The following is a 57,671-nucleotide window of genomic DNA, read 5'->3' on the forward strand; positions in this document are numbered from 1 at the left end:
TATGACAGTAACGACAAACCACATCCACTTTAGCCATCTCTCACTCCATAATAAAAAGCAGGGAGTTTATCACAATATCTAATCATTGAGAGCGTGACCCAGCGCCTATGCCTTAATTGGTGCAGCTAAAGTTGAAGGTAAAGCTCGTTTGACTGCACAACCAAGTGTAAGTAAAAAGAAAACAGCTGTTGCCTACGGTACAGGATTACAATTTAACCCGATACCAAGTGTAGCTGTTGATGTTTCCTACGAATATTCTGATTTAAGCCAGGCTAAAACAGGAACGTGGACAGTTGGCGTTGGCTATCGTTTCTAATTTGCTCCAATAGCTACCCCAAAACTTCACCCTGAATGTCAAACTGATGTATGAGTATTTAGGGTGTTGTTCTGTCCAATATTCTCAATTTTTAGGGAATATCAACTCCATTCAACTAAATGCCTTCTTCAGAAAAATTTCTGCACAACACCAAAGCCTGCGCACAAGCCCACGCCGAACTCCATGCCCATTGGAAATTATATCCACCAAGCCAACCGGTTACATCGACCACTTCACCAATAAAGTACAATCCCTTCACCTTATGGGTTTCCATCGTTTTTGATGACAACTCGTGAGTATCCACGCCGCCAAGAGTCACTTCCGCTGTGCGATAGCCTTCCGTACCATTGGGTTGTACCTGCCAGCATTGCAGGGTTGTGATCAGCGCTTTTTTCTGTGCGGGATTGAGTTGTTTCAGGGACAGTTCCGGCAATTGCCCAAGGGACTGCAAACATTCCACCAGACGTTTGGGCAGTAATTTAGCCAGTGTGTTTTTCAAACTCTGGTTGGGATGAGATTCCTGTTCCTTATCCAGAAAATTCTCGAAATCTGTGTCAGGAAGTAAGTTAATACTCACATATTCACTAGGTTGCCAATAACTGGAAATCTGCAAAATAGCTGGGCCAGAAAGGCCGCGATGGGTGAACAGAATGTTTTCCCTGAATACGGTACCATCTTTTGCGGTCACGACAGAAGGAACTGAAACGCCGGAAAGCGTTTGAAGTTGTTCCAGTAGTGGTTTATGCAGGGTAAAGGGAACTAATGCTGCACGTGTAGGCAGGATGTTGAGTCCAAATTGCTCTGCAATGCGGTAGCCCAAAGGAGAAGCTCCCAGGCCAGGCATGGACAAACCACCGGAGGCTACAACAAGTGAGTGTGCACTTACTTGTCTTCCTGTTACTGTAATGACAAAACCCTGCTCTTTCTTTTCGACATGGGTAACTTCACTGCGCAATCGAATCGTTACTTGCCCTATTTCGCACTCTTTCAAAAGCAGGTCTATGATTTGTTGCGCGGAGTTGTCGCAGAAAAGCTGTCCCAATGTTTTTTCGTGGTAAGGGATATTATAGCGTTGTACAAGATCAATAAAATCCCACTGGGTATAGCGAGCAAGTGCTGACTTACAAAAATGGGGATTGGCGGAAAGGTATGCCGTTGGTTCGGTATACATGTTGGTGAAATTGCAGCGCCCTCCACCGGACATCAAAATCTTGCGACCAGCTTTTTTGCCATTATCCAGTACCAGAACGTTTAATCCAGCTTGCCCTGCTTGTGCAGCACAGAATAAGCCGGCAGCGCCAGCACCAATAATAACTACATCAAATTTTTCCATTCATTTGTCTCTTTTAGCCGAGTTAATTGTGGGAATTCACTGCATTGTGAGGGCTCTGTTCACGAACTACGGAGAAAAATAGGCATTTGGTTTAACTTTCTACGATAAAAAGTTATTTTTCATCAAAAAAATATCAAAATATTAAAATTAAATAACTCTTTGATATAGTTAATAAATGCAAGGATTTTTATGCCATTTGACCATCATTAAATCAAAAAAAGGTCATATTTCTCTTTTCCCGCTAACGTTTGTCACTGATAATGCGCGCGTTCATGTCCTACTAACTGGCTTAACGTTTATGCTACATCTGTTTACTGGCCTGGAATTTTATACCGGCCTTATGTTAGTGCTTGCTCTGTTGTTTGTGCTTTTCTATGAAGCCATCAATGGGTTTCATGATACCGCAAACGCAGTAGCAACTGTTATTTATACCCGGGCAATGCGTTCACAGCTCGCTGTTGTGATGGCAGGGGTTTTTAACTTTTTGGGTGTTCTCCTTGGTGGGTTAAGTGTCGCTTATGCGATTGTGCATCTACTACCTACGGATCTTCTGCTAAATGTCAGTTCAGCTCACGGTTTGGCTATGGTTTTTTCCATGCTGCTGGCGGCGATCATCTGGAATTTAGGTACGTGGTATTTCGGCATTCCTGCATCCAGTTCCCATACGTTGATTGGTTCTATTATCGGCATCGGCCTGACTAATGCGATAGTGACCAGTTCTTCAGTGGTTGATGCGTTGAATATTCCGAAGATGATACAGATTTTCATGTCCTTGATTCTGTCTCCTCTTGTTGGCCTGATCATTGCCGGAGCGATGGTGTTTTTACTGCGTCGCTACTGGAGTGGTACAAAAAAACGTCGTCGTATCCATATGACGCCTGTTGAGCGTGAAAAACAGGATGGCAAACGTAAACCCCCATTCTGGACACGTACTGCCCTGATCCTCTCTGCTGTTGGTGTGAGTTTCTCCCACGGAGCGAACGATGGTCAGAAAGGAATTGGTTTGATTATGCTGGTTCTGATTGGCGTTGCGCCTGCAGGGTTTGTCGTCAATATGAATTCAACCAGTTATGATATTGCACGTACTCGTGATGCCGTTGTCCACTTGCAGCAGTATTATGGGCAGCATACTCCAGCGCTGACTCATGCGATTGAGCTGAATCCAGCCGTTTCTTCTGTTGACGATCAGCTAGATATGACGTTCCATTGCGATAGTTCACGCGCATTAGTGGTGCTGAACAAGGCTGAAAGCATGTTGGCGAGTATTCAAAATTTCAACGAGTTAACGCCGGATCAACGTAACAGTATGCGCCGTATGTTGATGTGCGCCGCTGATACGACCAACGTTGTGGCTAAGCTGCCAGAAACCAGCCTTGAAGATGCACGTTTCCTGAATAAGCTGCGTAAAGATCTGCTAAGTACCGTGGAATATGCGCCATTATGGATCATTGTTGCCGTGGCTCTTGCCTTATCTTTGGGCACAATGGTTGGCTGGAAACGTGTTGCTGTGACTATCGGTGAGAAGATTGGCAAAAAAGGCATGACTTATGCCCAAGGTGTTTCTGCGCAGGTGACTGCTGCGGTTTCTATTGGTGTTGCCAGTTATACCGGTATGCCGGTATCCACGACACAAGTGCTCTCTTCTGCGGTAGCGGGGACGATGCTGGTTGATGGTGGTGGTGTGCAGAGCAAGACTATCAAGAATATCATGTTGGCGTGGGTTTTGACGTTGCCGATTTCCATTGCATTGTCGGGCTTACTGTATTGGATCGCCCTGAAACTGATCTAATCACATCTTAGAAAAAAGGTTGGCTGTTCGTTATTGCAAGCCAACCTTTTTTATTTTATCTCAGATCATCATCGCTACCAGACATAGCAGAACAACGCCACATAGCATTTCTGTCAATATAAATTGTTTTCTCATCCTTTCGCATAACAAGACGACATCAGGGTCGTGATGGTTGATATAACTTTGTGAATTGATATAACGCACGAGCCGAATCTGCTTATTGAATTGACCATTAGCTTTAAAAAAACCATTTCCATCAACGGTTTGATACAACATTGGATCTGACTCGCGTAAAATTGACAGAAGTACACGGAGCGAAGAAAAGTAGCGCATTATGTTAACAATGCAGATAAGACAAACTGCCCAAAATAGTGCCGTGGTATTGAACATACTTCCCCCTCCTGATCGTGGCAGCAATAGTTGCCAGCAAAAGAAGAAACCAACCGGAAACGTTTTTATTTGAATAATGACTATATTAAATATTAGTTAAAAATACAGTGCTCAGCGGGTATTATCGTAAGGCATATAATCCGCTATTGTGGCCAGACTGCGAGAAATAAAACAATAAGTTGTGATCAAAACAACACTCAAAAGACACATTGAGCGGTTATAGTATAAACATCGAATCATGGCGTTTAATGTTGCCAATCCATTTAATCGACGTTATGGAAGGAGTTCTTATGGCTTACAAACATATTCTTGTTGCGGTTGATTTATCTCCAGAAAGTCAGATTTTGGTGGAAAAAGCTGTATCATTGGCGAAACCGTACAATGCCAAAATTTCCCTGATCCATGTTGATGTTAACTACTCTGATCTTTATACCGGCCTGATTGACGTAAATCTTGGTGATATGCAGGAGCGTATCGCGGATGAAACCCGTAATTCCCTGAAAGAACTCTCTGCTAGTGCAGATTACCCCATTCAGGAAACGTTGAGTGGCAGTGGTGATTTAGGACAAGTCCTTGTGGATGCTATTAAGCAATACGATATGGATCTGGTTGTATGTGGTCACCATCAGGACTTTTGGAGTAAGTTGATGTCTTCAGCTCGCCAGCTTATTAACACCGTTCATGTTGATATGTTGATTGTACCTTTGCGTGACGAAGAATAATCTTCGGTTGATATTTTATTCCGTAAAATCGCCTGCTTATGCAGGCGATTTTTTTATCCTCAGAAAAGATAATGAAACTGGTTTAGAAATTGTCAAAGTTATTTTTGAGAAAATATATAAAAAATAGTTGTTGAAATTTAAGCATAGAACAGTGCTATATTCAGAAAGCAAACCGTAATTACCTCACATTTTCGACAAAAAAATAATATGGGAAATGGCAGGGGGTCATCACATCTGAATGACAAAAAGGAAGCCCAAATGAATGTTTCATTATCTTTAGTTTCATTTCTTGATTCGGTTCAATCCCGTAATCAGCATCAACCAGAATACCTACAGGCAGTACGAGAAGTGTTGACCTCTCTCTGGCCTTTTCTGCAACAAAACCCGCAATATTGTGAGCAAGGGTTATTGGAACGCCTAGTGGAGCCGGAAAGAGTTATCCAATTCCGCGTTTGCTGGGTGGATGATCACGGGAAAGTACAGGTTAACCGCGCATGGCGGGTTCAGTTCAGCTCTGCTATTGGGCCATTTAAAGGTGGGATGCGTTTTCACCCTTCTGTTAATCTTTCTATCCTGAAATTTTTAGGCTTCGAGCAGACATTGAAGAATGCGTTGACAACGCTGCCGATGGGAGGCGGAAAAGGGGGTTCTGATTTCGATCCCAAAGGGAAAAGCCACGGTGAAATTATGCGATTCTGTCAGGCATTGATGACAGAACTGTACCGGCATCTGGGGCCAGATACCGATGTGCCTGCCGGAGATATTGGCGTAGGCAGCCGTGAAGTAGGTTTTATGGCGGGTATGATGAAAAAACTGTCGAACAATACGGCGTGCGTTTTTACGGGTAAAGGTCTTTCTTTTGGTGGTAGCCTGATCCGCCCTGAAGCCACCGGATATGGGCTGGTTTATTTCACCCATGAAATGCTCAAACGGCATGGTATGGAACTTGAAGGTATGCGGGTATCTGTGTCTGGTGCGGGAAATGTCGCCCAGTATTCTATTGAGAAATGTATGGAACTGGGGGCAAAAGTCGTCACAGTATCGGATTCAGGCGGTACGGTATTGGATGAAGATGGTTTTACACCGGAGAAACTGGCTCATCTTCAAGAGATCAAAAACCAGCGTTACGGCCGTGTAGAAGAGTATGCCAAAGAGCGTGGACTGACTTTCCTTCAAGGCCAGGATCCGTGGTCTATTCCTGTGGATATTGCCCAGCCTTGTGCGACGCAGAATGAACTGGATTTGGAAGCAGCAAAAACATTGATTAAAAATGGTGTGAAAGCGGTTGCGGAGGGCGCCAATATGCCGGCGACAATTGCGGCTACTACGGCTTTCCTTGAAGCAGGCGTTTTGTTTGCACCGGGTAAGGCGGCTAATGCGGGTGGAGTGGCAACTTCGGGTCTGGAGATGGCACAGAACGCAGCACGTTTGAATTGGAAAGCAGAGAAAGTGGATATTCGTTTACATCACATCATGCTCGATATCCATCAGGCTTGCGTAGAATATGGTGGAGAAGAGAAACAAACTAACTACGTACAAGGTGCAAATATCGCTGGCTTTGTCAAAGTGGCGAATGCGATGTTGTCACAAGGTGTTGTGTAGTTAGGTAGTTATGCAATTAATTTATTGTCTAACTACATGATTCGTTGTAATTAATAACCCCATTCAGAACATGGGGTTTATTTTTTTAACAAGGATAAATATCGAAACGGTGGTTTTTGGTGGTAATTGCAGCGGAAGCTTTAACACCTGCCAGTGGTTCTGCATAATCTGGTCGTTTCACTACAACACGACGTTTTGCCAATGTTCGGGCAGGTTCCAGCAAACTATCAGCATCCTCATCCGCTCCGACCAGCGATTGGAAAACCCGCATTTCTTTTTTGACCAGCGCGCTTTTTTGTTTATGTGGATACATAGGATCAAGATAAACCACATCTGGCGGCGGTGTAATATCCGTCAAAGCTGTAATGCTTGAGGCATGGATCAACGTCATGCGCTCTTTCAGCCAGCCGCCAATCTCTTCATCCTGATAGCCACGTTGTAGGCCGTCATCCAGCAATGCGGCTACCACTGGGTTGCGCTCTAACATCCTGACATGACAACCGATAGAAGCCAGTACAAAAGCATCGCGTCCCAATCCAGCGGTAGCATCCACAACATTGGGTAAATAATCTTTCTTGATGCCGACTGCTTTCGCGACGGCTTCGCCACGACCACCACCAAAGCGACGACGGTGTGCCATTGTACCGCTGACAAAATCGACATAAATCCCGCCCAGCTTAGGTTCATCGCACTTGCGCAATTCCAGTCGTTCGGGAGTCAGTACTAATGCCATGACTGATTCTTCATCGTGGATCAGATTCCAACGTTCAGCCAATCGCGATAAGGCGCTGCGATCAGCGCTTTCTTCACAAATCAAACAAATCTTCACTGGTTTTATCCGCCGATGCCGTAGCTCTTCAGCATTGCATCCAGTTCTGGTTCACGACCACGGAAGCGGACAAACAGAGTCATTGGATCTTCTGAGCCGCCACGGGTCAAAATGTTGTTGAGGAATGACTGACCGGTTGTGCGATTGAAAATTCCCTCTTCTGAGAAGCGAGAATAGGCATCGGCTGCCAGCACATCCGCCCACAGATAACTGTAATAACCTGCTGCATAGCCACCATTAAAGATATGGCTAAAGGAGTGTGGGAAGCGCCCCCAATCTGGTGATGGCACAACCGCAACCTGTTTTTTCACTGATTGCAACGTTTCCAGGATTTGCGCCCCCTTAGCTGGATCATATTCCACATGCAGACGGAAATCGAACAGTCCAAACTCAAGCTGACGCAGAATTCTCATTGCGGCCTGATAGTTTTTGGCTGCCAGCATATTATCCAGCATCTCTTGTGGCAGCGGTTCCTGAGTTTGATAGTGACCGGAGATAAATGCCAATGCTTCCGGCTCCCAGCACCAGTTTTCCATAAACTGGCTTGGGCACTCTACCGCATCCCACGGTACGCCACTGATGCCAGCAACATCCAAGGCTTCAATCTCGGTCAGCATGTGGTGCAGGCCATGCCCAAATTCATGGAACAGTGTTGTGACTTCATTGTGCGTAAACAGGGCGGGTTGATCACCGACTGGCTTGTTGAAGTTACAAGTCAGATAAGCGACAGGGTTTTGCAATTCACCAGATGCATGACGCATTCTGCCAACATAACTGTTCATCCATGCGCCACCGCGTTTATGTTCACGGGCGTAAAGATCTAAATAGAAACTGCCGCGCAATACCTGCTTATCATCATACAGATCAAAGAAACGAACATCAGGATGCCATGTATCTACACCATGGCGCTCTTTGGCAGTGATGCCATAAATGCGGCGAACCACTTCAAACAGCCCTTCCAGCGCTCGTTGTTCAGGGAAGTAAGGACGTAGTTGTTCATCATCAATGGAGAAATCGTGCTGCTTTTGCTTCTCGCTGTAATATGTCAGATCCCACGCTTCCAGCTCATTAACACCGTAGTGAGATTTGGCGAAGTCAGTGAGTGCTTCCAACTCTTCTTTACCTTGTTGGTGGGCACGTTTGGCCAGGTCGTTCAGGAAATCGAGTACTTGCTGAGGTGTTTTAGCCATTTTGGTCGCCAGCGAACTTTCAGCATAGTTCTTGAATCCCAGTAATTGGGCCAGTTCATGACGTAATGCGAGTAGTTCCGCCATCACTTCACTGTTATCCCATTTTCCGGCATCTGGCCCTTGATCGGAAGCACGGGTTGTATAGGCGTAATACATTTCTTTGCGCAGTTCACGATTATCGCCATAGGTCATGACCGGCAGATAACTTGGCATATTGAGTGTCAACAACCACCCATCCAGCCCCTTGGCTTCGGCGGCGGCCTTGGCTGCGGCTTTGGCACTTTCAGGCAGACCGGCCAGATCGCACTCGTCGGTAATCAGCTTGGTCCACCCCATAGTGGCATCCAGCAAATTATTGCCGAACTTTGCCCCTAGCTCAGATAAACGGGCAGTAATTTCACCGTAACGCTTCTGTTTCTCTTCTGGCAAGCCAATGCCGGTCAATTCAAAATCACGCAAAGTATCTTCAACAACCTTGCACTGTGGCAGGGAAAGGGTCATGAAGGCTTGGCTATCTCTCAGGGATTTGTAGGCTTGATATAACCCCTTGTGTTGCCCCAACCAGGTATCGAACTCAGAGAGCAAGGGCAGGCTTTGCTCATAGGCTTCGCGAAGCTCTGGACTATTCTTGACCGCATTCAGGTGTTCGACTGGCGACCACATACGGGAAAGCCGATCTTTCTCTTCTGAAATGGGTTGGCACAGATTATCCCAAGTAAAAGCGGAGTTTTCGGATAAAATCTTCTCAATTAATTGGCGGTAATTGGCTAACGTCTCTTCCACAGCAGGCACGACATGTTTTGGTTCGATTGCAGAGAAATCAGGCAATGCAGAAGATGTCAGTAGCGGATTAGTCATAATGAGCGCCTTATATGTATATTTAGGTATAGGCTGAAACCAGCCCCGCATCCCAATGGGTTGTTGACGATAGATGGGGATAAGATACCGTGAGTTCAATGCTAATGCTGCACTTTTATGCGAATAATTAGGCTCTTTTTCTATCAGAGATCTGTGAAGTCACGGAGAAGTTTAGATATTCTTGGAGACGCGCTATAATCCCTGCTCTTCATCAGTTTCATTAATGGAAGATCATCGTCCCCGGTGGGGCCGCCAGCGGCCCTCGGCAGGTTCGACTCCTGTGATCTTCCGCCAATTACCCTCCGCTTAACTCAATTTTTCCATTCAAATAAGTAAGCATAATAAGTATGCTGATGTTGATGCAAGGTTGCGTTGGGATTGTGTTAGCCGCTTTTATTACTCAAGTACCAATGTTTGCTTCTCAATGGGGAATGTTTCCAGGTCAGGCTGCATTTCTTATCACATTATTCGGGCTGATAGGTTGGCTCTCTCGTTTAGTACTCACACAGTAGTACACATTACTGGGTTTCTGTAGGATAAAAATGTCGGAGAATAAAAGTATGGCGCAACACTTTCATTGGCAGAAAGAAAATTACCAAGTATCAACAGACAAATCGCTGTTAGATATCACCGCTATCCACCAATTTCTTACACATTCTCGTTGGGCGGAAGGTATTGATCTCGAAACAGTACGGTCTGCTATTGAAAACAGCCTGACATTTAAATAGGATTTGCCAGGCTCGTAACGGATTTTGCAACGTTTGGCTATCTATGTGATGTTTATGTATTGGAGGAGTATCAAAAACAACAACTAGGCCGCTGGTTGATAACGTGTTGCCAATCCCATCCTGTTATGCAGAAATTACGAAGAATTATGCTTGTGACGTCAACAGCACCTTGGTTATATGAAAAATTTGGCTACTCTCCCGTTAATCATGAAAACGGTGTTTGGCAGATAGTTCGTCCAGATATTTATAATAAATATTAACGATTATTATTGATTGGAAGTTGTATTACGCTCCGTTCCTTGGAACCCTAATTATTTATTATCAAATCGGTTTCTCTATCCAATTATACAGTGTATCAAGTTGATGAATGCGTTGGTGGTAACTTTGCAGCAAACAGGCTGTATCACCCTTGCACTTTTGGCGCTGTTTCAGCCATGCAGTTTGGTTATCATACATTTCACCAGATACGCCCATGGCAAATAACCCTCGCAGAAAGTGATATTTCACATTTAATTCCACATCCAAATCATTTAGCTTTAGGTCTGAACAAATTGCTTTTTCATCCGGTGCCTTGGCTTTGGCACAGTCAAAACTGGCAGCAAAACTGAGTGGGGAGAAGATAAGTAACATAAGCCAGAGATATTTCATTTAATTCTCCTTTATGGGAAAGAACTTGAATGATCGGGCTTTACCAGTTGCATCTAATTTGCAGGAAAATCGAATGTCGTGCCAGCCATCATCCGTCCTATACATACCGATACCGACCAACTCAGAAGGGTGTTTGAGTCTTATACTATCTTCTGAAACCACACCGAGGAAAACTTTATCAGCATCTTTGTGATATTTCTTAATGATGGGTAAGGCAAAAGGACGACAAATAAACTCTGCCACTTTTTTGGTATCTGACCAACTTTCTACCATTGGTAGTGCAGATTTATCTGTAACTTGCTCATTAATCTGCTGTTGCAGGTATTTTTTCTGGTCTGGAGATAATTGTTGAGATGGTACTTTTGCTTGTGCAAAGGCAGATAATAGTAGGCTGATGATCCCCAAATAAGTTAAGTATCTTGAGTAAAACATAATGGCATACTCCTTGTTTGAGATTAAAAAAGTATGGCATGGATTTTGTGGGTGCGCCATTAATATACATGCATTTCATGAGTCTTTAAAAGAAAATACCCTACCTCGTTTTATTTTTAGTGAGGTAGGGTATTTTAAGTATTTTATAAATAATTCATTATGCCAAATGACGATATATCAATAATATTATCATTTGGATATTAAGTATATTGATTCATAAGGTTTAATTTTAATCTCATGATCTACCGTTGCAGGTGATGGGTAATTGCTCATCAATACCTGCCATTCTTTGCTTAAAAGAGCAGGTTCTGGAGACCAAAGTTGAGTTTCATCGCTTAGGTTTGCAATAACCAGTAAGGTTTGATCCTGCCAACGACGCAGATAGCACCACAGTGAAGGGTGTTCTGGCAGCAGATCCAGGTAATCACCGTATGTCAGAATGGGCTGTTGCTTTCTCAATTTAATCAAATTGTGGTAGCAATAGAAGACGGAATCTTCGTCCTGTAAGACGGTTTCGGCGTTGATCTCTGAGTAATTACTGCAAGGCGCAATCCACGGTGTTCCGGTGGTAAAACCAGCGCTTGCTGAATTATCCCACTGCATGGGGGTTCGGCTGTTATCACGGGATTTCTGCGCCAAAATCGCCAGTATATCCTCTGGTTGCACACCTTTCTCAATACGCTCTTGATACATATTCAAGCTTTCGATATCCCGATAATCTTCAATGCGCGTAAAGTGAGGATTTGTCATGCCCAGCTCTTCGCCCTGATAAATATAAGGCGTGCCTTGCATACCGTGCAACACCATCGCCAGCATTTTAGCGGATGTTTTATGGTGTTGGTGTTCATCCCCGAACCGAGAAACAATGCGCGGCTGATCATGGTTACACCAAAAAAGCGCATTCCAGGCTTTTTGGTGCATACCCTGCTGCCATGTTGCGAAAATCTTTTTCAGTTCAACGTAATCTGGTTTTGCCCGAGTCCATTTTTCTCCATTTGGGTAGTCAACTTTTAGATGGTGAAAATTAAACGTCATGGACAGCGTTGTTCCGTCCAGGGCAGCATAGCGTTGGCAGTTCTCAAGGCTGGTGGATGACATTTCACCAACGGTCATTAATCCTTTAGGCTGGAAAACATCACGGCTCATTTCTTGCAGAAACTCATGTATCCGCGGGCCATCGGTGTAGAATCGGCGGCCATCGCCGTGATCATCATTAGGATAATCTTGCTGTTTTGAGACAAGGTTAATGACATCCAGACGCAAGCCATCAACGCCACGATCAGCCCAGAATTCACAGATTTTTTTCAGCTCAGCGCGAACCGGTTCATGCTCCCAATTTAAATCGGCTTGTTCAACCGCAAACAGGTGGAGGTAATATTGTTGACTCTCTGCATGCCATTGCCACGCATTACCACCGAATTTGGATTTCCAGTTATTGGGCAGGGAATCTTCAGAACCATCCCGCCAGATATAAAACTGGCGATAAGGGCTATTAATGTCCTGTGCCGCCTGGAACCACGGGTGTTGGGTTGAAGTGTGATTGAAAACCATATCCAAAATAATGCGCATGCCACGTCGATGGGCATTTTGCACCAAATTATCAAAGTCCTCCATGGAGCCATAATCAGGATTGATAGCACAGTAATCAGCGACATCATAGCCATTATCAACCTGCGGAGAGGGATAAATCGGCGTGATCCAAATGGCCTCAACGCCGAGTCGCTGTAAATAATCCAGCCGTTGGGTGATCCCGTTGATATCTCCCGTACCGCTACCGGTACTATCCTGAAAACTTTTTGGATAAATTTGGTAGATAACGCTATCCATCCACCATGGTTTTTGTTCCGTCATAAATAGATACCTACAAAATTAATTGGCCTGTTCATTGGGTAAGAGCGCCTTGCGTTCATTTTTGCGATAAGCCAGAACAGTCAGGAAGAATGGCACAACAATAGCGATGAGCATGGCAATCAGATAAATCATCCAGAACTGTGGCTTGATAGAAAGAATTCCTGGTATTCCGCCAACGCCGATACCATTAGCAATCACATGGTTGAGTCCACAAACCAGTCCAGCCAGAGCTGCGCCAATCATCGCACAGAACATGGGGTAACGGTATTTGAGGTTGATACCATACATGGCGGGTTCGGTTACGCCCAGATAGGCTGAAATTGCCGCAGGAACAGAGATTTCGCGTTCTTTTTGTTTCTTGCTTGCCCAGACAATGCCGAGAACGGCAGAACCTTGTGCGATATTAGATAGCGCAATAATAGGCCAGATCGGTGTTCCTCCGGTGCTTTGGATCATTTGCAGGTCGATGGCCAGTGTTGTTTGGTGTACACCCGTGATAACCAGTGGAGCATAGAAGAAACCAAACAAGGCGGCTCCGATAGGGGCAAAGCTACCCGTCATTAGACTTTTAACAACCCAGGCAACACCATCCCCGATAGCACGTCCGGCAGGGCCTATCAGGGCGTGGGCAAGGAGGACAGCCAGTACCAGAGAAGCCACAGGGACAATCACAAGATAGAGATAGTCTGGTACCCATTTTTTCAGCCGGGTTTCAATCCACCCCAACGTCAGGCCAGCTAATAGGGAAGGAATAACCTGTGCCTGATAACCGACTTTAGAAATGGTAAACCAGCCGAAATTCCAGACTTCGGGCGTTTGTTGCCCAAGCAGGTAGGCATTCATCAATTGTGGGGAAACCAGGGTAATACCGAGAATAATCCCCAGAATGGGTGTTCCGCCCATCTTTTTGACGGCAGACCAACAGATACCTACAGGGAGGTAGAAGAATACAGCTTCACCGATTAACCAGAGAAAATCATAAATACTCTGCCAGACAGGATAGAGTTGCGCGAGCGATTTGCCTTCACTAAACGGGATATCGCCGATCAGGTTACGAAAACCGAGGATTAAACCGCCGCTGATCAGGGCTGGCAGTAGGGGGAAGAAGATCTCAGCAAAATGTGAAATTGCATTTTCATACCATTTCATATTTTGGCGAGCAGCTTGTTTAACTTCTTCTTTATTAACGGATTGTTTCCCTGTGGTTTCAAGCAGAGCTTTATAATAGACATCCACATTTGTCCCAATCACGACCTGAAATTGTCCGGCATTAGTGAAGCATCCCTTGACCATTGGTAACTCTTCAATGGCTTTGGCGTCGGCATTTTCTGGTGTATTAAGAACGAATCTGAGGCGGGTGATACAATGACTGACGGAAGCGATATTTTCTTTACCACCAATCAAGGTAATAAGATTATCAATATCCTTTTGATTTATTTGTTTTTTCTTCATGCCTTTCTCCTTGGTGTGGCAGGAGTTATAAATAATGGAGTTTTGCGATTAACAGAATTATTTCTCTCATGATGAGATAATGAATAGACTGAAGTAATAGCAGGTTAATCCTAGACAGATTTTTATATTTTGAATATGAAAAGTTGCTTTGTTTGAGTTTTAGATCACATTTTAGGCCATTGATTTGAAATTAAAGGGTTTTTTATATTCGTAGTACTTATTATTATCGGGTTTTTAGTTTTTTCAGTAATTAATAGATGTGACTTATAGGTTCATGCCATCGATGGCTTGGTAAAATAAAGAAAGATCCGTACCCTAGCGAGTCACAACTTGGATCTGCGCCCGGTGGCGGCGCAGAATGTTATTCAATTCGATGATATCCGTGTGAATGGTGTGGTTGGAAAAACAGATCCACGGGAATTTTAACCTGTTATCTATCGGTTTTTCGTGAATGAATGAGGTATTGCTCTCCATAAGCACCAATAATTGATACTCCATATGATTGTCGGTATTAAGGCTATAATGAAAGCAAATAGTAAGCTTTGTAATCCGCTGTTGATCAGGTAAACCACAGGCGTATATAAGAGGCTTGAAAAGTATATTCCTAATGTTGTGATAATGAGCGCGAGATAAAATCGATTAAATTTAAATAGAATAATGTGTGAAATTAATAAAAATAGGCACGGGATGGTAATTAAATAAGACAGGGCGGGTATTTTTATGGAAATTATTGCACAGAGTAATCCAATAAAAATAAAGGGGATCTGTCTGTAAGATTTTTTTACATTACGATTCATCTGATGGTGAAAAAGATGTTTTCCCCAGAATAAACAAAGAATTAAAATGCTGATACCAAGGACAGCGGTGACATCGGAGGGAATTATAACTAACCCGTATATGGGCAACGGAAAGTAAACTGCATCTTTATTATGTCCCAGTAGTTCCATATCTTGCTGTACGATAAAATAATAACCCACTTTTCTCACGGTATTCTGGTATTGAAATAAGGTTTCAGGGGAAAGATTTTCTAGCGTATCGCTCATTCTGTGATAATGTTCGAAGCCTTGTACGACTGCAAAATTCAGTCCGGCTATCCCTTTTTCTTTAAATACCGTGTAATCAGTATCGTTCTGTAAAATATCATATATCAAAGGGGTAAATGAGAATGCAGTGACGTTGCTTAAATTCTTATTTAATGCCGTCATCAGAGCATAAGGTTGAGCAGAGGTTTCAAATAATACAGGAATACCATGATTTCCCCTTGCTTCAAAATTCAAAACAAGGCTAATCGATTGTAACTCTTCATCGGTCAATTGGTTGGCAAAATAATTTGCGCCTAATAAACCTAACTCTTCACCATCGGTTAGTAAGAAGATAACATTATTTTTTATCGTCGTTACTTGGGTCAGATCCCGCATTAGCTGCAACATGGAGGCAACAGCCATGCCATCATCCCCTGCTCCAGGAGAGGTGCCCACACTGTCATAATGCGCGACAATCAATATCGTGTTTTTAGCGGCAGGAGAAGTTCGTTTAGCAATGATGTTGGTGCCGTAAGCGGAGTTTCCCTGTTTTAGCCCTGAGCGGATGCGCACTTCTTCTTCAAAAGTTTTGGCACCGACTCGTGCTAGTTCTGCATCAAATGCGCGGCGTTGGTATTCATCAAGTTGTGAGTAGATTTTTTCCTGACGAGCAACAAGTTCATCGATAGTGAACAGGAACGGTTGTTCGATAACATGGTATCCCATTGCTTGAATTTCTGTGAGTAAATAGCGGCGGATCTGTTCTTGCTGTGTGGATACTGTAGGATGTGGTTTGGCTGCAATGATACTGAGCGCTTTTTGTACGTTTAAATATCCTGTTTCTTTAGTTGGTAAGGTGGTCATCGTTGTCGGTTGTACCATGCTGACACCTTGATATACAGATAAACCAAGAACAACGACTAAAATCAGGCTCAAAATGATACGAGTCATGTTGTTTCCCCAGTGTTGTCAATAGGCTGCGTGATAACAGTTTCTTGGCAAGAACAAGTACTGTCACACGCAGTGCTAATACTTAGCTCATTTTTACGTCCATTAAGGTTTCGATAGCACCACTTTGTAATAATCGCTGCATCTTAGGAACCACTTTAGTCTTTTGGTCAATTGGCAGAACATTAACGCCAGAACCCAGAAATACGGGAATGGTTGTAATGAACAATTGTTGCAATTCACCTGCATTAGCAAAATATGCAGCTGTTTTTCCTCCTCCCACGACCCAGACATTTTTGTCTTTTGCTGCCAGTCTTGCCTTGGAAGCGATGGACTTAGGGGATTCTTGGGTGACTACCGCGTTGATCCCTACAGGAATGGATAGTTTTCTTGAAGAAAGAATAAATGACGGAATATCTTTATAGGGCCAGTCATCCGCTGAGTTTTTCATGATCCATTCATAAGTTTCAGCACCCATAATGGCCGCGCCAATTCCACGGTAAAAATCATCATACGGGGTGGCATCATCGCCAAGTGTGAATTCATAGAGCCAATCCAACTCGTGGTTTTCCGTTGCGATATAACCATCCATTGTTGCAGCGACAAAATAAATGAGCTTTGACATCATTTTTCCTCATAGTTACACATTACAATTAAAACTTTGGCTAATTAACCCTGTTTGACAAGTAAAAAGTTTCATTAATTAATTTCAGCCAATTTAATAACATTATTAAATTAGTTTTATAAAGCCTATTCCCTTAGGCTCTAAATTATCAGGTCGATTAGGCCGTGTTCTTTATAATCTATAAAGTAAGATGTGTCATTGTATATTCGCATTATGGTGTTACTGGTTTATTAGTGTTACGAGTTTATTGGCGCCATGCGTCACTTGGGTGTGGCATATATAATGCCGTTGCCACTGGGTAATTGGGTGATCTCTTTAACGGTAAAATTAGCTTGTCCGAGTAATTCTCTAAATTCTTTTTCCGTGCGTTCCTTACCGCCAGAAATACCAAAAAGAGACAGCATATATAAGTCCATCATGGCAGCAGTTTTATTTGCATTTGTGTCTTCTATGTCTGAGGCTAATAAATCGATAATGATGAGTATGGCCTTTTTAGGCATATTTCGATGGCACGTTGATAATATTTTTCTGCAATTGTCATCGCTCCAATCATGGAGTACATGTGACAGCAGGTAAATACTGGCATTTTCAGGCAATGCTTTGAAAAAATCACCTGCGATGATTTGGAATAACCCCGTTTTTCCTTGTTCAGCCAATTTCTTCCGAGCTATCTCTGTAGCGACAGGTAAATCAAGGAGAATCCCCTGATTGTTCGGCCATTTTTCTAATATTCGCGTGAGTAGATAGCCTGATCCTCCCCCAATATCTAAAATGGTTTCTGATTCACCAATGACAAGATGATCTAATAATTCAGGGACTTCCAATTCTAATCCCATATCCTGTGAACGGTCGAAAATAGCTCTTTTTTCTGGATTGGCTTCAAGATATTTGAACAGGGTAGCGTGATAGAACTCTTCAAAGCTGGATTTTCCACTACGGATAGTCTCTGTTATACCACGCCAGGCCTGCCCTATTTCTCCGTTGATCAGCAATGCAGTTGGCTGTGCAGAGGCGACTGCTTGTCTTGTTAGGCTCTTACCTAATAAGGTTAAAGCAAATTCTCCATCCGTGTTGGTGACGAGACCAAATTGGGTCAGCGCCCGAAGTAGTCTCGCCAGAGCGGCCGGATTGGTTTGAGTTTGGTTTGCTAATTGTTCAATTGAGCTGTTAGACGTGTCAATTAAATCGGGCAAATTGAGGACACAGAAAGTCTGTATAGCTTGGGATATCAATTGACTGTATAAGATCTGTCTAATTTGTTGAGGTGTGTTGTTGTCACTTTGCGTGTCCATTGTTGTTTCCTTTCATTGAGCATGTTGTTAAATGGGTATCGTGTTGAATGTGTGGCAAAAAGTCATCCGGCTTTAAGAGGCTGGATGACTTAATGTGATTTATACCCTCAGTCTTTTATAGGTAATAATTATTTATGGGCAATGATGATGCCATGTGGCGTCCAGCCTGGAATGCGGATGCGTTGTGGATCTTTGAATCCGGCTTCATTCAGGCAGTGTTCATATTGTTCCCAAGAATAAATCATCCCTCCTTCAGCGGGCAGACAGGCGAAGTAAACGCTGTCTAGCGCAGCAACAACAGGGCCATCTCCTTCATCGTTTGACATTGAGTTGAAAATCACAACCCGTCCCCCTTTTGGCAGGGCATCATAGGCTTTGCGCAACATGCGTATGTTTTCTTCCAGTGTCCAAATAACCAGTTGATGGGCGAAAAGGATGCAATCGTAGCCTGTTGGGAAAGGATCATGCAGGATATCCAACGCCTTGGCTTCAACTCTGTCTCCAAGCCCTGCTGCTGCAATTTTGGATTTGGGAACTGCCAACGCTGATTCTATATCGAGCAAGGTCACATGCAGGTGAGGATTGGCCTGTGCCAGGGCAAGAGCATTGACTGCATCGCCACCACCTGCGTCCAGCAGACGATGTGTGTTGGACAGGTCAAGGTGTTTAATCAAATCTTTGTTGGCAAGTTCAGACCAAGAGCGCATATATTTATAGAAAACTTTTTCAAGTTCAGGATGTTGGTGCATACGGTGGTAAAGGTCACGACCTGTGCCTGGAAAACGCCGTAAACCGACATTGTTATTTGCCCGCAGAGATTCGGTAAAGTCGAGCTGGCTCTCATAGACAATATACTGCTCAAATGCCACAGTATCTTTAAAGCGTTGCCAATCAGCCGTGCTCATGAGTTCTTCCAGGACCTCAGCATTTCTGTAAATTCCGTTGTCTTTTGTCAACATACCCAATGAGGTGACACCTAATAGCAAGATATCTGTTGCTCGCTCTTCCAAACCCAACGCTGTTCTGATTTTTTCCTTCGTAGGTTCATGAAGGTCTGTGATCGTTTCAAACAAATTAAGCTCACAAGCTGCTCTAAGATATTGGAATGCCGCATGACTAAATAGGAGATAACTGAGTCCCGCCATATCAAGTTGAGCAGGCTTTGTATAGTCAACTGAGCGATGGGTAGATGTCATATCTTAATTCCTTAATAATAATATTGTTATAGGTTAATGGTTGGGTCGGCATATAACGTTTTTACTACTGTTTTTACTATTACTGTGTCGAGCCATAAGCCGTAGGCTCTGTCCATACGAGGTCGATGTATTTCAGACAGTCACTACGTGATCCTTCAAACCCTTCTTTAGACCATCCAGACGGGAGTTCCCGCCCACTTGGCCAGATTGAATATTGTTTGTTGGCGTTAGTAACGACAAGGCACAACACGGAGTCATTTTCACCAAGAAAAGTTGCCATATTGGTCTCCTTAATAAATGGCATGCTGGGATTATTTTTTGTGTTCATCTGGGGTCAGGGAGCTTGTATCCAGGGATCTCATCCGAGTTTTTTTAAGCCCTTCCAGAATTTGGCCGGCAGGGGTAGCCGCTTTTTTTCTGGCGAGTAGGCTACTGCTGCTTTCCCCCACAAATTTTTCGCAAACGCTACGATGAGCGGTGTAAACTTCAGTCAGCACCGAGCGCATGCGCTCAACAGTTTTGGGATGTGTTTGTTCAATAAAACTCCAGATTGGTGTCGACTGGCGCATCAGGCGAACCAATACTTCGTGATCACGCCAATTAATGCCGCTCATTTTGGGAGGTGCTATGGGCGGCATTAATGTCGGCCGGATTTCGCTTAGATATTGTTCTTGATTGAGATCGGTAGCGAACTCAAGCGTGATCCGAGAGATATCCATCAATTGAATAATTCGGTTGGCTTGTGCATGAGCAAGTTCTATATCGTTATTCTGGGCGGCCCTTGTCATCAGGTTGAGGGACAGGCTCATTCCCTGGCAGAGCACCATAAACAGCAGGTGTCCTCTTACCCAGCGTCTAAAGGGCATGTTTGGATCTTCTTGCCGAGCAGGGAGGGCCAATGAATAGTTCCTGGTTTGCGGCATACTGCGTGGCTCGATAATCGTATGCAAAATAGCATCGACGGTAGAGATGACCTGATTCCACTCGTCTTGGCTCAAGTTGGTGCCCCAACGCTCGACTAATTCACAGACCTGCACGGTGGCTTCCAGTGTAGCTTTGATTAATAGAGCGGTGCTTTCTCCCCGATGCCTCTCAATCCAGAACGCTTTATCATTATCTCTGTTTTCCTGACTTTCTCGGGGATCATCCACTACGACGCCATCGGAAACCTGAGGGAGTTGTTGGTGAATTTTGTTTAATGTGCTTATGAACGTCGTCAAGCTCCGATAAGCCTGTGCTGCTTCAATTTGTGTTATAACTTGACTTGCCAGCATTTTTGCTGACTGCAAACCTTGTTCGTCCACGGGTAAGTCTTCAGGTATGCCCAGAATGAAAGGATTGCTTGATATCGGGAAAGATGACTGACTCATGTTATTTCTGTTCCTGTGTCTGGTGTTGTAGAGTTTCTGGTGCTATCAGGAAATCGGTCTCAATCAGATAATTCAGGATCTTGTGGGCATATCCTTTCATGGTAATTGGACGGGGGATGTCTGAGGATGCCAGTAACTCAAACGTCTGCTGTCCTTCTAATTCTGGGTTCACTTCATGCCTATAAGCCGGATCAAGTGCCCGATGTGGTTTGGGATCGGCATCTTTGATCAGAGGGATCAATGGGTAAAGGTGATGACCGGGTGGAACGGCTAAAGCGCGTTTTCTACCTTCCTCAAAAGGCACTATCTTGAATTTATAGCCGAAGTCCTGGATCCAATCGCAGAATTGGCGAATGGAGACGGGGTCTGGGTTAAAGAGATGGAAGAATTTACCCCGACTTTGTGGTTGCTGTGAAATATGCACAATGGCGGCAGCAACATAATCTACCGGTACGATATCAAAAATACGTGGATAATCCGGCACGATGCCCATTGGCAAAAAGCCGCGTAGTGCAACCAATAAATAGTCGATACTCTGAGATGCACCTGTTTCTGTATGTCCCAGAATCAATCCAGGACGGAAAATACTTACGGGAATACCTCGCTGGCGAGCGAGATTGGCGACCCCTTCGGCTACCCACTTACTGCCCGTATAGCCAGCCGGAACGCCAACGGCGGACTTCAATGGGTTGTCATTTTCCAGGAATGGTCGTGGCATGTGTGTCGCCAGCAGAGTATCCACAGTAGAAACGTAGTGGACGTTTTTTAATCTGGCTGTACAGGCGAGTTCGAAGACTGTTTGAGTACCACCTACGTTGGTGGCTTTTAGTGCACTGTAGGGATAAACAAAGTTGACCAAAGCACCATTGTGGTAGATCACATCTACATGGTTGGCTAGTGATTGCCATTGATTATCGGATAGGCCGAAGTGGGGAAGCGCCAGATCACCGACCCAAAAATCGACCCGCTGCAGTTCGGTTTCAATTTCAATGCGATATTTTTTCAGGCCTTCAATAACCCGTTCTTTGGCATGTTCACTGTCTTTAGCACGACACAGGCAGATTATTTTGCTGGATGTCCGTTTCAGGAGTTGTTCGATCAGATATAACCCCAAATAACCTGTTGCTCCGGTAAGGAAGACTAATTCAGGCAGATACCAATTGGCATGTGGCAGTCCCAGAGGTTGTATGTTGTCATCCAGCCAGATATCGCCTTCCAGGGTTTGTGCATGCTGACGGGCAAGGAGGGAAGACAAACCTTCGCGCCGATAAATTTCTATGGCTTCTGCCACCGCAGCGGGCGTAGGAACCCGGAAAAATTCATGTAATGGGATCTGAACTTGGTGCAGTGTGGCCAGTTTACCCGCCAATCGGGTTAAGAGAATGGATGTACCACCTTGAACAAAGAAATCGGTATCAGGTGTGACTTCTGACAAGCCTAGTACCTGAGCAAAATCTTGCATGACGGATTCTTCCAGTTTTGACAGGGGATCACGTCCCTTGAGTGTGGTAGTCTCCGTTTTAGTTGGTGTTGCCAATTCAGCTAGTTTTAACAGATCCACTTTTCCGGTGGTGGTTTTGGGTAACTTATCCATCAGCAGGAATTGTGCTGGTACTAAATAAGTCGGTAAATGTTGGAATAATTGCGAGAGGATCTTGTTAGCATCCCATTCTGTTTTTTGGTCTGTTGCTGCAATCAGTCTTGCTTGTTCTGTTCCTGCATCAATCGCAAAAACGATCACTTCACTGATATCCAAAACCTGACGTATTACATGGGCAACTTCGTTAAGTTCAATGCGATGCCCGCGGATTTTTACTTGATGATCACGCCGTCCCAGATAACTGATCGCGCCATTAGACAAACGACGCCCTATATCTCCAGTGGCATATAGACGCCCTGTACCGAAAGGATTGGGCAGGAAACGCAGGGCGGTTTCCATCGGTTTACTCCGATAACCGCGAGCCAGACTTTTGCCGGTAATCATGATCTCGCCAGGAACACCACAGGGGACGAGATTAAGATCAGGATCAACGACAAAGGCATCAACATTGTTCAGGGGATAACCGATGGGAATAGGGTCGTAAATATCATTCGGAACAGCATAAGCCAGTGCATCAATAGTTGTTTCTGTTGGCCCATACAGGTTAATGACCTTGGCCTGCCAAACGGTGTGGAACCTCTGTACCAAATCTGAATTCAGTGCTTCACCGCCGCTGAGTACAAGCCGGATGGAATGACAACTTTCTGCCTGGGGATGATCGACCAAGGCTCCTAGCAAGCTGGGTACACCTCCCAATATACTGATTTGATGTTGTTTAATCAGGTTGATCAGGATGTTTGAATCTTCCATTGCTGCCGTATCTGCCAGCACAATGGTGGCGCTGCTGGTGAGAGGCCAGAATAGTGCCCAGATACTGGGATCAAAACTGAATGAATGATTATGTAGGACGTTATCTTGCGGATGCAGAGGCCAAGTTTGTTGACGCCATATTAAGTTATTGACCACTTGCTGATGTTCAACGAGTACCCCTTTGGGTTGTCCGGTGCTGCCAGAGGTGTAAATAATGTAAGCGGCATCTTTGTCTGACAAGTTTTCAGGGGCTTGCCAGCTAATTGAAGTATCAAGGTCTTCCATGCAAAGTATAGGCACTTTGGGCCAGTCACTGGTGATCTGCCCTTGTGAAGTGACGACCAATGAGCTACCGCTGTTTTCCAATAAAAAGCGGATTCGGTCACTGGGCAGGCGTGGATCAAGGGGCAGGAATGCGTGACCTGAACGTAATATACCTAATACTGTAGTAACGAAATCAACCGTTCTGGGCAGGCATACGGCAATAATTAGTTTTGATTGTGCAACGTGTGATTGAATATTCGCAGCCACAGATTCAGAGCGATTCCATAATTCTGCATAACTCAACTGTTGAGTATCATCCACGATAGCGATGTTGTCCGGCGCTGATTTTACCGTCTCAGCAACCAAATCAGAGAGTGTTGCATTCAAGGCTGGTGTTCTGCTGCCCTGTGAAACTGCCAAGATATTTTCCCGCGTTTTGTCTGATATCAACAATGCAGTTTCAAGACACTGATCAGGGGGAGCAAATAGCAGTGTTGTTAACGCTTCTTCCAGTGTATCGACCAATTTCTTGGTCAAAACGTTGCAGTCATAGTCCATTACCAGCGTCATCTCTTGTTCTCTCTCATAGCAGGTGATGTAGAGATCAAGGTCATTGGATGAGAACAGTGGCGAGCATTCCACCAGCTCGATCTTACGGTTTAAATCGGGATATTGCCTGGTTTCGACATATCTCAAGCCAGTTTGGAAGTAAGGTGTTCGGCTCAGATCCCTTTTGGGTGGGCAGATTTCCAACAAACTGGAAAATGACACTTTGTTTTCCGCGGCCAACTGTTCAGCGACCTGTTGGCTGATATCCCCCAGTGTACCGTTTTCGGCCAAATCAACCCGAATGGGCAGGAATGTTTGCAATGGCCCGATAACAGCAGAAAGAGAAGGATCGCGAACCTTAACGCCACAAACGGCAGCATGGGAACCTTGCCAGCGCATCAACACGGCGAGCCAGCAAGAGATAAAATGTTCTGGGCTTTTTGTCTGCCATGCTTTGCTGAGTTGTATTTTGTGGATTTTACGTTGTGTCAGTTTGATCTCTGGTCGAGGAAATTCAATCGGGATTTCGGTTGCGGCTGGAGCTTGCAGTTTTTGTCCCCATTGATAAATTGTGCTTCTGACTGCTTCATCGTCTAAGCGAACTTGTTCTGCCTGAAATGCAGCCGTCAAATCACCAGCCGATAACGAAGGCAAATCACTTGCTGGTAAAAATATCAATTCTGCAATAAGTCTTAGTGAGACTTCATCCAGAGAGATGGGGTGACCAGCCAAAACAACATCATATTTTTCTTCAGAGAATTTGTTGATGAAAATGCGCAGTAATGGGCCTTCACTGACATCAATAGGTTGCTGAAGTTGTTTGATGATAAGCTCAGATTCAAACTCAGAGGGGGTTGCATTGAAAAATTCAAATTGTACCTGTCCTGTCGGCATTAATAGCCTGACGGGTTGACCTGCCACTTCAATGAACAGGCTACGCAGGGTTTCAGCCTTGGTCACTAACTGACTGAGAGTAATTTGCACTGTTGCAATATCTACATGCCCGTTTACCTGAACGCGAGCAGTAATGGGCATCATGTTGGCATCAGATAAATGAGTCAGTAACCAGATCCTTTTTTGTTCTGTGGAAAGTGGATGTGCACTGAGTGCTCTCTGAGCCAGTGGGTGTGAGCGCAGTTCATCTTCGAAAGCGACCATGTGTTTAGTTTGCACGATTTATTTCTCCTGAACCTGAGAAGAGGATGGGTCGTGGGCATGATTGTTGAAGGTATCGTTGGGGGAATTGAGTGCTATCGTGTTAAATTCCCAGTTCCCCGGGACTCCTTCGGTTTTTATTCCTGTATCGAATTGCATGGATTCCAGTGTTGCTGCGATACGGGCGATTGTTGGGGAAATATAAATATCTGCGATAGGTATACGTTCCCCGAACTCCATTTCAATACGTTCCACCATCTGGGCGACTAAAATGGAATGACCGCCAAGTTGGAAAAAATCATCGGTGACACCAAAATGGTTTATGCCAAGTAATTGGCTCCAAACAGCATGGATCTTAGCTTCTGCCCCATTTCTTGGAGCTATGCTTTCAACCGTAGTACTCATGCGGACGGCATGGGTTTGCAGGTGTTTTTTATCCCGCTTGCCATTGTGTGTCAGGGGAATGTCTGAAATGCGAAAATATTCTGTGGGTATCCATGCTTTTGGTAGATCTTGTTTCAGGATATTAAGGGCGTGGCTCATCCATGCCTGTTCATCTTCGACATGCGTTGAAAAAATAATGAATGCCTGAAGTCGTGCAGCACTTTCGTTTCCCTGAGCAGAGAGAGATACAGCAGCATCTTTAACATTAGGGAGTTTCCTGAGTGTGACTTCGATTTCTCCCAGCTCAATGCGATGTCCGCGTAGCTTGATTTGATCGTCACGCCGACCTGCGTAGAGCAGGGAATTGTCCGGTAACATACGTACCATGTCACCCGTCAAATAGGCTCTTGTTCCTGTGGTATAAGGATCCGGCAAGAATTTTTGGGCGGTTTCACGCGCATTACCATAATATCCAGCACTGACGCCTAACCCTGAAATCATCAGTTCACCTAAAAATCCTTTCGGAACAGGCTGGAGATGTTTATCCACGACCATCACTTGCGTACCCGCGATCGGTGCACCCAAGCGAATTACACAACGTTGATTCATTCGGGGTTGTATTTGGTATGCCGTTGACCAGATTGTTGTTTCTGTTGGCCCGTACAGATTCCACAATGTCATGCCAGGTTGACACAAGCGATCCGCTAAATCCTGGGGCAATTGCTCTCCGCCGCACAGCATAGTCAAGTTTTCCCGTGGCGACCAACCCGTCATTAAGGCGAGCGACCATGTGATAGGTGTTGCTTGAGCCAGTGTTATTTCATGGTTATTCAGGCATTCAATTAACTTGCTGCCATCCCGTTGTGCTGTGGTAGGGGCAATGTAGACACTTCCGCCGTGTACCAGTGTTAACAAGAGTTCCAGCAGAGAGATATCGAAAGAGAACGTGGTCAGAGCCAACATCCGATCGTTAGGACGGATATTCAGCAGATGACCAAATGCACTTAATGTGGAGACAAGATTATTCTGACGAACCAGGACGGCTTTGGGTTGTCCGGTCGAACCAGAGGTAAACATAATATAGCCTGCGGCTGTGCCGACATGGAGTGCAGGATTCTCGGTATGTTGCGGAGAATGACACCACAGTGATGCCATCTGGATAGGCGGCCATTGCCTGAAAGAATCAGGCACTGTTTCATCTGCTATCAGAGTCACATTGCTTAATCTTGATAGCATGTCTTGCAACCGGGATTCCGGCATAGTCACATCAAGGGGAATATAGATCGCATCCAGTTGCCAGATAGCTAACATGGTGACTACCCAGGCGACTCCGCGTTTACCCATAATGGCAACATGAGAGCCAGCAACAATGCCGTGTGTGTTCAATATGCCAGCTGCATGCATAATCTGCTGATTGAGTTCATGGAACGTTAGCTGGATATGCTCGTCACACAGAGCAAGCGCCTCAGGCTGTTTTTTTGCCAAGGTTGATAATTGGGTAGGAATACTTTGGAATTCAGGCTCAATAGGGTTAGATACAGCACGGGAATCCCCATGACCCATGTTTAATTCATTAAGCAGCATGGAGGTTGAGTGAGCAAACTGCTTTAGGACATGTTCCAACATACTTGAAATCTTAATCGCGGTTGAAGCATCAAGGATGTCGGTGGCATATTCCAGAAAACCTGTTGTATTGCGATCCGGATCTTCAAACAGGAAAAGGGAAAGATCCAAACGAGAAGCACCGGTATCTACATCGGAAAACGTCAAATGCAGCGAGCCAGCGTCAAAAGAATGCGGCGTATCCTGTTCATAGCCAAATAAGATCTGGAAGAGTGGAGGAAGACCAGGAGACCGAACATGCTCGATGGTATGCAATATTTCAGGTAGTGGAGTTTCACTGTGATCAATCAGGTCAGAAAGTGTCTTTTGCACAGACTTTAGATAGTCTGTGACACTTTGTTCTTCATCATATTGGCTGCGAAAAACACAAATATTGGAGAGATAACCAATAACATTGCGTAACTCTGGTCTGATTCTGTTTGATGTTGGGATACCGACCAGAATATCATCCTGGTCTGTAATGCGATGCAGGACAATACAGTATGCAGCCAAAAATATTGCTGCTGCTGATACCCCTATTTGGGTTGCCCCCTGTCGCATGGATTGCCATTCACTATAGGTAAAATTCAGCGGGATACGGGCACCGGTGAAAGACTGTTTATCATTGCGCTGTGTCATGGGTGCTATTTCTAGCGTAGTCGAAGCCCCTGCTAGCTGTGATCGCCAGTAATCAAGACCCTGATGGGGAGTTTGTTTATTCCAGGCGGCATAATCGGCAAATTGCAGGGCATCCGCTTCCATAAAATCGTGTCCGGTTTCATAGGCAGTGAAGATTCTTTTCAGCAGCAATTGCAGCGATATTCCGTCACAAACAATGTGATGGGTGCTGAGGAGTAATTCATAGTGGCTTTGTCCTGTCCTTATCAGTAGTAACCGATAAAGTGGTGCCTGCTCCAGAGACCATTTCCGTTTGATTTCCATATTGATTAATCGCAATGCCCCTGCCATATCATTGAGATAATCCATTGTATGAATGGGTAGCGTGGCGGACGGTGAGACGACTTGACTCAGTTTTCCATTGGCATAGGAAAAAGATGTTCTCAATATTTCCTGTGATGACACGACCTGATTTACGGCACGTTGTAGTTTAAGCACATCAAGCTCACCATCAATGGAAACCCGAACGGCCATGGTATAAGCCAGTTGTGAATCTGGCGCCAGCTCATTAAGGAACCAAAGTTGTTCCTGACTATGGGAAGCAGGAAAAATCATCGTTTGGTGTGCATTATTGTTCATCCAACACTCCTGATTAATGGTGTGAATTGTTTCGGTTAAGCCGTGGAATCGGAATCGGCGCAGGTTTGGTATTAACAGAGTTCTGTAGGCTGCTAATGAGTTCGGCTTGTTGTCTTATGGTTGGCCTGATCCAGAGATCATGCAGTAGGATATGAATATTGAATTCATTCCTTAATAATCCGGTTAATTCAGTTAACACGAGTGAGTGCCCACCGATTTCAAGGAAATTATCATTTGGGGCAGCGTCTATGCCGATCACGTGTTTCCAGCAAACAGCAACGCGTTGCTCAATGGGGGACATCTCATTGGGAGGAAAATGTTGTTGCCTGGTCTCTTGTAATAATTGAGTCCTGTCAATTTTCCCATGTTTATTTCTGGGTAGCTCAGGAAGTAGGTAGAATTGTGAAGGAATGGCATAAGCAGGCAATGAGCGCAGTAATTGCTGTTTTATCTGGTTAATGTGGATATATTCCTCTTGAATGGGTTCAGTGAGGACAATAAATGCCACGATATGCCGTTTTTGCCCTGTTCCGGCAATTAATACGGCGGATTCCTTAACATTATCAAAATATTGTAAAAATTCCTGAATAGCCCCCAGTTCTATGCGAAAACCACGAACTTTGACCTGATCATCCCGGCGCCCAATAAAATCAAGATTGCCATTTGGTAACCATCTGACAAGATCACCGGTGCGATAACAGCGTTCCCCATTGGGGGCAGGTAGAAAGGCTGCTGCGGAACGAGCGGCTTCATTGAGGTAGCCTTGTGCAACACCATGCCCATAAATAAACAGCTCACCGATCACGCCAATGCTAACAGGTGCCAGATCCTCATTCAGAACCTGAACGTAGGTTCCAGATAAGGGACTTCCAATGGTGATATCGTCGTCTTGGGTCAGTTCCAATCCTGTGGAATAGGTTGTGGTTTCTGTTGGGCCGTAGAGGTTGATAATTCGCACATTGGGCAGAATTTGGTGCAAACGGAGATAGAGATCGCGAGTTAAAGGTTCACCGGCAAGATTGATGACTTTTAAGTCGTTTTTCTGTCTATTGTCCTGTAAGTCGCTCTGTTGCAATGAATTATGCTGTATTAGCGCTTCAACGGCGGAAGGTACGGTATTTAGCAACGTGACATCTTCCATGATTGAAGGTTGATCGATAATATCGATGACGGAATGAATCATCTTGACGCTGGCGCCAGCGACCAAAGGTGCAAACATTTCAAAGACGGAAAGATCGAAAGTAATTGGTGTGACTGCCAGAGTGACACCCAGTTGCTCATAACTATATTCCAGATTGGCCCAACGCATTAAATTAGCGGCGTTGGCATGACTAATGGCAACACCTTTTGGTTGTCCTGTTGAACCACTCGTAAATAATATATAGGCGGTGGCGTGTAACTTGGACAGATCTACCAGTGCTTCATTCTGTTCCTGCATGAGATCGTCAAGGCACCAGTGTTCTACCCGATCAGATAGAATTAGCGTTGTGTTGTTGTGTGTAATGATCGCTTGGCATTTGGCTTTTTCTATAATTGAACTATTCAGCTCAATTGAATTGTCTGGACTAAGGGGAACATAATTTCCGCCGCATACCATGACAGCCAATAAAACAGGGATTAGGTTGATATCGCGTGGCAGTAAAATACCGACAGAGCGGCCAGATTCCAGGCCGAATGCGCGTAATGAACTGCTTATATTTGCGATACGTTTGCCTAACTCACCGTAATTAATAGATTCTGATTTGCTGAATATGGCGGGTCTATCTGGGTGTAACTGTATTTGCCGGATAACAGACGTGATCAGCGTTTCTTCAATTTCAGACAAATGCTTACGAGGCAATTGTTCCCATGTAGCCAGATACACAGCTTGGTGTATTGGGCGTTGTGGCAATGCTGACAGATTTTCTTGCGGATAGCGCACCATAGATTCGAGGGTGTGTTGAAAAAGCTCTGCCATAGCTTGTGCCAGCCACGCGGGATGCTGGGCAGGATCGATTTCGATCCGACCGAATAACTGGTCGTCATACTGGGTCATTAATACCGTGTTACTGAAAGGGCCGATACTGGTTGGTGCGATTACAGTAGACAGCGTCAGATCTTTCAGGTGTACCTTACCATAGCCCAGTAAAGCAGCGGCGACGCCTCTGGCCATGCCAGGAACATCTTGCTGAAAGATAACCGCTGAATTGGGAAGGGGGGGTTGTAATCCTTCTTGTGCCATGAGTTCAACGAGTTCGGGGTAACCTCCTCCGCTGGTGGCATGTATGGCATTACGCAATAGGTCGCCATTATTTTTGATGTAATTATGGACACTTATATCTTCAATACCGACAGGGATGGCAACGGTATTAGCCAAATAACCCACTTCTTGATGGTTATATTTATTCCTGCCATGCATGGTCACTGCAATAGGTACTCTTTGACTCATACCCAGCTTCGAAAGTGTGAGTGCTTGTGCTGCCAGCAAAATTGAATAGGGAGTCACGGAACACGTTTTGGCTAACTCATATATTTTGGCGGTATCTTCCGTGCTGAGGTTAAAATGGTGTGTCACCATTTTTCGAAAACCAGCGCTATCTTGGGTTTGCTGTGGCTGAGGTTTCGGAGGTAGTGTTTTCAGGGGTAGCGAGAGAGAAGCGTCTTGTGAAAGCATGGCACGCCAAAAATCGCGATCAATGTTTGGTGGCAGAGAATCACTTTTTTTCTGGAGGAATTCAGGATCGGCATCATTTAAGTTTTCTATCAGCAAGCCAACAGACCAGAGATCTGCAATGGCGTGATGCACCCTGACCACTAAATATAAATCATGATTTCCTGTTTCAATGATTTCTGCCTTAAATAATCGTTCTGATTCGACCCCCATAAATTCGCGAGTATCGGGGAGCAGAATTTCAGATAATGATGAATCAGGGATTTCATCCAGGAAACGAATATGACAGTACCCTGATGCTTCCGGTGGTGCTTCCACAACCCAATATTTTCCATCCTGAAATTCAAAACGCTGCCTGAGCGATGCATGCCGCCTGACTATAGCGTCAATGCGCGATTTCAATTGTTGCCCGGAAAGGGAACCATCAATGCGAAAAACGATTTCAAGAATTAAACCTGGTAAATAGGGATCAATTGCTTGTTGTAGACATAACACTTCTTGTCGTGGAGTGGCCCGTTTTTTACTTATCATAATTAATTATGTTTTCTTATGTTATTTTAAAGTTAAAAAACATTATTTATTTGGTTATGTTTTTCTGTGAAAAAATAACCAGAATAAATTCATATTTATTTCATTGTGTTATTTGTTTTTGTTGGCTGGGTTCATAATAATTGTGATCGTTTTGTGATCGATAGAATTTGACATCGGGAGAGAAAAGTCAACACAATTGATTACGTTTGCTTTACTTAAAAGTGTTGGAGGTTTTCAGAAAATGTTAAATTCTGAGAAAACAAAGAGGGTGAAAAAAGGACCTGGTTTTATTGAAACTTTCGATCGAATAGCACCTACCTATGAAGAAAAATATGGCGATAAATTGAACCTGGCACATGAGGAATGTTTGAGCATCTTGAAGAAGATGGATTGGGCATCTTTGCCGCGTAGTATATTGGATATTGGTTGTGGAACAGGCGCATTGTTGCAGCACTTACATATACGATGGCCTCAGGCCAACTGCATTGGCATCGATCCAGCCCAAGGTATGGTGGATGAAGCGATCAAACGCAGGCCATTCGCCAGATTCCTTGTGGGAATGGCAGAGGAACTGGCCCTCCCATCAGGCAGTATTGATTTGATCGTTTGTTCGATGTCGTTTGGGCATTGGTATGATAAATCTGCCGGATTACGTGAGATACGACGGATTCTTCACGCTAATGGCCTGTTTTGTCTTATCGAAAATGCACCACCCGGGTGGGGAATTAACTCTTTGATTAACTGGATTATGGGTAGTCTGGGGAGTTACATACCCGAAGCAGAAATCGTTCGCTTGGCAGAGTCGGTGGGGTTACAGCGGATTTATTCTACGACGACGGCTAGAAATATTATTGTTTCCGTTTTTCAACTTCCCAATGGAGGGCACAGCTATCATGACCAGTAATATCCGTATCACCCAACGTGTATTGGTTGTAGGCGCTGGGCCAGTTGGGCTGGCGGTTGCTGCCTCACTCTGTGAGCAGGGAATTTCGGTCGACCTCATTGATAAACGACCATCGGCTTCCTTGCATTCGCGTGCCTTTGGGTTGGAGCCGATCACTCTTGAACTGTTGAGCGCTTGGCATATTGCGGATGAAATGATACGTCGAGGTATCGTGTGGGCGGAAGCTCCTGTTGGGGATAAAAAAGGGAGAACACTCTCATTTTCAACATTGGCGCTCGAATTTCCATACATGGTAATCATTCCACAATCGTATACCGAAAGTGTGTTGACAGAGTGGGCAAATAAGGTCGGCGTCAACCTCAAAAGAGGAATGGAACTTAAGACTTTGACACCGATGGGTGAAAAAGTTGTAGTGAAGATTGAAGAAACCCAGTCACATTCGGTAACCAAGATAGAATACGATTGGGTTCTCGGTGCTGATGGTGTCAACAGTATCGTGCGTCAAGTGTTGGATATTCCTTTCGTTGGGCAGGATTATCAACATTCGTTGGTTGTGGCAGATGTGACCTTGAATACCCCTCCAACTCCGGCGGTGTATGCGCGTTCTGTTTCGAGAGGATTGGTTGCGCTATTTCCATTACCAGATGGTACTTATCGCATCAGCATTGAAGATAATCAAAGAATGGATCTGCCTGTGAAGCAACCCGTTACCAGAGAAGAGATTGCGAATAGTATGTCTGCCATTTTGGGGCAGGATTTTGGTTTAGGCGATATTTTATGGAGTGCACGCTACAGAAGTAAACAGAGGTTGGCAGAACGGTATCGGGAGGGAAAGATCTTCCTGCTTGGTGATGCGGCTCATACCCATGTTCCTGCTGGTGGTCAGGGGCTTCAAATGGGGATCGGCGATGCGGCTAATTTAGGTTGGAAATTGGCTGGAGTTATTCAGGGAACCTTATTGCCAGATATTCTGGATTCCTATGAAAACGAGCGCAGGCCGATAGCAAAAGCGGCATTAAAAAATACAGATTTACTGTTTAAATTCAATACAGCGCCGGGTATTTTTGGGCGAATGGTTCATTGGATTGGTGTGCAGGCAACCAAAATTCCCTATATCGAGAAAAAAGTTGTCAGGATGTTGGCTGGTGAAGATGCCCAATATCACTGTTTGCGTCAGAAAGGTGATCATAAGCGAGTCGGTCAGCGTTTACCGCATTTAGTGCTGTGTCACGCGGGACAGGAACGTAAGCTGACAGAAGTATTGCGGAAAAAACAATTTGTCTTAATACATAATCATGCACCAAGATTGGTATCTGCACTGCAATCATATTTTCAAACCGTTGCTCAACAATTGACGGTGGTTGAGATTATTTCCCCTAAAAAACTACTTCGAGATGGGCAGGCTACTATCGTTAGACCTGATGGCATTGTTTTGTGGTTAGGTAGTGATATTGCACAGGCAAAAACACGTTTAGATAGTTGGGTAAATCGTTAGCGTATGCGGATACACAGCGAACGCCGATGTCAACGGCGCGCGTAACATTTTAGCGGCAGGGCATGCCGTGCTTGCCTATGGAGGAGCGGTGCAGTCAGGCCGTCCGTTAAAGCAGGAACCCCCCGAAATGATTCATACTCCGGTTTGAACGTAGTAGGAATCCTCGGCCTTAGGCCGGGGAGGATGTCAACTTTCTTAATATCTATTGACTTCAATTTAACTTGAGGGCTTATAGTCCGTATCTGATGCTTCTGTCAAATCCCAAAAAGCTGATAAAGCTGGAGCAACATATTTTCGTATTATTTCTGTTATTGGTCAGAATCATTTAAATGAAGCTGCCGAAATCTGTCGGTAAATGATTCAAGGGGAGATTATTCATTATGGTATATCGCTTAGACAAAAAAATCGTCATTGCCGGTGCCGGAATTGGTGGTGTCACTCTTGCCGCTCAGCTTGCTTCATTGGGTATAGAATGTGACATTTATGAACAGCAAAAGTTACTTTCTGAAGCTGGATTTGGTTTGAATATTCAACCTACAGCCGTATCAGCTTTGTATCGTTTAGGGCTTTCTGAGCAATTGAATTCTGTTGGGATCCAAACGAGAGCTCATCGCTATGTGGATCATTTGGGAACTCTTCTTTTCGAAGAAGCAAGAGGCATAGAAGCCGGGTTTGATACTCCACAAATATCAATATCCCGTGCCAAGTTACTTAACCTGATATTTTCTATGGCGAAGGACAAACAAGCTTTTCACTTTGGTTCTGCATTTTCTGGTGATTTTTTTAATAAAGCGGATTGGGCGGACAAACTGATTGTGGGGGCTGATGGCATTCACTCGGCAGTGCGGCGGGCATTATTCCCTGATACTACGGAATTAAACGCTGGGGGCATAATGCTCTGGAGAGGCATGACCATTATGCCGCGGTTGCTGGATGGCCGAACCATGATTATTGCTAATGATGAAAACGGGGTTCGTCTGGTTGCTTATCCTATGTCCAAATCGCATGATTTATGCGTAGAAAGCCTTGTCAATTGGGTCATTCTTGTTCCTATGTCATATGAGACACTGCCTGAGACAGCAATCAATCATTTCCAGGCGACAAATTTCCTGCTTGATCTACTTAAAGAATGGCATTTTGATTGGTTAGATCTACAAACATTAATCACCATGAGTAAAACAATTATGCGAACCGCGATGGTAGATAAGCAACCATTAGAAAAATGGAGCCATGGTCAGTGTGTTCTGCTGGGCGATGCTGCGCACCCGATGTTTCCGGTGGGGGCAAATGGTGCAACCCAATCTATTCTTGATGCAGAAACGCTTGCCTATGCTTTATATGACTATCCTGATTTCGAATCTGCAATCGTGGCATATGAATATGTCCGTATCCCTGCTGTCTCCAAAATTGTCATGGCAAATCGTAAAATGAATGAAAGAGATCTGATGCTCCAAAACCTTGCTCCCCAAGAGCGTGGTCAAGAAATTGCCATTACGACAACCAATTACGAAACCGAAACGATTAAGGAGATGTTCGGATTGACACCATATAAAAACTTGGGGCTTCTATGAACCTTCTAATAGGCACCCATTTCACTGTGCAACCCACCAAAACGTCGGTAATACGCCGTGGTGGGTTGAGGTAATTGGCCAATGGTCGTTTCGCAACGCTCACTGACGTAGCGTGTCGCAGCAAGGCCAATGTGCTGATAAATATTTATACACAAATTACGGGCAATTTGTCCTTCCCATTGTGCGGGCAACAGGGCATCAGGCAGCAGTGGATCGCGCAGAGCTATGCGACGGTAAAAGTGGATCAGCAGCAGGCGCAATTGGAAACAGCGTTCTGGTGTCAGGTCGGCCTCATGGCAATCCCGTAGCAGTGTCATCAACGGGCGGAAGGAAACAATAAATTCGTGATAGTGTTGTGATATCTGCTCCAGTGACCAATTGTTAGAGACGAGTTCTTTCAAGCTCTGTTCCGAACGGGGGTAGGGATAATCAGCACGGAAATAGATGACAGAATCGCTGGCGTTAAGCTCCCCCAACAGGGAAGGAATGTCTCTTTGGGAATGACTTGGTGCGGCGATCAGGGTGCTGTTAAATTGCGCGAACCCGAACCAGGTCAGCTCTTTTTTTAAACGGTTACGCTCGTTTTTGGCGGTGCCTTCCAGTAGCAGCAGATCCCACTTGCCATCCCATTCTGGCTGCTCATTGAGATAGATTTTATCCTCTGCGTGACGAAATTGATGCATTCCCCGCTCGGTGATGCGGTAATAACTGCGTCGCCCTAGTTTTTCTACTGTAAGCCATCCCTCTTTTTGCAGCCTGAATACGGATGTTCTCACGAAACGGTCACTAAACCCCATCGGTTCCAGCAAGAGGCTCAAACTGCCAAGCCAAACCTCACCGCCACGGTGATTCAGGGCGTCCCCATATAAGGAGATGATCAGCGATGTTCCGCTGACAGGCTGTGCATTGAGAGCGTGTTGGATAAAATCGTCAAGTTTATGTGCCATAGTTTCTGTGATCTGCTCAAAAGTGTGTCATGACATTAGCATAACTGTATCAATGGGCTTAATCGATACGCTTAGAGAAAACCCGTCGGAGAAACACACTGTTGGGAAAAATGCCATTGAAAAAAGTGCCACCGCCGTTTCCTCTCATTTAACTTGCGGTGGCAAAAGGCTATTCGCGCGGTCGGTTGTCGATTACCCTCACCGCTTTACCTTCTGAGCGTGGAATGACCCCACAATTGACGATACTGACATCGGTGCTAAGTCCTACCGTCGATTTTATGTGATGGCGCAATTGATCACAGAGGTTGCAACGTTGTTCGTGGTTCAGCAGATTTGGCTCTTTCAGTTCAACTTTGACTGACAAGCAATCATGATTGCCCTCGTGGTTGACTTCCAATTGGTAGTGCGGTGATAGTTCCTTGATGTGCATGATCTGTTCTTCTATCTGTGATGGAAAGACGTTGATGCCACGGATAATCAGCATGTCATCGGAACGGCCGGTGATCCTGTCCATGCGACGCATATTACGTGCTGTACCAGGCAATAAGCGTGTCAGGTCGCGGGTGCGATAGCGGATCACGGGCATGGCTTCTTTGGTCAGGGTTGTGAGAACCAGTTCTCCGGTTTCGCCATCTGCCAGGTTATTCAGGTTGTCAGGATCAATGATTTCCGGGTAGAAATGATCTTCCCAAACAGTAGAGCCGTCGGCGTATTCCAGTGATTCCATGGCAACGCCTGGCCCCATCACTTCGGACAGGCCGTAGATGTCCAATGCCTTGATACCCATGCGTGTTTCAATTTCAGTACGTAAGGCAGCTGTCCACGGTTCTGCGCCAAAGATGCCAATACGTAAGGAACACGTGCTGGCATCCCCACCCATTTGGTGCTCCAGCTCATCCAGTAAAGTCAGGCAATAAGAAGGTGTCATCATAATGATGTCAGGCATGAAGTCCATAATCAGTTTCGCCTGTTTTATGGTGTTGCCACCAGACATTGGAATGACAGTTGCTCCCAATCGTTCAGCACCATAGTGTGCCCCCAAACCTCCCGTGAACAGGCCGTAACCGTAAGCAATGTGAACTTTATCTTTGGCACTGACTCCGGCAAAGCGCAGACAACGGGCAATGATATTTGCCCACGTGTCGATATCCCGTTGGGTATAACCTACCACAGTTGGGCTTCCGGTCATGCCGGATGATGCGTGGATGCGCACGACCTGCTCCATCGGGACGGCGAAGGCATTAAAAGGATAGTGTTCCCGCAGATCTTGCTTGGTGGTGTAAGGAAATTTGGCGATGTCACTGAGTTGCTTAAAATCACTCGGATGGACACCTGCTGCATCAAATTTGTGGCGGTACAGGGGAGCGTTGTTGTAGGCGTGGTTGAGGGTCCATTTCATCTGGCTAAATTGCCACGCCTGAATCTCATCACGTGAAGCAAATTCAATGGCATCCAGAGGTTGTTCAGAGGGTTTTTTTAGGTTTTGTACGTTGTTGCTCATAGTTTCCTGTCCTTTTGTTGATTTGTTTGTAACAGGTTGCTTTTGTCGTTATGTGCACGTAGTGATATGCAGGTGTTGGTTAAGTCAGGTAACTGTGTATCAGTTTGTTGTTGTAAAAATGATCGTTGTGAAAATAGCTGTTATGAAACACGTTCAATAATCATGGCGATGCCTTGTCCCACGCCAATACACATGGTGCACAAGGCGTAACGTCCGGCATGTCGCTCCAGTTCAAGGGTGGCGGTCAGTGCAAGGCGGGCACCGCTCATACCGAGAGGATGTCCTAGTGCAATCGCCCCTCCGTTCGGGTTTACGTGCCCTGCATCATCCGGTAACCCCAGTTGGCGCATGACAGCCAGTGCTTGTGCGGCGAAAGCCTCATTCAGTTCAATAACATCCATTTGATTTAGGGTTAAGCCTGTGAGTTCCAGTACCTTGCGAATCGCAGGCAGTGGCCCGATCCCCATGATGCGTGGTTCAACACCACATGTTGCTGTTGCGATGATGCGCGCCCGTGGTGTCAGCCCTTGGCGTAGGGCTGCCGTTTCTGAGGCGATGATCAGTGCCACCGCACCATCGTTAACACCGGAAGCGTTACCCGCAGTAATGGTGCCGCCTGTACGGAATGGGGTTTTGAGCCGTTGTAATTGTTCGAGCGTCGTTTCTGGTCGGGGATGTTCATCCTGTGAAATGATCGTTGCGACGCCTTTTTTGTTGGCTGGAGGCAGAGTAACAGGGATGATTTCCTCGGCCAGTACGCCACGTCGTTGCGCTCTGGCGACACGTTGCTGGCTGCGCAGGGCGAAGGCATCCTGATCATCACGGCTAATTTTAAATTGGGCTGCCACATTTTCTGCCGTTTCTGGCATGGAATCTGTGCCGAATTGTTGTTGCATCAACGGGTTAATGAAGCGCCAGCCAAGGGTCGTATCAAAGATCTCAGCCTGTCGGCTGAAAGCGCTGTTTGCTTTGCCCATCACAAAAGGAGCACGGGTCATAGATTCAACGCCACCCGCCAATATCAGTTGAGCGTCGCCGGATTTAATACTGCGAGCGGCGAAGGCCAGTGCATCCAAGCCTGAGCCGCATAACCGATTGACTGTCGTGCCAGAGACCGAATTTGGCAATCCTGCTAACAATAGTGCCATACGTGCAACGTTGCGATTATCTTCTCCTGCCTGATTAGCACAGCCGAGGATCACATCGTCAATTTGTTCCCAATCCAATGTTGGATAACGAGTCATCAATGCCCGTAGCGGCAGGGCCGCCAGATCATCAGCCCGCAGGCTGGATAGCGCACCACCATAACGGCCGATAGGTGTACGGATACCATCACAGATAAATGCATGATTCATTATTGTTCTCCCTGACGATGTGGCTGGGTTTTTTCCACAGTATTGCCAGAAATAGGGTGACTGAGACGATAGGAGTAACCGCGGAAAAAAGCCACAACTTTGCTATTCTGGTTAATGATCTCCACGTCGTACAGGCCAGTATTTTTGCCTTGATGCCGAACAGAAGCGGTGGCGGTCAGTTGATCACCCACTAATGCCGGACGGATAAAATCAATGCTGCCGCTGGAAGCGACGGCTGCCCTCCCCTCGCTGTTACAGGCATAGGCGAAAGCCGTATCCGCCAGGCTGAACAAAATGCCACCGTGACAACTTTGATGACCATTGAGCATGTTGGGCACGATCTTCATACTGAGTCGGGCGAACCCGATATCGATATGCTCAATGTGCATTCCCATATTTTGGGCGCAGGCATCCTGGGCATACATGGCTTCAACGTGATGGCGAGCCAGTTGACTTGCCGCGTTATCATTATCTTGCATGGTCAACCCCTTTCTTGTGTTTTGGAGCCTGCTGGAGAGGGAGTTTGGTATGTCCCGCCGCGAGTTGGCGCAGCAAGGGCACTGGGCGGTAACGGGGTTCCCCATAAAACTTCTGCAAGTTTTCTAACGTACTGAGAATATGTTTCCAACCCAACTGTTCACCCCATGTCAGCGGGCCGATGGGATAATTCACACCATGGCACATGGCCAGATCGATATCTTCAGCGCTGGCGATACCTTTATTAACGGCATCCAATGCTTCGTTACACAACATAGCAACGGTACGCATGGTTAGCAGGGCGGGATAATCCGGCAGGAGAATAACTTGCTTACCGAGGGATTGCAGAAAACCGATCACCTTTGCTGTTTGTTGGGGAGTATTCTGGCAGGCGGCACTAAGAGTAATGATAGAAGCTAATTGGTGATTGGCAGAAAGATCAAATTGCACCACGGGCGCCCTGACTTCGTCGGCAATCTGTGCACTGGTTCTCCCTTTGGCCAGAATCAAGAGAATTTCATCAACCTGTAAAGTCGGGGAGTGGAATCGGTCATTTTTGCTTTCTTCGAAGATGATTCCATATTGCTGTAACTTAGGCTGTTGTAGCAGGGCAACAAAGTGTGGCAATGCTGCCCAATTTCCTGTCGCCTTGATCCGCACTGGCTGTTTTTGCGCTTTAGCGTGTTTCGGCTCTATTTTAGGCTGTGGCTGGGTTTCTTTTGTTCCACCGTTTTTTCTTATGCTGTTTTTTCCTTTTATATCATATACATATAAACCACGACCGCGTTTGCGTCCAAGATGATCGGCATCCACCAGCTCTTTTTGCAGTAGTGAAGGCAGGAAGCGGGGATCGTAATGGAAGGCATGAAACAGAGATTCGGTCACGGTATAGTTAATGTCATGGCCAATCAAATCCATCAGTTGTAATGGTCCCATCGCAAAACCGCCAGATTCTTTGAGGACGGCATCCAATGTGGCGGGTGTCGCAATCCGTTCTTCCAGTGCGCGCAGGGCTTCAGCATAGAATGGACGGGCGATGCGATTGACGATAAACCCCGGCGTAGAACGGCAAATCACAGGCTGTTTTTTCCAGCCAGTCACGAGGGTTTTGAGTGTTGCTACGGTTTGAGGGGCGGTTTCTAAACCTTGTACGATTTCCACCAGCTTCATTAGGGGGGCTGGATTGAAAAAATGTAGCCCTGCCATGCGCTGCGGGGTCGACAGCACACGGGCAATGGCGGTAATCGACAATGATGAAGTATTGCTGGCAAACAGGGTCTGGTGTGAACAAATGGATTCCAGTTGCTGGAAGAGATCCTGTTTCGCTTCCAGTTGTTCGACAATGGCTTCGATCACCAGACCACACGGTGCCAGCGCATGTAAGGCATTCACCTGCGTGATGCGTTGTAACAGGGTTTCTGTTGCACTGGCTTCAGCTTTGCCTGCTTCCACACGTTGATGCAGACGGGTGCGTAAATTGTCCAGTGACTGACTGACCGCTTCGCCATTGAGGTCAAACAGCAGGACGGAATGTCCTGCCTGAGCTGCAACCTGGGCAATGCCGATGCCCATTGTTCCCGCACCGATAACGGCTATGGGGCCGTGGAGGTGAGGCGTGGTCATGATCATTTCCCCTTGAACGTTGGCTGGCGTTTTTCAATGAACGCATTGACACCTTCACGGAAATCTTCGCTATGCCCGCACTGGCGTTGTAAATCTCGTTCGAGAGCAAGCTGTTGTTCCAGTGTATTGGTTGCGGCTGCATAGGTGGCTTGCTTGATACAGCTAAGGGCCAAGGTAGGTTGGGTAGCAAGGTGTAGGGCGAGCTTCTGGGTTTTCTCTTCCAACTCTTCTGGCTCAACGACTTGCCAGATCATTCCCCAATCCCGTGCTTGTTCAGCGCTGATTTTGTCGCCCAAAAGTGCCATCCCCATTGCCCGCGCTTGTCCAATCTTATGGGGCAGGAACCAGCTACCGCCAGAATCAGGTGTCAGGCCAATACGGCAGAAAGCCTGAATAAAACTGGCGGTACGGGAGGCGATCACAATATCACAGGCCAGGGCAAGGGAGACACCAGCACCCGCCGCCACGCCGTTGACGGCGCAGACAATGGGCTTAGGTAGGGAAGTCATACGCCGGATCAGTGGGTTGTAGTAGCGTTCAACAGATTGGCCGAGATCAGGGATACTGCCATCAGAAATGATGGCATTGCGATCATTTAAATCTTGTCCGGCACAGAAGCCGCGTCCGGCTCCGGTGAGCAGGATACTGCGTACGGACTTATCCTGTTCAGCAATATCCATTGCCTGACTTAATTGTTGGTGCAGTTCCTCGTTAAAGCTATTGAGGCATTCTGGACGGTTGAGAGTAATGCTAAGGACACCTGCTTGTATATCAGTCAGTACCGTTGACATGTTTTCCATCTATCAGAACCCCTTAAATGTTGGTTTACGTTTTTCCAGAAAGGCGGAGATGCCTTCCTGACGATCGGTTGTACCTGCCAAAGCAACAAAGTGTTGGCGTTCGGCGAGTAACCCTTGTGACAGACTTGTTTCTTGTGCGGCTTTGAGGGCTGCTTTGGCTGCCCGCAGTGCCAGAGGGGAAAATTCACTGATGCGTTGTGCGATCTGCTCTGCACGCTCTAATGTCAGAGCATCAGTGCAAACTTCGCTGACCAGCCCCGCCTCCAGGGCGCGATGGGCATCGATAGCCTCGCCGGTCAATACCATCTGGCCAGCCAATGCCTTGCCGACGCTGCGGATGAGTCGTTGTGTTCCCCCCGCCCCTGGCATCAGCCCCAGGGTGATTTCTGGCAGACCAAAACGGGCGTTTTCTCCACAAATCACCAAATCACAAGCCAATGCCAGTTCGCAGCCCGCGCCAAGTGCGTAGCCATTGACAGCAGCGATCAGGGGCTTGCTGATATTATTTAAACGTTGCCAAAGTTGTGGACGGCGATCAGTCATAGCTGTAGCAATGTTTTGTTGTTGTAGTTCTTTCAGGTCGGCACCTGCCGCGAAACAGCGCGCTGATCCCGTAATAACAATGGCTCCGGTTCCGTTATCCGTATCTGCGAGTTCCAATTGCTGCACGAGTTGTTCCAGACAATCATTACTGAGGGCATTACGCACTTCTGGCCGATTTAGGGTCAATGTGCGTACCCTTTGCTGCTGGTGGCATAAAATCCATTCCTGACTCATGGTAGTTCCTCACAAGCATATCAAGTATATGAAAGTGGCTAGACATCAAAATCGACAACTACGCCATCACCTTTCGGCCATGATTGGCAACTTAAGATATAACCGGCAGCCAATTGATCGGGTTCTAGGCTGTAATTGACCCTCATGTCCACTTCGCCGGATTTAAGCTGACATTTACAGGTAGCGCATACTCCTCCTTTGCAGGCGTAGGGTAAGTCTGCGCCCTGGCGCAATGCGGCATCGAGGATACTGTCATCTTCGGCGTTCATGGCAATGTTGAGGGTGCGACCATCCAGATGGATCTCAACGCGAGTCTCACTGCGTTCTGTGAGATTGGCAGGTCGGGAATTTATTGTGGCTTGTCCGGTATTGAAACGTTCACTATGGATACGCTTAGCAGGTATTCCCACCTGTTCCAGGGTAGAATGAGCGTCATCCAACATGGCTTCCGGTCCACAGAGAAAAGTATGGTCAAATTGGGTAAAATTGAGCAGGGTTTTGCCAATGTGGTTCAGGTGTTCAGTATCAATGCGTCCGTTAAACAGTGGGCTATCAGTGGATTCCTGACTAAACAGGTACAGCACCTGAAAACGGCTCAGGTAGCAATTCTTCAGATCGGCCAGCGTTTCTTTAAACATGACAGAGCGACTGGTGCGATTACCATAAATAAGCGTAAAAGTGCTATTGGGTTCTAGTGCCAGCGTACTTTTGATGATCGATAAAATGGGAGTGATACCCGAACCGGCGGCGATAGCCAGATAATGCCCCTGTTGGCCGATATTGGGGTGATGACCAAAATTGCCTTGTGGCTGCATGACTTCCAGCTCATCCCCGACTTTTAATTGTTGGTTGATGAAGGTCGAAAAGCGGCCTTGATGAATAGCTTTGACACCAATTTGTAATACATCATCCAACGGTGAGCTACAGATAGAATAGCAGCGGCGTAGTTCTTCGTTATTTATTTTCGCCTTGAGTGTCAGGTGTTGGCCAGGGTGATAGCAGAACTGTTTTTTCAGCTCAGCAGGAATATACAGGGTAACGACCACAGCATCCGGCGTTTCCCTTTCGATGGCGGCAATGCTTAAGTGGTGAAAGCCATGTGAGCGTGTTTGATGCAAAGTGGACATCTTCTACTTTCCTCTTTAAATGTGCACCTCGTTAAATGCATTTGAAATAATCAAACGGTTCCCAACAATCTCGACAGCGATAGAGGGCTTTGCAGGCAGTAGAACCGAATTCGCTGATTTTTTCTGTTTCATGGCTGTCGCAGTACGGGCAGATGATGGGGTTCATGTTTGCCGTTCTTTCGCAAGCTAATCCCTGGGGAGGGGCAATACCGGATTCTCGCAAGCGTTGTTTGGCATCTGCATTTATCCAATCGGTGGTCCACGCTGGGTTCAGGCTTACTTCAATATGCACCGGAGAAAAGCCTGCTTGTGCCAGAATTTCCTGAATAGTTTCAAGCAGGTATTCCGTCGCAGGACAGCCTGAATAGGTTGGGGTAAATGTCACCCGCCAGCCGTTTTGCAAGGACGTGACAGCTCGTATCATGCCGAGATCAGTAATGGAGAGAGCAGGAAGTTCTGGATCGGCAATTTGGTGCAGGCATTGCCAGATTTGATGCACTTCCGGCGGCTGTATCTCTGAATAAAAGTGAGTATTGCATAGCTGTTCCATGATTTTCCCCCATTACCCCCCGTTTTCTGACCGTTTTTGTCACCAGTTGCAGTTGGGGTAGGTGCGTTGCAGGTATTGCATCTCTGCCAACATGTATCCCAAGTGTTCCGTATGTAGTCCTTGTTTTCCACCTCGCCGATAAGGTGCTTCTTGTGGCATTTCTAGCGTAGCTTCGGTGAATGTTTCGTTGATGATTTGCCGCCACGGTTCATGCAGGGTGCGGGGATCAACGGCAATGCCTTCTTCTGCCAATTGCTGCTCTATTTCGTCGCAATGGAATAGTTCGCCGGTAAAGCGCCACAGTTGATTAACGGACTGTTGGATTTTTTCGTGACTCAGTTCTGTTCCATCCCCCAATCTGATCATCCAGCCTCGGCTAAATCGCAGGTGATATTCCACTTCCTTCAACGACTTGGCACTAATGGCGGCCAACTGGGGATTTCGACTTTGTCCCAGAGCCTGATGCAACAAGACGTGATAGGCATCGATAAAAAATTGGCGTACCAAGGTGTCGTTAAAGCCGCCATTGGGTTGTTCCACCAGCAGCAGATTGTAGAATTCGCGTTCATTACGCCAAAACGCCAGATGATCTTCATCCTGTCCTGAAAGAGTAGCTGCATAACTGAGGAAATGGCGTGCTTGTCCCAATAGGTCGAGTCCGATATTGGACAGGGCGAGGTCAATTTCCAGTTCTGGCGCATATCCACACCATTCGCACAGGCGTTGTGCCAGAATCAGCGGGGTATCACTCTGACGAAGTACATATTTGAATAGGGCATGGTTGGGTGATGAAATACTGTGTATATTCATATTCTCACCCCTTACATATTCTTGATGCCATCAGGGAGGGTGTAGAAAGTCGGATGACGGTAGATCTTGTCCTCCGATGGCTCGAAGAAAGCGCCACGCTCTTCCGGTTGTGAAGCCACCAGATAGATGGATTTCACTACCCAGATGGAGCAACCTTCATTGCGCCGAGTGTAGGCATCGCGCGCGTTTTCCAGTGCCATTTGATCATCTGCCGCGTGGAGGCTGCCGACGTGACGGTGCGCTAATCCCTGTTTACTGCGGACAAAGACTTCATACAGTGGCCAATCGGTATCGTTCATTGACTCCTCCTTCCGATGCTGTTCAGGTCACGCAAAGTATTAAGCCGCGCGATTTTTGGCAGCTATTTTTCTGGCATGAATAGAAGCCGCTTCGCGTACCCAGCTCCCGTTTTCCCAAGCCCGACGTTTGGCTTCCAGACGTTCGTGATTGCATATCCCCTGTCCTTTCAGTACTTGATAGAATTCATCCCAATTAATTTCACCAAAACGGTAATGCCCTGTTGTTTCATCCCAAGCCAGCTCAGGATCGGGAGCTGTCATACCCAGGGCTTCCAACTGGGGCACGGTGTTGTCGATGAATTTTTGCCGTAGTTCATCATTGCTGAATCGTTTGATTTTCCATGCCATGCTCTGGGCGCTGTTGGGGGAATCACTGTCATTGGGACCAAACATCATCAATGTCGGCCACCAGAAGCGGTTAATGGCATCTTGTAACATGGCACGCTGGGTTTCGCTGCCATTCGCCAGCACCGTTACCGCTTCATAACCCTGGCGCTGGTGGAAACTTTCTTCCTTGCAGATTTTCACCATCGCGCGGGCGTAGGGACCATAAGAGGCTCGGCACAAGGCAACCTGATTGACGATTGCCGCACCATCCACCAGCCAGCCAATCACGCCAACATCTGCCCAACTGAGGGTGGGATAGTTAAAAATCGAGGAATATTTCATCTTGCCATCCAACAATTTTTGGTAGATGTCCTGACGGGAACAACCCAGTGTTTCAGCGGCGCTGTAGAGATATAGCCCATGCCCTGCTTCATCTTGTACTTTCGCCAGCAATATGGCTTTGCGACGCAGTGTCGGGGCACGGGTGATCCAATTGGCTTCCGGTAACATGCCGACGACTTCCGAATGTGCGTGTTGACCGATCTGGCGTATCAGGGTTTGGCGATAGGCTTCGGGCATCCAATCTTTAGCCTCAATAGAGAGATCTGCTGCTATTTTTGCCTCAAAGCTTGCCTGAAGTGGATCAGTTGTCATATGCGACTCCATTATGATTCTTATTTTCTTATATAAAACATAAAAATGAATCACTTTTTATAACCACAAATCTACAAACTGATAACAAAAATAGCAAACACAAAAATTGTGTATTTGTCGTTCACATCACAATATGAATTTTAATTACTTATAAAACAATTGATTAATTATTTTTATTTAGCGGCGGGATAAATATTAACAAGTGATCAGGTACAAATGTTTGTATTTTGTTAATTATATGGGTGGTTTTGTCAATCATATATGTGATACATAAATGGCATTCCATTACTTAATGATTGTTTCATTGGTTAAATCGGTGGAGAAAAAAATGCAACAGTTAACGAGTTACATTTGTGGTGCTTGGGTTTATGGGCAAGGTGATCCCAGAACCATTCATCATGCAATAAGCGGCGAAGCTTTGTATCAGGTATCTTCAGAAGGTTTGCCATTGGCAGAAAGTTTAGTCTACGCCCGTGAAAAAGGGGGAAAGGCGCTGGCTGCGATGACGTTCCAGCAACGTGCGCAGATGATGAAGGCAGTTGCAAAACACTTGCTCGCCAACAAAGAAGCACTGTATGCCATTTCCACAGAAACAGGCGCAACCCGTGCGGATAGTTGGGTGGATATTGAGGGGGGCATAGCAACCCTGTTCTCGTATGCCGGATTAGCAGGGCGCGAACTGCCGGATGATACCCTGTGGCCGGAAGATGAGATGATCCCGCTATCTAAACAATCCCAGTTTGTGGCACGCCATGTGCTGACTTCCCGTCCCGGTGTTGCACTGCATATCAATGCGTTTAACTTTCCTTGTTGGGGGATGCTGGAAAAATTGGCACCAACATGGATGGCAGGCATGCCAGCGATTATCAAGCCTGCCACGGCATCCGCTCAACTGACACAGGCGATGGTGAGAATGATCATCGACAGTGGTCTGGTGCCGGAAGGGGTATTGCAATTGATCTGTGGTGGCATTGGTGATCTGTTTGATCATCTCGATTATCAGGATGCCGTGACGTTTACCGGCTCGGCACAAACGGGGCGGAAGTTGCGTGTCCATCCTCGACTGATAGAAAAATCCATTCCTTTTACGATGGAAGCAGATTCGCTTAACTGCTGCATTTTAGGCGAGGATGTGACACCTGACATGCCGGAGTTTGGCGTTTTCATCAAGGAAGTTGCTCGTGAAATGACGGTGAAGGCCGGTCAGAAGTGTACGGCTATCCGGCGCGTTATTGTACCTGCCAGCCAAATGGAAGCAGTCAAACAAGCGCTGCTCAAGCGGCTATCTGGTGTGGCAGTTGGTGATCCTACTGTGCCAGAAGTGCGCATGGGGGCGTTGATTAACCTGGAACAGCGTGATGAGGTGCAGGCGAGAGTCAACGAATTGCGCAATAGCGGCTGTGAGATTTTATACGGTGGTTCACTGGATAAATTGGTGCTGACAGGTGATAGCAACAGTAATGGTGCATTCTACCCGCTGACGTTGCTCTACTGCGCTGATCCAATGACCAATCAGGTGGTACACAGCACGGAAGCTTTTGGGCCGGTTGCCACATTAATGGCGTATCAGGATACTGAGCAGGCGATTGCATTGGCGATGATGGGACAGGGTAGTTTGGCGGGGTCATTGGTGACGGCAGATGAACAGATTGCAGTCCAGGTGATCAGAGCGACAGCGTGTGCTCATGGCCGTATGTTAGTGCTGGATGCCGCGGCTTCTGCGGAGTCCACGGGACACGGCTCCCCGCTGCCCATGTTGGTACATGGTGGGCCAGGGCGTGCTGGTGGTGGAGAAGAGTTGGGGGGCTTGCGTGCCGTGAAACACTATATGCAGCGCACAGCGATTCAAAGCAGCCCAAGTATGCTGGCAGCAATTGGCCGTGAGTGGGTGCGTGGCGCGAAAGTGAAAGAAGAGCCGATTCATCCATTCCGTAAGTACTTTGAACAAATTGAAATTGGTGAAAGTTTACTGACTGCTCGCCGGACGGTGACGGAAGCGGATATCGTGAATTTCGCCTGCCTGAGTGGCGATCATTTTTACGCTCATATGGATAAAATCGGCGCGGCTGAATCCTTGTTTGGCGAGCGCGTGGCACATGGTTATTTTGTTGTATCGGCTGCTGCGGGTTTGTTCGTTGATGGTGCGGTAGGGCCGGTGCTGGCTAACTATGGTATGGAAAACCTGCGTTTCATTGAGCCGGTCAAGATTGGCGATACTATTCAAGTTCGTTTGACCTGCAAGAAGAAGATTAAGAAAGTCCAGAAGGCGCCAGAAGATAAACCACATGGTGTGGTGATGTGGGATGTGCAGGTGTTGAATCAGGAACAACAGCCGGTGGCACTTTATAGCATCCTGACGTTGGTAGAACGGCAGCAAGGGGATTTTGCGGCTTAGGATAAGCGTTGTTAAGTCAAGGGAACAGAAGAGCCTGAGGGTATTTGTCAAAGGCAAGGGCAGCGGTAATCCTCAGGCTGTTTATTAAAGTTTAAATTCAGGCTGGATTTTATCGGTAGCATATGTGAGTTGTAACGTTCGGAATAATTTTTCCAATGTTGCTATTAAATACATGCTAAATATAAAAATGGTATATCTGTCTACTTATTTCTTTCTGACCAATATGAAGACCAGCGGGCAGCATCCAATCTCGTTTTAGATTGCGATAAGCAGAGCCAGCCGCCAAAATGGGGGGAGACTTCCTCAAGATGCGAGTGAACAGCGTGTTTAATCCTCTTCTAAAATTCTTGGGCCGGCCCCATCTTGTCCAAGAACATCATTCGGATTACGTAAAGGACATTCTGTTAATGAAAGGCATCCACATCCAATACAACGACCTAAATTATCTCGCAATCGGATGAGTTTTTTGATGCGCTGATCCAGAATATCCTGCAATTGTAAAGAAAACGTTAACCACTGTTCGGCTGTCAATTTACTATCAGGTGGAAACTGATCTAGTGCTTTTTTTATCTCTTTCAGAGAGATACCCGTGTTTTGTGCAACTTTGATGATCGCAATATAGCGTAATACAATCGAAGGAAAACGGCGTTGGTTACCTTGATTGCGTGAACTTTTGATTAACCCTTTCGATTCATAAAAGTGGAGGGCAGATATAGCAACTCCGCTACGTTTTGATACCTCTCCGATAGTTAATGCCCGATTAAAATCAATGGATTTATCTTTCTCCATATCTATAAACCTTAATTTAACTTTAGGTTTTATACTGCACTGCTTTTTTTATAATTTGAAAAAAGACAGTGCCTTTTCTCTGAAAATTATATGAGCCTTAGCAGGGGCCATAATCTCAGCGCCCCTCAGCGGTCACTTTAGTATAAATTCACTTTTTCATTTCGATAATATAGTAACAGCCATTTTCTGTGGAAAAATTCAAGCTGTAGATATTTGTAATAGATAATCCAGCCTGTTTTGCCATAAATTCAAATTCTGATTGATACCGTTTCCGGCCTAACAGAAGAGTATCTATATATAAATCAAATGACACTGCCTCATTTGGTTCTTTAATCATATCGATAACATATAAAACGGAATCTTCCCGCATTGCTTTCTGGCAATTTCTGAGAATATCAATGGCTTTATTATCTGGCCAATCATCCAAAACATTTTTTATGCTATAAGCATCATATCCTGATGGAATAGCAGAGAAGAAATTACCATTAATGAAAGTCATCCCTTCTGATTCTTGCTTGGTAAAATCATATTGATCCATAACGTGACATTGGATATGTGGATAATGCATTTTTATATTTTTTGCAAAAGAACCCACCCCGCCCCCGATATCAATAAATGAAGAAATGCCATTGAGAGGGATATGTTCAATAATATGTTTATTCATCTTATCAGTCATTTTTGCCAATAAATTATCAAAAATCGTTTTGATGGTTTTATTCTGTTCATGATTGAGATAATCAAAAAATGGCTCATGATGGGTAAGTTCAAAAGCAGATTTTTTATTCGTTTTGCTTAAGGAGGCACTGTATTGTGACCACGCTTTCCAGAAGGCAGGATCTAATTCGAACTTTATATATAATGTTTCAAAGCTATTTGGATCACTGAGTGATGCCCATTGTTCAGTGAGGTAAAATTTATCATCTTTTTTGGTTAACACATTTAGTTTTTGCATGTAATTCAATAGATTATGGAATCTATCTTGATAAACATTGCATAGCTGAGCAATTTGTTCCACGGTTTTGCCATCTTGGGTACTTAAGTATAATGGTGCTTTACTGTCTACAAAAGCATATAGTGCATTCGATTTACGATAGGCAGTAACCATTTCCAATGACATTATTATTCTCCTTATTCAAATTTTTAAATAATTTGAAATACATTGGGTGTTTTTATTTTAAATTTTATGATTGTTTTTCATTTAAAAATGGAAAGGATGCAAATGATTCACCAAAGTAACAAAAGCATCCTGATTATTTTTTTCCCTGGTTAATGGGCACACTATAAAACCTCAAGATAACTTGAGGTCAAGTAATATTTATCTAACTACATCTAATATTTTTTGAATGGAATTCTCTGGATAAAAATGGTGTGTCTGTATACTTGTTGTTTATCCATTAGCATTGTTTTTAACTATGCTATTTACCATTTGGGCTGTGCCCTTTTATTTCAATTGGCAGCTTTCCCGTAAAATGCGTATTACGGTATTTGCGCCGCTACGGTTAGGATTGATGCGGATCATGCGTTGTTCCAGTGTGGGATCTGTCTGACGGAAGGTGTCGGAAATGCGGTAAAATAGTGGTGGGATTTCAAATTTGGATTCTGCACCTACCGGATAAGGTAGTGCACCGAGTATATGGGCTGTGGCGAGTACTCTTTCTGCAATGGGATCATGAAATTCTACGAGTAACACTTTTGATTGTGCGTTGGCGAGAAGGGCTTGTTTTACTTGTGGCAACTCTCCCTGATTCAAACGAGTCACCAGTTCGTTATTCACTTCGGCCTGTACGGCGTGCATAACGGGTGCGAATACCATGCCACGAAGGGCTTCCATTGCCTGATAACCTTGTATCTGGCAGCCACCGGAGTACATGCTGTGGCGTAGATTATCAATGATTGCCTGCTTTCCTACAATTAACCCAACGCCTTGTGGTCCCAATAATTTGAAGCAAGAGAACGTGGAAAGGGTTGCGCCATATTGACAACCGATATGTGCCACTTTCATCGCCGCGTAGTTATCATCGACTAATGAAGGAATGTCATATTGATTCAGGGTGCTGATAACCTCTTGCAGGGAATAACTGTCAAACATTTTCTGGCGTGTATGTTGAATAAGGCTGGCTGCGGGTTGGTATTGCTGAATGGCGGCTACAATTTGCCCTGTGTGGTTGAAATCTGCCTGAACGACACGAAGTCCCATTTGTTCAATTGATGCCTTGGTTGTGGGATAAATCGGTGCATTATGTACAAGTAATGTTGAATTGGGGCTGACCAAAGCGGCCAGCCCCGCACGTAATGCGCCCGTTCCTGCTCCATTGACAAAAGCGGCGGTTTCAGCACCAAAAAACGCTGCAATCACCGCTTCAATGCGTCGGGTCATCCGTGGTTGGTGAAGATCTGGGACCAAGCCCAGATCACCTTGCGAAAGAAAATCAGCACCAGGAAAGTGACGACAGATAATATCAACCAACTTGAATTGTTGCTGTTGCGCTTGTGCCATCGTCATGCTTTGCAATGGATAGGTTTTCATTTTCTTATTTTATTCCCAGCAGAAAGAGCAAGTTTGCCAGAATGCCCACAATGATTGTTGCTATTGGGCCGATAGCCATTTCCACTAAAGGACGTTTGGATGTACGGTTAAGCAGATAGATACCTGCTACGATCATAAAGCCCATGCCCGGCAGAATAGCGTTGGAGGCAATCATCGCACCAACCAGCAAGGCCACTTCGAGCATTTTGGTGATCGCGGTACGAATATGTCCGCTGCATGCTTTCACCCCAGGGTATTTATCCAACCAGATAGCGATTTTTGCCAGTAGCTGGATTTCAATGAACATGGTGATGCCGCCTGCGACAAAGGCAATCCACGGATTGTTGGTTGCCAGTCCTGCCACAAACACAAATTTCATGCCATTTGGGCTATAAACGCCTGTGGCTATAGCCGTCGTGCCCACTAATGGGATAAAGCTGATGGCACGTGCCAGTGCTACCAGCAATGCATTGGTCTGTTCACCTTGCGCCATGAGTTGCAGGGAAACAGGCCCTTCCGCCAGCAGGCTAAAAGACATGGTGGCGGCACTGGCGGTGAGGCCGCCGCACAGGATTAGCAGCCATTTATTTTTCTGGATACGTTCTATACGGGTGGAAAATAGGCCGACTAAGACTTCGTTGGCGCCTTTTTGCTCCGCTGACTGCGTTGGGCGTTCACGCATTGCAAAGTAGAACATGGCAATCATCGACAGCAATAGTGCAGCTCCGTTAGGGTCAATGCTGACGGGTTTTTCGATCATCCCTCTAAAGCTCAATGGGCCAATGGCCTTGGTTGCCAGATAGCCGACCAGTGCGGTGAACATGACCAAAAGCCCTTTGCGATAGCCATATTGATAGCCGACGACCATCGCAGGAAACAAGGCAAAACAGGCCACAATCGGATCGCCCACTTTCTTGAGGTCATTGGTGAAATTGACAGGCAACATGGCAAACAGTTCCACCACCGAACGCAGCCCAGCCAGCAACGCGATAGCATATAAGGCACCAATGATGCCAGAGGCGATAAAGCCTCTCCGGCTGTTGGCACACCAAATCCCGATCATGTCTGTACCGAGTAACAGGCTGTGAACCAAGACAATTGGGGCGGTGAGTGAAAAGGGAATGCCAAAACCGACAACCAAACCAATGCTCAGTGCGAAACTGGTTGCGGCAAGCGCTTTGCGGCTCATGCGACCTTCAAGGTATTCCGGCAAAAGTGGGCGCAAGCCATCGTGGAAAACAGCGATACCACGGTTTGCCATCATAGCGGCAATGGCGCCAATGGCTGCCAATAACCCTGCCTTAAAAGGATCGACTTCCATCAATCTCAGCAGGAAATTATGGAAATGTTGCATGATTGCCTCCTTACAGTGAGATGATGGTACTGATGATCACAGGCAGGACGATATCAATATCCTGGCCTGTAAAACCAAATGCCTTCTTGCCTGCTTTCACATGGGCGATGATCTCGTCATTAGACAAGATTTTTCCCGGCATTCCGATGGTGGCACATTGATTTAGTCCAATAAGAGCAATTGCCATTGCCAGCGCACCTCCACCACCCGTATTGCATGCGCCAAAATAGTAATCCGCTTCGCCATTTTTAATTGCCATCGCCGCGTCAATATCATTCATGATGGTAATAGCAGTGGCTTTATTGCCTGCCAATTGACGAATACCTTCGGCTATTGCCTGTTTCTCTATTTGTCCACCAATGACAAATCTCATGCTGTTATCTCTCTCTTTGTATCTTCATATCGGATTGCTTTTTGAAAAAGCGATGTTTTTAGAATTAGCTTATTTTAACTTTCTGTTTTATATGTTTATTTTTTATTTAATCTTGCCTTGGAAAAATTGTGCAGGATTATCACGCAGCATTTGGTCTATCTGTTTTTGGCAAAAACCAGCTTCCAGTAACATGGGAACGAATACGGTTAGCAAGTAATCGAAGCCATTTCCTCCATTGTTTTTCAAATGAGATCGACGCGTGATATCTTGGGAAAGCATGACCCGATCAAGTAGCCGACGCTTGGCAACTTCTTGCAACATGGTAATGCGTCGACTGTCGGGATAGTAATTATTCTTGCCGATTGTATCGAATTGTACCCATGCTCCGGCCTCTAGCAGCGGAATAATGGTGTCCAGATTATCTCTCAGATCACAATGACCGATAGCCACATATTCAGGGGAAACGCCAAACTCCTTTAGCAGCGCCAACTGCTCACGTCCCATTGTGCTTAATGTGGTGTGGGTGGAAATGGGACAGCCTGTAGCCTGGTGTGCCAATGCCGCAGCGGTGAACACCTTTTGCTCATCTTTCGTGATTTGATCGAGACTAGAACCAATTTCTGCAATTACCCCTGCTTTTAATGCGGTGCCATCAATGCCAATTTCAATTTCAGCGATCATGTCATCGGCGATAGCCTGTACACTTAACTCTCTGAAATGAGCAGGGAAGAATGGTTGTTTATAGTAGCCCGTCGAGGCAATGATATTGATACGGGTATCACGCATCAGATCCAGCAGAAAAGCTGCGTTGCGACCCATGTAACGATTGGTCATCTCCACGATGTTTCTTACCCCAAGGATGTAGAGGTGACGAAGTTCTCCTACGATCAGATCGTATTGATCCAATCGACAATCCAGGTTTCCTTTCACATCAGAGAGATCGATATGCAAGTGCTCATGTACATAGGTATAGCCTGAAACATCAATCAAGTTATTTGCCTTTATTGCCAAACGGCCGGATCATGCGGTAATTCCGTTATAGCGGAAATAATATTATTTAATGATGGAATGATCTTATTTGTAATACCCTTATTGGGGGATTAGTTAGAATAACCACTATTTTTCCAATTTCCTTGACTGTCATAAATACCTTCAAGTTTTGGAGAGCCAGATTGAATACCTGAAATAAGGGCAACATCGCTGCGCGTTGTGAAAATCTGAGGGCGAAAACACATGATCACTGGGCTACCAATAGGGTGAATGCCTGCCAATGGAAGATGGTAGTCAATGCAAGGTTCACCCAGACGCAGTATGCGTACTTTTTTAGCCGGGATGATACCAGAAGGGATGGTGCGTTCAGGAAGAACCAATGCATGTTTCATATGCCCGCGTTTATAATATCCGCCACCATAGCAGTAACTATGACCATCATAGTGATGGGAAACTTCTGTGAGATAGACCATCGCAATATGTTCCGGCTCTCGGCCGCAGACATTGGCGGGGATGGTTCCGGTCAAAGCATGTCCTGGTTCCAGGTGGGTGGCACCATATTTGGCCAGTAATGGTATGGTGTTACAGCTTGAGGCCGCCGGAGCATTGATTTGTGAAAGTTTGATGCCGAGTTGTTCCAGTCGGTTCCGCGCCCGAATGAGGGTGAGCAAATTGGTGGTGGGTAAGGTTATTTGATACCGTGAATCCCATGACAGGCAAGGAAAATGCGTCAGCCCACTCAATTTTATGCCTGGCATGCGCTTTAAGGCATCGACGACGGTGTCTAGGTCATTAAAGGTGATACCTGCTTCTTGGCCGGAAAAGGTGATATCTCGTTTATCAAATATTTTCAGCATGATGGGCTGAATTCGCCCCAATTTTTCCGCAATATCCGAAATGGTTTGGGCTTTTTCAAGGGAAAACACGGTAATGATACCTGGACTGTGTTTGAGCATGGTCTCTATTAAATGGGTTGGTGTCTGCACCAAATGACCGATGTGGCACAGTGGAATACCATGCTGGCTTAGGCTATAGGCTTCCCTGAAATCAACAGCCACGACACCACGATAACCGAGTTCAAGCAATTTTTGGGTCAGCCATGGGTTACGTCCAATTTGTTTGGTCATCAAATAGAGCTCAATGTCATATTGCTCTGCAGCTTGCAGCAAGCGTCGGCCATTGTCTAAAACCTGATCGACATCAATGATGTAGGTATCTGGCAAGATTGCACCTTGTTGCCAAAGGTCTTTTGCAACTTCAATCAATTTGGGGTTCTGTTTTTTTAATGCCTCAATAAACATAGGGATCCCTTCATGGCTGCAAAGCAGCAAAGCTGTGTGAAATCAAAATTTTTTGCAGGTAAATCTTCATTTTTTTGAATATTTTTTATGAGAATCAAAAACTAACCTCTTTCGAGTGAAAATATTAAACCATATAAATTTACCAACAGATAGCCTTCCTCATTGGGATGTAAGGCTACGGTAAATTTTTTGATTAGAGAGTGATGCATTGTGAGTAATTGATCGTAGTATTCAGATTGCTCGAGTTTTGCCAATATTTCTTTATCCAATGGGGCTACTCTTTCACCACGGCGTGAGCGCATGAAAGCACTTGCCATATGGGTAAGCGCCATTTCGCCTTGTGGATGACGGATAGGGATGAGCCAGATATCTTCCAGAACATGCACAACTTCCAGCATGTTATCGTAGATATCTTGATCGATAACGCCACCTTGTAGCAGGATAGTTAGCCGTTGTTCTATCATTGCTTTTTGTTATACGTAGGTGTTAATCAACAGTCTATTTTGGTTCAATAAACGGGTTCGATGGTGCCTGCTACTACGTTTTGTTGATGGGTCAGCAATAGATCCCGATCAATCATAGTATGCAGGAGTTGCTGGATAGGGATATTATCCTTGCGGGTAAGGATAACGGCTTCAGAAGCCTTGATAAAACACTCACTGTTGTCAGGGAGTTGGGTCATCAGGCCTTGTGCTATGAGTTCATGGCCCTGTCCAACGTTCCAGATGGCCGCATCAATATGGCCTTTTATGATTTGATTTAGGCATTCATGATAGGAGACCTCGACCAATTCAATCTCTTTGTCAGCAAAGTATTGTTTTGTCATTATTTTTTGGTCTGCTGAGGTGCTATCTAACCCAACGCGACGAATTGATTCCATTTCGCCATTGCGAAAGATTAACCTATGCCTGTCCGTATAACTTTGTGTCCCTAGTGAAAGCGCAATATATAGATCTTTATTTTCTGGGTGCTGCTCTGCGGCAAGTCTTGATGTTACCGCTAAGTTGTAAACACCATTCAGTAAACATTCAATGCGGATATCTGAGCCACGCATGTGTGCAAAGTAAAAGGGAACACTTGCACACAATGCTTTTAAACCACTTGCCAGCCCTTCATAAGCACGGGTATACGGGAGCGGCATCGCACAAACCACATTGCCAATATCGGCATACTGCAACAGTAATTTGTGGTTTATCTGTACAAGAAAGCTACCACTGCGACCACGACGCTTAATTCCAACCACCTGTGCCTGTTCAAGAGATTTTAATGCTGCTTGCATCAAACCCACGGACAATCCACATTCTTTAGCCAATGATTCTATGGTTTTCAGGCGGTTACCGCATTGTTCAGAGAGGAGGTAACGAGCCAGAAATGACTGTGCGATCCCCTC

The 57,671-nt window shown here is 45.7% G+C and carries 46 protein-coding genes, 1 tRNA gene and 3 pseudogenes (1 of these 50 running past the window's edge); 12 read left to right on the forward strand and 38 right to left on the reverse strand.

Going from position 1 to position 57,671, the window contains the following annotated elements:
- Positions 1–115 precede the first annotated feature (115 nt).
- Positions 116–316 (forward strand): Ail/Lom family outer membrane beta-barrel protein, encoded by a 201-nt coding sequence (locus tag Xets_RS15730; protein ID WP_187652111.1) that lies wholly within the window; start codon positions 116–118, stop codon positions 314–316.
- A gap of 115 nt (positions 317–431) precedes the next feature.
- Here Xets_RS15730 and Xets_RS15735 read toward each other — a convergent pair whose 3' ends face one another.
- Positions 432–1,649, reverse strand: coding sequence for an NAD(P)/FAD-dependent oxidoreductase (locus tag Xets_RS15735; protein ID WP_099131842.1), 1,218 nt, complete (start codon positions 1,647–1,649; stop codon positions 432–434).
- 298 nt (positions 1,650–1,947) lie between these two features.
- Here Xets_RS15735 and pitA point away from each other — a divergent pair, with 298 nt between their 5' ends.
- Complete coding sequence (gene pitA / locus Xets_RS15740; protein WP_099131918.1) at positions 1,948–3,438, forward strand: inorganic phosphate transporter PitA; 1,491 nt, start codon at positions 1,948–1,950, stop codon at positions 3,436–3,438.
- A 60-nt stretch (positions 3,439–3,498) separates the two neighbouring features.
- Here pitA and uspB read toward each other — a convergent pair whose 3' ends face one another.
- Positions 3,499–3,828: a universal stress protein UspB gene (gene uspB, locus Xets_RS15745; protein WP_187652081.1), complete on the reverse strand. Its 330-nt coding sequence runs from the start codon at positions 3,826–3,828 to the stop codon at positions 3,499–3,501.
- Positions 3,829–4,118: 290 nt separating this feature from the next.
- Here uspB and uspA point away from each other — a divergent pair, with 290 nt between their 5' ends.
- Positions 4,119–4,550 carry a universal stress protein UspA gene (uspA, locus tag Xets_RS15750; protein ID WP_099131840.1) on the forward strand — a complete coding sequence of 144 codons (432 nt, stop codon included), beginning with the start codon at positions 4,119–4,121 and terminating at the stop codon, positions 4,548–4,550.
- A 258-nt stretch (positions 4,551–4,808) separates the two neighbouring features.
- The gene (gdhA, locus tag Xets_RS15755) at positions 4,809–6,152 is read left to right on the forward strand and encodes an NADP-specific glutamate dehydrogenase (RefSeq protein ID WP_187652082.1); all 1,344 of its coding nucleotides are present in this window, start codon (positions 4,809–4,811) and stop codon (positions 6,150–6,152) included.
- An 85-nt stretch (positions 6,153–6,237) separates the two neighbouring features.
- Here the strand turns inward: gdhA and rsmJ are convergent, their stop codons facing one another.
- A complete protein-coding gene (gene rsmJ / locus Xets_RS15760; RefSeq protein ID WP_187652083.1) occupies positions 6,238–6,981 on the reverse strand; it encodes a 16S rRNA (guanine(1516)-N(2))-methyltransferase RsmJ in 744 nt (247 codons plus the stop codon).
- Positions 6,982–6,986: 5 nt separating this feature from the next.
- Positions 6,987–9,029, reverse strand: coding sequence for an oligopeptidase A (gene prlC / locus Xets_RS15765; protein ID WP_099131837.1), 2,043 nt, complete (start codon positions 9,027–9,029; stop codon positions 6,987–6,989).
- Between the two features lie 225 nt (positions 9,030–9,254).
- On the opposite strand from prlC, the gene Xets_RS15770 reads away from it, so the two are divergent.
- Positions 9,255–9,323, forward strand: a tRNA-OTHER gene (locus tag Xets_RS15770).
- 266 nt (positions 9,324–9,589) lie between these two features.
- Positions 9,590–10,017 (forward strand): annotated as a pseudogene (locus tag Xets_RS15775) (GNAT family N-acetyltransferase).
- Between the two features lie 61 nt (positions 10,018–10,078).
- Here the strand turns inward: Xets_RS15775 and Xets_RS15780 are convergent.
- The 13 genes from Xets_RS15780 to Xets_RS15840 all read right to left on the reverse strand — a co-directional run bounded on the left by Xets_RS15780 (position 10,079) and on the right by Xets_RS15840 (position 31,335).
- Entirely contained in the window at positions 10,079–10,405 is a 327-nt protein-coding gene (locus Xets_RS15780) for a lysozyme inhibitor LprI family protein (protein WP_099131836.1), read from the reverse strand.
- The gene (locus Xets_RS15785; protein WP_099131835.1) at positions 10,406–10,837 is read right to left on the reverse strand and encodes a hypothetical protein; all 432 of its coding nucleotides are present in this window, start codon (positions 10,835–10,837) and stop codon (positions 10,406–10,408) included.
- Between the two features lie 189 nt (positions 10,838–11,026).
- Positions 11,027–12,688, reverse strand: coding sequence for an alpha,alpha-phosphotrehalase (treC, locus tag Xets_RS15790; protein ID WP_099131834.1), 1,662 nt, complete (start codon positions 12,686–12,688; stop codon positions 11,027–11,029).
- Positions 12,689–12,706: 18 nt separating this feature from the next.
- The gene (gene treB / locus Xets_RS15795) at positions 12,707–14,140 is read right to left on the reverse strand and encodes a PTS trehalose transporter subunit IIBC (RefSeq protein ID WP_187652084.1); all 1,434 of its coding nucleotides are present in this window, start codon (positions 14,138–14,140) and stop codon (positions 12,707–12,709) included.
- A gap of 434 nt (positions 14,141–14,574) precedes the next feature.
- Positions 14,575–16,113: a M28 family metallopeptidase gene (locus Xets_RS24810; RefSeq protein WP_255430674.1), complete on the reverse strand. Its 1,539-nt coding sequence runs from the start codon at positions 16,111–16,113 to the stop codon at positions 14,575–14,577.
- Positions 16,114–16,195: 82 nt separating this feature from the next.
- Positions 16,196–16,735: a dihydrofolate reductase family protein gene (locus Xets_RS15805; protein WP_099131832.1), complete on the reverse strand. Its 540-nt coding sequence runs from the start codon at positions 16,733–16,735 to the stop codon at positions 16,196–16,198.
- Between the two features lie 260 nt (positions 16,736–16,995).
- A complete protein-coding gene (locus Xets_RS15810; RefSeq protein WP_099131831.1) occupies positions 16,996–18,027 on the reverse strand; it encodes a methyltransferase in 1,032 nt (343 codons plus the stop codon).
- Between the two features lie 128 nt (positions 18,028–18,155).
- Complete coding sequence (locus tag Xets_RS15815; RefSeq protein ID WP_099131830.1) at positions 18,156–19,223, reverse strand: methyltransferase; 1,068 nt, start codon at positions 19,221–19,223, stop codon at positions 18,156–18,158.
- 79 nt (positions 19,224–19,302) lie between these two features.
- The gene (locus tag Xets_RS15820) at positions 19,303–19,503 is read right to left on the reverse strand and encodes an MbtH family NRPS accessory protein (RefSeq protein WP_099131829.1); all 201 of its coding nucleotides are present in this window, start codon (positions 19,501–19,503) and stop codon (positions 19,303–19,305) included.
- 31 nt (positions 19,504–19,534) lie between these two features.
- Positions 19,535–20,593 (reverse strand): hypothetical protein, encoded by a 1,059-nt coding sequence (locus Xets_RS15825; RefSeq protein WP_099131828.1) that lies wholly within the window; start codon positions 20,591–20,593, stop codon positions 19,535–19,537.
- A gap of 1 nt (position 20,594) precedes the next feature.
- Positions 20,595–24,929, reverse strand: a complete 4,335-nt coding sequence (locus tag Xets_RS15830) for an amino acid adenylation domain-containing protein (RefSeq protein WP_187652085.1) — start codon at positions 24,927–24,929, stop codon at positions 20,595–20,597.
- Positions 24,930–24,932: 3 nt separating this feature from the next.
- Positions 24,933–28,154, reverse strand: a complete 3,222-nt coding sequence (locus tag Xets_RS15835) for a non-ribosomal peptide synthetase (RefSeq protein ID WP_187652086.1) — start codon at positions 28,152–28,154, stop codon at positions 24,933–24,935.
- Between the two features lie 13 nt (positions 28,155–28,167).
- Positions 28,168–31,335 (reverse strand): non-ribosomal peptide synthetase, encoded by a 3,168-nt coding sequence (locus tag Xets_RS15840; protein WP_187652087.1) that lies wholly within the window; start codon positions 31,333–31,335, stop codon positions 28,168–28,170.
- Positions 31,336–31,603: 268 nt separating this feature from the next.
- Between Xets_RS15840 and Xets_RS15845 the strand changes: the two genes are divergently transcribed.
- The 5 genes and pseudogenes from Xets_RS15845 to Xets_RS15865 all read left to right on the forward strand — a co-directional run bounded on the left by Xets_RS15845 (position 31,604) and on the right by Xets_RS15865 (position 35,305).
- Positions 31,604–32,239 (forward strand): class I SAM-dependent methyltransferase, encoded by a 636-nt coding sequence (locus Xets_RS15845; RefSeq protein ID WP_167450552.1) that lies wholly within the window; start codon positions 31,604–31,606, stop codon positions 32,237–32,239.
- Positions 32,229–33,734 (forward strand): FAD-dependent monooxygenase, encoded by a 1,506-nt coding sequence (locus Xets_RS15850; RefSeq protein WP_187652088.1) that lies wholly within the window; start codon positions 32,229–32,231, stop codon positions 33,732–33,734. Before Xets_RS15845 ends, Xets_RS15850 begins: the two co-directional genes overlap by 11 nt.
- A 1-nt stretch (position 33,735) precedes the next feature.
- Positions 33,736–33,882, forward strand: a pseudogene (locus tag Xets_RS15855) (RNA-guided endonuclease TnpB family protein); the annotation flags it as partial.
- Positions 33,883–34,005: 123 nt separating this feature from the next.
- Positions 34,006–34,089, forward strand: a pseudogene (locus Xets_RS15860) (hypothetical protein); the annotation flags it as partial.
- A gap of 25 nt (positions 34,090–34,114) precedes the next feature.
- Positions 34,115–35,305 carry an FAD-dependent monooxygenase gene (locus Xets_RS15865; RefSeq protein WP_187652089.1) on the forward strand — a complete coding sequence of 397 codons (1,191 nt, stop codon included), beginning with the start codon at positions 34,115–34,117 and terminating at the stop codon, positions 35,303–35,305.
- A 5-nt stretch (positions 35,306–35,310) separates the two neighbouring features.
- Here Xets_RS15865 and paaX read toward each other — a convergent pair whose 3' ends face one another.
- The 12 genes from paaX to paaA all read right to left on the reverse strand — a co-directional run bounded on the left by paaX (position 35,311) and on the right by paaA (position 46,552).
- Positions 35,311–36,252 carry a phenylacetic acid degradation operon negative regulatory protein PaaX gene (gene paaX / locus Xets_RS15870; RefSeq protein ID WP_187652090.1) on the reverse strand — a complete coding sequence of 314 codons (942 nt, stop codon included), beginning with the start codon at positions 36,250–36,252 and terminating at the stop codon, positions 35,311–35,313.
- A gap of 169 nt (positions 36,253–36,421) precedes the next feature.
- Positions 36,422–37,753, reverse strand: coding sequence for a phenylacetate--CoA ligase PaaK (gene paaK, locus Xets_RS15875; protein ID WP_187652091.1), 1,332 nt, complete (start codon positions 37,751–37,753; stop codon positions 36,422–36,424).
- Positions 37,754–37,893: 140 nt separating this feature from the next.
- Entirely contained in the window at positions 37,894–39,108 is a 1,215-nt protein-coding gene (pcaF, locus tag Xets_RS15880) for a 3-oxoadipyl-CoA thiolase (protein ID WP_187652092.1), read from the reverse strand.
- Complete coding sequence (gene paaI, locus Xets_RS15885) at positions 39,108–39,587, reverse strand: hydroxyphenylacetyl-CoA thioesterase PaaI (RefSeq protein ID WP_187652093.1); 480 nt, start codon at positions 39,585–39,587, stop codon at positions 39,108–39,110. Before paaI ends, pcaF begins: the two co-directional genes overlap by 1 nt.
- On the reverse strand, positions 39,577–41,208 hold the full coding sequence (locus Xets_RS15890; RefSeq protein WP_187652094.1) for a 3-hydroxyacyl-CoA dehydrogenase: 1,632 nt from the start codon (positions 41,206–41,208) through the stop codon (positions 39,577–39,579). The genes paaI and Xets_RS15890 overlap by 11 nt, the downstream gene beginning before the upstream one ends.
- A 2-nt stretch (positions 41,209–41,210) precedes the next feature.
- A complete protein-coding gene (paaG, locus tag Xets_RS15895; RefSeq protein ID WP_099131816.1) occupies positions 41,211–42,008 on the reverse strand; it encodes a 2-(1,2-epoxy-1,2-dihydrophenyl)acetyl-CoA isomerase PaaG in 798 nt (265 codons plus the stop codon).
- 3 nt (positions 42,009–42,011) lie between these two features.
- Positions 42,012–42,785, reverse strand: a complete 774-nt coding sequence (gene paaF / locus Xets_RS15900; protein ID WP_187652095.1) for a 2,3-dehydroadipyl-CoA hydratase PaaF — start codon at positions 42,783–42,785, stop codon at positions 42,012–42,014.
- Positions 42,786–42,823: 38 nt separating this feature from the next.
- Entirely contained in the window at positions 42,824–43,912 is a 1,089-nt protein-coding gene (paaE, locus tag Xets_RS15905; protein WP_187652096.1) for a 1,2-phenylacetyl-CoA epoxidase subunit PaaE, read from the reverse strand.
- A 31-nt stretch (positions 43,913–43,943) separates the two neighbouring features.
- On the reverse strand, positions 43,944–44,462 hold the full coding sequence (gene paaD / locus Xets_RS15910) for a 1,2-phenylacetyl-CoA epoxidase subunit PaaD (protein ID WP_099131813.1): 519 nt from the start codon (positions 44,460–44,462) through the stop codon (positions 43,944–43,946).
- Positions 44,463–44,501: 39 nt separating this feature from the next.
- The gene (paaC, locus tag Xets_RS15915) at positions 44,502–45,272 is read right to left on the reverse strand and encodes a 1,2-phenylacetyl-CoA epoxidase subunit PaaC (protein ID WP_187652097.1); all 771 of its coding nucleotides are present in this window, start codon (positions 45,270–45,272) and stop codon (positions 44,502–44,504) included.
- An 11-nt stretch (positions 45,273–45,283) separates the two neighbouring features.
- A complete protein-coding gene (gene paaB / locus Xets_RS15920; protein ID WP_099131811.1) occupies positions 45,284–45,571 on the reverse strand; it encodes a 1,2-phenylacetyl-CoA epoxidase subunit PaaB in 288 nt (95 codons plus the stop codon).
- A gap of 39 nt (positions 45,572–45,610) precedes the next feature.
- Complete coding sequence (gene paaA / locus Xets_RS15925; protein ID WP_099131810.1) at positions 45,611–46,552, reverse strand: 1,2-phenylacetyl-CoA epoxidase subunit PaaA; 942 nt, start codon at positions 46,550–46,552, stop codon at positions 45,611–45,613.
- A gap of 328 nt (positions 46,553–46,880) precedes the next feature.
- Between paaA and paaZ the strand changes: the two genes are divergently transcribed.
- Positions 46,881–48,947, forward strand: coding sequence for a phenylacetic acid degradation bifunctional protein PaaZ (paaZ, locus tag Xets_RS15930; RefSeq protein ID WP_187652098.1), 2,067 nt, complete (start codon positions 46,881–46,883; stop codon positions 48,945–48,947).
- Positions 48,948–49,274: 327 nt separating this feature from the next.
- Here the strand turns inward: paaZ and soxR are convergent, their stop codons facing one another.
- From soxR to yhfZ, 9 genes are all read right to left on the reverse strand, one after another.
- Positions 49,275–49,736, reverse strand: a complete 462-nt coding sequence (gene soxR, locus Xets_RS15935; RefSeq protein WP_099131809.1) for a redox-sensitive transcriptional activator SoxR — start codon at positions 49,734–49,736, stop codon at positions 49,275–49,277.
- 148 nt (positions 49,737–49,884) lie between these two features.
- On the reverse strand, positions 49,885–50,853 hold the full coding sequence (locus Xets_RS15940) for a methyltransferase (protein WP_187652099.1): 969 nt from the start codon (positions 50,851–50,853) through the stop codon (positions 49,885–49,887).
- A gap of 324 nt (positions 50,854–51,177) precedes the next feature.
- Positions 51,178–52,263, reverse strand: a complete 1,086-nt coding sequence (locus tag Xets_RS15945) for an aminotransferase class V-fold PLP-dependent enzyme (protein WP_099131807.1) — start codon at positions 52,261–52,263, stop codon at positions 51,178–51,180.
- Between the two features lie 4 nt (positions 52,264–52,267).
- Entirely contained in the window at positions 52,268–53,617 is a 1,350-nt protein-coding gene (locus Xets_RS15950; RefSeq protein ID WP_187652100.1) for a YhfT family protein, read from the reverse strand.
- Between the two features lie 10 nt (positions 53,618–53,627).
- Positions 53,628–53,990, reverse strand: a complete 363-nt coding sequence (locus Xets_RS15955; RefSeq protein ID WP_099131805.1) for a DUF2620 domain-containing protein — start codon at positions 53,988–53,990, stop codon at positions 53,628–53,630.
- Positions 53,991–54,092: 102 nt separating this feature from the next.
- Entirely contained in the window at positions 54,093–55,001 is a 909-nt protein-coding gene (locus Xets_RS15960) for a phosphotriesterase-related protein (RefSeq protein ID WP_099131804.1), read from the reverse strand.
- A gap of 89 nt (positions 55,002–55,090) precedes the next feature.
- Positions 55,091–56,281, reverse strand: coding sequence for a YhfX family PLP-dependent enzyme (locus tag Xets_RS15965; protein WP_120211322.1), 1,191 nt, complete (start codon positions 56,279–56,281; stop codon positions 55,091–55,093).
- Between the two features lie 101 nt (positions 56,282–56,382).
- Positions 56,383–56,745 carry a PRD domain-containing protein gene (locus Xets_RS15970; RefSeq protein ID WP_099131802.1) on the reverse strand — a complete coding sequence of 121 codons (363 nt, stop codon included), beginning with the start codon at positions 56,743–56,745 and terminating at the stop codon, positions 56,383–56,385.
- Positions 56,746–56,789: 44 nt separating this feature from the next.
- Positions 56,790–57,671, reverse strand: the 3' portion of a protein-coding gene (gene yhfZ / locus Xets_RS15975; RefSeq protein ID WP_187652101.1) for a GntR family transcriptional regulator YhfZ. It continues 27 nt past the right edge of the window; the window shows 882 of its 909 coding nt (coding positions 28–909); its start codon lies beyond the right edge, outside the window; it ends in the stop codon at positions 56,790–56,792.

Source organism: Xenorhabdus sp. TS4 (assembly GCF_014467265.1).
Lineage (GTDB): Bacteria > Pseudomonadota > Gammaproteobacteria > Enterobacterales > Enterobacteriaceae > Xenorhabdus > Xenorhabdus ehlersii.

What these genes read in the sequence shown, in the direction of transcription:
- Xets_RS15780 (WP_099131836.1), bottom strand. Translation starts at nt 10,405, where the DNA reads ATGAAATATCTCTGGCTTATGTTACTTATCTTCTCCCCACTCAGTTTT.
- paaZ (WP_187652098.1), top strand. Translation starts at nt 46,881, where the DNA reads ATGCAACAGTTAACGAGTTACATTTGTGGTGCTTGGGTTTATGGGCAA.
- paaB (WP_099131811.1), bottom strand. Translation starts at nt 45,571, where the DNA reads ATGAACGATACCGATTGGCCACTGTATGAAGTCTTTGTCCGCAGTAAA.
- Xets_RS15735 (WP_099131842.1), bottom strand. Translation starts at nt 1,649, where the DNA reads ATGGAAAAATTTGATGTAGTTATTATTGGTGCTGGCGCTGCCGGCTTA.
- pitA (WP_099131918.1), top strand. Translation starts at nt 1,948, where the DNA reads ATGCTACATCTGTTTACTGGCCTGGAATTTTATACCGGCCTTATGTTA.
- paaA (WP_099131810.1), bottom strand. Translation starts at nt 46,552, where the DNA reads ATGACAACTGATCCACTTCAGGCAAGCTTTGAGGCAAAAATAGCAGCA.
- Xets_RS15950 (WP_187652100.1), bottom strand. Translation starts at nt 53,617, where the DNA reads ATGCAACATTTCCATAATTTCCTGCTGAGATTGATGGAAGTCGATCCT.
- Xets_RS15820 (WP_099131829.1), bottom strand. Translation starts at nt 19,503, where the DNA reads ATGGCAACTTTTCTTGGTGAAAATGACTCCGTGTTGTGCCTTGTCGTT.
- paaE (WP_187652096.1), bottom strand. Translation starts at nt 43,912, where the DNA reads ATGTCCACTTTGCATCAAACACGCTCACATGGCTTTCACCACTTAAGC.
- paaC (WP_187652097.1), bottom strand. Translation starts at nt 45,272, where the DNA reads ATGAATATACACAGTATTTCATCACCCAACCATGCCCTATTCAAATAT.
- Xets_RS15810 (WP_099131831.1), bottom strand. Translation starts at nt 18,027, where the DNA reads ATGGACACGCAAAGTGACAACAACACACCTCAACAAATTAGACAGATC.
- Xets_RS24810 (WP_255430674.1), bottom strand. Translation starts at nt 16,113, where the DNA reads ATGACTCGTATCATTTTGAGCCTGATTTTAGTCGTTGTTCTTGGTTTA.
- Xets_RS15840 (WP_187652087.1), bottom strand. Translation starts at nt 31,335, where the DNA reads ATGATAAGTAAAAAACGGGCCACTCCACGACAAGAAGTGTTATGTCTA.
- Xets_RS15835 (WP_187652086.1), bottom strand. Translation starts at nt 28,154, where the DNA reads ATGAACAATAATGCACACCAAACGATGATTTTTCCTGCTTCCCATAGT.
- paaK (WP_187652091.1), bottom strand. Translation starts at nt 37,753, where the DNA reads ATGAGCAACAACGTACAAAACCTAAAAAAACCCTCTGAACAACCTCTG.
- Xets_RS15815 (WP_099131830.1), bottom strand. Translation starts at nt 19,223, where the DNA reads ATGACATCTACCCATCGCTCAGTTGACTATACAAAGCCTGCTCAACTT.
- Xets_RS15850 (WP_187652088.1), top strand. Translation starts at nt 32,229, where the DNA reads ATGACCAGTAATATCCGTATCACCCAACGTGTATTGGTTGTAGGCGCT.
- prlC (WP_099131837.1), bottom strand. Translation starts at nt 9,029, where the DNA reads ATGACTAATCCGCTACTGACATCTTCTGCATTGCCTGATTTCTCTGCA.
- treC (WP_099131834.1), bottom strand. Translation starts at nt 12,688, where the DNA reads ATGACGGAACAAAAACCATGGTGGATGGATAGCGTTATCTACCAAATT.
- treB (WP_187652084.1), bottom strand. Translation starts at nt 14,140, where the DNA reads ATGAAGAAAAAACAAATAAATCAAAAGGATATTGATAATCTTATTACC.
- paaX (WP_187652090.1), bottom strand. Translation starts at nt 36,252, where the DNA reads ATGGCACATAAACTTGACGATTTTATCCAACACGCTCTCAATGCACAG.
- Xets_RS15940 (WP_187652099.1), bottom strand. Translation starts at nt 50,853, where the DNA reads ATGTCATTGGAAATGGTTACTGCCTATCGTAAATCGAATGCACTATAT.
- pcaF (WP_187652092.1), bottom strand. Translation starts at nt 39,108, where the DNA reads ATGAATCATGCATTTATCTGTGATGGTATCCGTACACCTATCGGCCGT.
- paaG (WP_099131816.1), bottom strand. Translation starts at nt 42,008, where the DNA reads ATGGAAAACATGTCAACGGTACTGACTGATATACAAGCAGGTGTCCTT.
- Xets_RS15785 (WP_099131835.1), bottom strand. Translation starts at nt 10,837, where the DNA reads ATGTTTTACTCAAGATACTTAACTTATTTGGGGATCATCAGCCTACTA.
- uspA (WP_099131840.1), top strand. Translation starts at nt 4,119, where the DNA reads ATGGCTTACAAACATATTCTTGTTGCGGTTGATTTATCTCCAGAAAGT.
- Xets_RS15865 (WP_187652089.1), top strand. Translation starts at nt 34,115, where the DNA reads ATGGTATATCGCTTAGACAAAAAAATCGTCATTGCCGGTGCCGGAATT.
- uspB (WP_187652081.1), bottom strand. Translation starts at nt 3,828, where the DNA reads ATGTTCAATACCACGGCACTATTTTGGGCAGTTTGTCTTATCTGCATT.
- Xets_RS15970 (WP_099131802.1), bottom strand. Translation starts at nt 56,745, where the DNA reads ATGATAGAACAACGGCTAACTATCCTGCTACAAGGTGGCGTTATCGAT.
- Xets_RS15890 (WP_187652094.1), bottom strand. Translation starts at nt 41,208, where the DNA reads ATGACCACGCCTCACCTCCACGGCCCCATAGCCGTTATCGGTGCGGGA.
- paaD (WP_099131813.1), bottom strand. Translation starts at nt 44,462, where the DNA reads ATGGAACAGCTATGCAATACTCACTTTTATTCAGAGATACAGCCGCCG.
- Xets_RS15965 (WP_120211322.1), bottom strand. Translation starts at nt 56,281, where the DNA reads ATGTTTATTGAGGCATTAAAAAAACAGAACCCCAAATTGATTGAAGTT.
- Xets_RS15805 (WP_099131832.1), bottom strand. Translation starts at nt 16,735, where the DNA reads ATGTCAAAGCTCATTTATTTTGTCGCTGCAACAATGGATGGTTATATC.
- gdhA (WP_187652082.1), top strand. Translation starts at nt 4,809, where the DNA reads ATGAATGTTTCATTATCTTTAGTTTCATTTCTTGATTCGGTTCAATCC.
- Xets_RS15945 (WP_099131807.1), bottom strand. Translation starts at nt 52,263, where the DNA reads ATGAAAACCTATCCATTGCAAAGCATGACGATGGCACAAGCGCAACAG.
- paaI (WP_187652093.1), bottom strand. Translation starts at nt 39,587, where the DNA reads ATGCAAGATAATGATAACGCGGCAAGTCAACTGGCTCGCCATCACGTT.
- Xets_RS15955 (WP_099131805.1), bottom strand. Translation starts at nt 53,990, where the DNA reads ATGAGATTTGTCATTGGTGGACAAATAGAGAAACAGGCAATAGCCGAA.
- Xets_RS15825 (WP_099131828.1), bottom strand. Translation starts at nt 20,593, where the DNA reads ATGAGTCAGTCATCTTTCCCGATATCAAGCAATCCTTTCATTCTGGGC.
- soxR (WP_099131809.1), bottom strand. Translation starts at nt 49,736, where the DNA reads ATGGAGAAAGATAAATCCATTGATTTTAATCGGGCATTAACTATCGGA.
- paaF (WP_187652095.1), bottom strand. Translation starts at nt 42,785, where the DNA reads ATGAGTCAGGAATGGATTTTATGCCACCAGCAGCAAAGGGTACGCACA.